At 66.6% G+C, this 57146-nt stretch carries 50 protein-coding genes and 1 pseudogene (2 of these 51 cut by a window edge); 25 read left to right on the top strand and 26 right to left on the bottom strand.

Going from position 1 to position 57146, the window contains the following annotated elements; all coding sequences use genetic code 11:
* From Q0Q02_RS02205 to Q0Q02_RS02195, 3 genes are all read right to left on the bottom strand, one after another.
* A protein-coding gene (locus Q0Q02_RS02205) for an ABC transporter substrate-binding protein (RefSeq protein WP_293806476.1) crosses the window boundary here: on the bottom strand, nt 1-953 show its 5' portion. It extends 67 nt beyond the left edge of the window; the window shows 953 of its 1020 coding nt (coding positions 1-953); the start codon lies at nt 951-953; its stop codon lies off the left edge, out of view.
* A gap of 196 nt (nt 954-1149) precedes the next feature.
* Nucleotides 1150-2016 (bottom strand): ABC transporter permease, encoded by an 867-nt coding sequence (locus Q0Q02_RS02200; protein ID WP_293806475.1) that lies wholly within the window; start codon nt 2014-2016, stop codon nt 1150-1152.
* Nucleotides 2017-2032: 16 nt separating this feature from the next.
* Nucleotides 2033-2812, bottom strand: a complete 780-nt coding sequence (locus Q0Q02_RS02195) for an ABC transporter ATP-binding protein (protein WP_293806474.1) — start codon at nt 2810-2812, stop codon at nt 2033-2035.
* Between the two features lie 192 nt (nt 2813-3004).
* On the opposite strand from Q0Q02_RS02195, the gene Q0Q02_RS02190 reads away from it, so the two are divergent.
* The 13 genes from Q0Q02_RS02190 (at nt 3005) to Q0Q02_RS02130 (ending at nt 15732) form a co-directional block, all read left to right on the top strand.
* Complete coding sequence (locus tag Q0Q02_RS02190) at nt 3005-3670, top strand: response regulator transcription factor (RefSeq protein ID WP_293806473.1); 666 nt, start codon at nt 3005-3007, stop codon at nt 3668-3670.
* Nucleotides 3657-5021, top strand: coding sequence for a sensor histidine kinase (locus Q0Q02_RS02185; protein ID WP_293806472.1), 1365 nt, complete (start codon nt 3657-3659; stop codon nt 5019-5021). Before Q0Q02_RS02190 ends, Q0Q02_RS02185 begins: the two co-directional genes overlap by 14 nt.
* A 429-nt stretch (nt 5022-5450) precedes the next feature.
* Nucleotides 5451-6143 (top strand): MtnX-like HAD-IB family phosphatase, encoded by a 693-nt coding sequence (locus tag Q0Q02_RS02180; RefSeq protein WP_293806471.1) that lies wholly within the window; start codon nt 5451-5453, stop codon nt 6141-6143.
* Complete coding sequence (locus tag Q0Q02_RS02175) at nt 6136-7578, top strand: aminotransferase class III-fold pyridoxal phosphate-dependent enzyme (protein WP_293806470.1); 1443 nt, start codon at nt 6136-6138, stop codon at nt 7576-7578. Before Q0Q02_RS02180 ends, Q0Q02_RS02175 begins: the two co-directional genes overlap by 8 nt.
* A gap of 17 nt (nt 7579-7595) precedes the next feature.
* Nucleotides 7596-8513, top strand: a complete 918-nt coding sequence (locus Q0Q02_RS02170; RefSeq protein WP_293806469.1) for an arginase — start codon at nt 7596-7598, stop codon at nt 8511-8513.
* Nucleotides 8510-8872 carry an EamA family transporter gene (locus Q0Q02_RS02165; RefSeq protein ID WP_293806468.1) on the top strand — a complete coding sequence of 121 codons (363 nt, stop codon included), beginning with the start codon at nt 8510-8512 and terminating at the stop codon, nt 8870-8872. Before Q0Q02_RS02170 ends, Q0Q02_RS02165 begins: the two co-directional genes overlap by 4 nt.
* Nucleotides 8872-9750 (top strand): alpha/beta fold hydrolase, encoded by an 879-nt coding sequence (locus Q0Q02_RS02160; RefSeq protein ID WP_293806467.1) that lies wholly within the window; start codon nt 8872-8874, stop codon nt 9748-9750. Before Q0Q02_RS02165 ends, Q0Q02_RS02160 begins: the two co-directional genes overlap by 1 nt.
* A 65-nt stretch (nt 9751-9815) precedes the next feature.
* The gene (locus Q0Q02_RS02155) at nt 9816-10904 is read left to right on the top strand and encodes a GNAT family N-acetyltransferase (protein ID WP_293806466.1); all 1089 of its coding nucleotides are present in this window, start codon (nt 9816-9818) and stop codon (nt 10902-10904) included.
* Nucleotides 10901-11308 (top strand): EamA family transporter, encoded by a 408-nt coding sequence (locus Q0Q02_RS02150; protein WP_293806465.1) that lies wholly within the window; start codon nt 10901-10903, stop codon nt 11306-11308. Before Q0Q02_RS02155 ends, Q0Q02_RS02150 begins: the two co-directional genes overlap by 4 nt.
* The gene (locus Q0Q02_RS02145; protein WP_293806464.1) at nt 11295-11717 is read left to right on the top strand and encodes a DUF2147 domain-containing protein; all 423 of its coding nucleotides are present in this window, start codon (nt 11295-11297) and stop codon (nt 11715-11717) included. Before Q0Q02_RS02150 ends, Q0Q02_RS02145 begins: the two co-directional genes overlap by 14 nt.
* A gap of 31 nt (nt 11718-11748) precedes the next feature.
* On the top strand, nt 11749-13464 hold the full coding sequence (locus Q0Q02_RS02140) for an ATP-binding protein (protein ID WP_293806463.1): 1716 nt from the start codon (nt 11749-11751) through the stop codon (nt 13462-13464).
* Complete coding sequence (locus Q0Q02_RS02135) at nt 13461-14837, top strand: sigma-54 dependent transcriptional regulator (protein WP_293806461.1); 1377 nt, start codon at nt 13461-13463, stop codon at nt 14835-14837. The genes Q0Q02_RS02140 and Q0Q02_RS02135 overlap by 4 nt, the downstream gene beginning before the upstream one ends.
* A gap of 76 nt (nt 14838-14913) precedes the next feature.
* Nucleotides 14914-15732: a MipA/OmpV family protein gene (locus Q0Q02_RS02130; protein ID WP_293806459.1), complete on the top strand. Its 819-nt coding sequence runs from the start codon at nt 14914-14916 to the stop codon at nt 15730-15732.
* Nucleotides 15733-15865: 133 nt separating this feature from the next.
* On the opposite strand, the pseudogene Q0Q02_RS02125 reads toward Q0Q02_RS02130, so the two are convergent.
* Nucleotides 15866-15976 (bottom strand): annotated as a pseudogene (locus Q0Q02_RS02125) (aldehyde dehydrogenase family protein); the annotation flags it as partial.
* A 93-nt stretch (nt 15977-16069) separates the two neighbouring features.
* On the opposite strand from Q0Q02_RS02125, the gene Q0Q02_RS02120 reads away from it, so the two are divergent.
* The 7 genes from Q0Q02_RS02120 (at nt 16070) to urtE (ending at nt 24754) form a co-directional block, all read left to right on the top strand.
* On the top strand, nt 16070-17017 hold the full coding sequence (locus tag Q0Q02_RS02120; protein ID WP_293806457.1) for a carbohydrate kinase: 948 nt from the start codon (nt 16070-16072) through the stop codon (nt 17015-17017).
* A gap of 178 nt (nt 17018-17195) precedes the next feature.
* On the top strand, nt 17196-18506 hold the full coding sequence (locus tag Q0Q02_RS02115; protein WP_293806455.1) for an amidase family protein: 1311 nt from the start codon (nt 17196-17198) through the stop codon (nt 18504-18506).
* 360 nt (nt 18507-18866) lie between these two features.
* Nucleotides 18867-20162, top strand: coding sequence for an urea ABC transporter substrate-binding protein (gene urtA, locus Q0Q02_RS02110; RefSeq protein WP_293806453.1), 1296 nt, complete (start codon nt 18867-18869; stop codon nt 20160-20162).
* Nucleotides 20163-20363: 201 nt separating this feature from the next.
* Complete coding sequence (gene urtB / locus Q0Q02_RS02105) at nt 20364-21965, top strand: urea ABC transporter permease subunit UrtB (RefSeq protein ID WP_293806451.1); 1602 nt, start codon at nt 20364-20366, stop codon at nt 21963-21965.
* On the top strand, nt 21962-23101 hold the full coding sequence (urtC, locus tag Q0Q02_RS02100; RefSeq protein ID WP_293806450.1) for an urea ABC transporter permease subunit UrtC: 1140 nt from the start codon (nt 21962-21964) through the stop codon (nt 23099-23101). The genes urtB and urtC overlap by 4 nt, the downstream gene beginning before the upstream one ends.
* Before the next feature lie 5 nt (nt 23102-23106).
* Entirely contained in the window at nt 23107-23871 is a 765-nt protein-coding gene (gene urtD / locus Q0Q02_RS02095; RefSeq protein ID WP_293806449.1) for an urea ABC transporter ATP-binding protein UrtD, read from the top strand.
* Nucleotides 23872-24058: 187 nt separating this feature from the next.
* Nucleotides 24059-24754 carry an urea ABC transporter ATP-binding subunit UrtE gene (gene urtE / locus Q0Q02_RS02090; protein WP_293806447.1) on the top strand — a complete coding sequence of 232 codons (696 nt, stop codon included), beginning with the start codon at nt 24059-24061 and terminating at the stop codon, nt 24752-24754.
* Nucleotides 24755-24770: 16 nt separating this feature from the next.
* On the opposite strand, the gene Q0Q02_RS02085 is transcribed toward urtE, so the two are convergent.
* The 11 genes from Q0Q02_RS02085 to Q0Q02_RS02035 form a co-directional block, all read right to left on the bottom strand.
* Nucleotides 24771-25613, bottom strand: a complete 843-nt coding sequence (locus tag Q0Q02_RS02085; protein ID WP_293806446.1) for an IclR family transcriptional regulator — start codon at nt 25611-25613, stop codon at nt 24771-24773.
* A gap of 31 nt (nt 25614-25644) precedes the next feature.
* Nucleotides 25645-26850: an amidohydrolase/deacetylase family metallohydrolase gene (locus tag Q0Q02_RS02080; protein WP_293806445.1), complete on the bottom strand. Its 1206-nt coding sequence runs from the start codon at nt 26848-26850 to the stop codon at nt 25645-25647.
* A gap of 1 nt (nt 26851) precedes the next feature.
* On the bottom strand, nt 26852-27724 hold the full coding sequence (locus Q0Q02_RS02075) for an ABC transporter permease (protein WP_293806443.1): 873 nt from the start codon (nt 27722-27724) through the stop codon (nt 26852-26854).
* Nucleotides 27724-28665 carry an ABC transporter permease gene (locus Q0Q02_RS02070; RefSeq protein ID WP_293806442.1) on the bottom strand — a complete coding sequence of 314 codons (942 nt, stop codon included), beginning with the start codon at nt 28663-28665 and terminating at the stop codon, nt 27724-27726. The genes Q0Q02_RS02075 and Q0Q02_RS02070 overlap by 1 nt, the downstream gene beginning before the upstream one ends.
* A gap of 62 nt (nt 28666-28727) precedes the next feature.
* Nucleotides 28728-30251, bottom strand: coding sequence for an ABC transporter substrate-binding protein (locus Q0Q02_RS02065; RefSeq protein WP_293806441.1), 1524 nt, complete (start codon nt 30249-30251; stop codon nt 28728-28730).
* Between the two features lie 82 nt (nt 30252-30333).
* Nucleotides 30334-31533, bottom strand: coding sequence for an aminotransferase class V-fold PLP-dependent enzyme (locus Q0Q02_RS02060; RefSeq protein WP_293806440.1), 1200 nt, complete (start codon nt 31531-31533; stop codon nt 30334-30336).
* Between the two features lie 62 nt (nt 31534-31595).
* Nucleotides 31596-32084 (bottom strand): RidA family protein, encoded by a 489-nt coding sequence (locus tag Q0Q02_RS02055; RefSeq protein ID WP_293806439.1) that lies wholly within the window; start codon nt 32082-32084, stop codon nt 31596-31598.
* A gap of 7 nt (nt 32085-32091) precedes the next feature.
* Nucleotides 32092-32904, bottom strand: coding sequence for an amino acid ABC transporter ATP-binding protein (locus Q0Q02_RS02050; RefSeq protein ID WP_293806438.1), 813 nt, complete (start codon nt 32902-32904; stop codon nt 32092-32094).
* 12 nt (nt 32905-32916) lie between these two features.
* Nucleotides 32917-33552, bottom strand: a complete 636-nt coding sequence (locus Q0Q02_RS02045) for an amino acid ABC transporter permease (protein WP_293806437.1) — start codon at nt 33550-33552, stop codon at nt 32917-32919.
* Between the two features lie 4 nt (nt 33553-33556).
* Complete coding sequence (locus Q0Q02_RS02040) at nt 33557-34225, bottom strand: amino acid ABC transporter permease (protein ID WP_293806435.1); 669 nt, start codon at nt 34223-34225, stop codon at nt 33557-33559.
* Nucleotides 34226-34399: 174 nt separating this feature from the next.
* On the bottom strand, nt 34400-35272 hold the full coding sequence (locus Q0Q02_RS02035) for a transporter substrate-binding domain-containing protein (protein WP_293806433.1): 873 nt from the start codon (nt 35270-35272) through the stop codon (nt 34400-34402).
* Between the two features lie 410 nt (nt 35273-35682).
* On the opposite strand from Q0Q02_RS02035, the gene Q0Q02_RS02030 reads away from it, so the two are divergent.
* Complete coding sequence (locus tag Q0Q02_RS02030; protein WP_293806431.1) at nt 35683-37209, top strand: ABC transporter substrate-binding protein; 1527 nt, start codon at nt 35683-35685, stop codon at nt 37207-37209.
* Nucleotides 37210-37352: 143 nt separating this feature from the next.
* On the opposite strand, the gene Q0Q02_RS02025 is transcribed toward Q0Q02_RS02030, so the two are convergent.
* Nucleotides 37353-38672, bottom strand: coding sequence for an FAD-binding oxidoreductase (locus Q0Q02_RS02025; protein ID WP_293806429.1), 1320 nt, complete (start codon nt 38670-38672; stop codon nt 37353-37355).
* Between the two features lie 55 nt (nt 38673-38727).
* Nucleotides 38728-39474, bottom strand: coding sequence for a GntR family transcriptional regulator (locus tag Q0Q02_RS02020; RefSeq protein WP_293806427.1), 747 nt, complete (start codon nt 39472-39474; stop codon nt 38728-38730).
* Nucleotides 39475-39687: 213 nt separating this feature from the next.
* Between Q0Q02_RS02020 and Q0Q02_RS02015 the strand changes: the two genes are divergently transcribed.
* Genes Q0Q02_RS02015 through Q0Q02_RS02000 form a run of 4 tightly spaced genes read left to right on the top strand, consistent with a single transcriptional unit; the run spans nt 39688 to nt 45224 of the window.
* Nucleotides 39688-40701 (top strand): SIS domain-containing protein, encoded by a 1014-nt coding sequence (locus Q0Q02_RS02015; RefSeq protein WP_293806426.1) that lies wholly within the window; start codon nt 39688-39690, stop codon nt 40699-40701.
* A gap of 15 nt (nt 40702-40716) precedes the next feature.
* The gene (locus Q0Q02_RS02010; RefSeq protein WP_293806424.1) at nt 40717-41553 is read left to right on the top strand and encodes a PfkB family carbohydrate kinase; all 837 of its coding nucleotides are present in this window, start codon (nt 40717-40719) and stop codon (nt 41551-41553) included.
* A gap of 15 nt (nt 41554-41568) precedes the next feature.
* The gene (locus Q0Q02_RS02005; RefSeq protein WP_293806422.1) at nt 41569-43620 is read left to right on the top strand and encodes a hydantoinase/oxoprolinase family protein; all 2052 of its coding nucleotides are present in this window, start codon (nt 41569-41571) and stop codon (nt 43618-43620) included.
* Nucleotides 43620-45224, top strand: a complete 1605-nt coding sequence (locus Q0Q02_RS02000; RefSeq protein ID WP_293806420.1) for a hydantoinase B/oxoprolinase family protein — start codon at nt 43620-43622, stop codon at nt 45222-45224. Before Q0Q02_RS02005 ends, Q0Q02_RS02000 begins: the two co-directional genes overlap by 1 nt.
* 143 nt (nt 45225-45367) lie before the next feature.
* Here the strand turns inward: Q0Q02_RS02000 and Q0Q02_RS01995 are convergent, their stop codons facing one another.
* From Q0Q02_RS01995 to Q0Q02_RS01955, 9 genes are all read right to left on the bottom strand, one after another.
* Nucleotides 45368-46465: an ABC transporter ATP-binding protein gene (locus Q0Q02_RS01995; protein WP_293806418.1), complete on the bottom strand. Its 1098-nt coding sequence runs from the start codon at nt 46463-46465 to the stop codon at nt 45368-45370.
* A 2-nt stretch (nt 46466-46467) separates the two neighbouring features.
* Complete coding sequence (locus tag Q0Q02_RS01990) at nt 46468-48183, bottom strand: iron ABC transporter permease (RefSeq protein WP_293806417.1); 1716 nt, start codon at nt 48181-48183, stop codon at nt 46468-46470.
* A gap of 179 nt (nt 48184-48362) precedes the next feature.
* Nucleotides 48363-49700, bottom strand: coding sequence for an extracellular solute-binding protein (locus tag Q0Q02_RS01985; RefSeq protein ID WP_293806415.1), 1338 nt, complete (start codon nt 49698-49700; stop codon nt 48363-48365).
* Nucleotides 49701-50174: 474 nt separating this feature from the next.
* Complete coding sequence (locus Q0Q02_RS01980) at nt 50175-51530, bottom strand: sigma-54 dependent transcriptional regulator (RefSeq protein ID WP_293806413.1); 1356 nt, start codon at nt 51528-51530, stop codon at nt 50175-50177.
* Entirely contained in the window at nt 51527-53470 is a 1944-nt protein-coding gene (locus Q0Q02_RS01975; protein ID WP_293806411.1) for an ATP-binding protein, read from the bottom strand. The genes Q0Q02_RS01980 and Q0Q02_RS01975 overlap by 4 nt, the downstream gene beginning before the upstream one ends.
* Nucleotides 53467-54843 (bottom strand): extracellular solute-binding protein, encoded by a 1377-nt coding sequence (locus Q0Q02_RS01970; RefSeq protein ID WP_293806409.1) that lies wholly within the window; start codon nt 54841-54843, stop codon nt 53467-53469. The genes Q0Q02_RS01975 and Q0Q02_RS01970 overlap by 4 nt, the downstream gene beginning before the upstream one ends.
* Before the next feature lie 104 nt (nt 54844-54947).
* Nucleotides 54948-56183, bottom strand: a complete 1236-nt coding sequence (locus tag Q0Q02_RS01965) for an amidohydrolase family protein (protein WP_293806407.1) — start codon at nt 56181-56183, stop codon at nt 54948-54950.
* A gap of 35 nt (nt 56184-56218) precedes the next feature.
* Nucleotides 56219-56707: a GAF domain-containing protein gene (locus tag Q0Q02_RS01960; protein ID WP_293806405.1), complete on the bottom strand. Its 489-nt coding sequence runs from the start codon at nt 56705-56707 to the stop codon at nt 56219-56221.
* Nucleotides 56708-56722: 15 nt separating this feature from the next.
* Nucleotides 56723-57146 carry the 3' portion of a branched-chain amino acid ABC transporter permease gene (locus Q0Q02_RS01955; protein WP_293806403.1) on the bottom strand. Its footprint extends 488 nt past the window's final position, so 424 of the gene's 912 nt are visible here — the last part of the coding sequence; its start codon lies off the right edge, out of view; it ends in the stop codon at nt 56723-56725.

The following is a 57146-nucleotide window of genomic DNA, read 5'->3' as shown; positions in this document are numbered from 1 at the left end:
ATCGAGCCGGCCTTGTGCATGAACTCGGCGAACTTCATCACGCCTTCGGGCGTGGCGGTGAAGCGGGCGTCCTTGTCCTCGATCATCTCCTGGACCTCGGCGGCGTCGATCTTCACCTTCGAGGCCTTGGCGAAGATCTCGGCGGCGAGTTTCTTGTCCTTCTCGATCAGCGCGTTGGCATCGTCCATCGCGTCGATGAAGGCCTGTGTCATCTTCGGGTTGGCATCGACGAACTTCTTCGGCGCGAAGGTGACGTCGAGCGTCAGGTTGCCGAGATAGTCGACCGAGTTGAGCACGCGGTGGATGCCGGGGCTCTTGGCCTCGATATACTGGAAGGGCGGCGAGGTGAAATGCGCCTTGATCTCGGTCTTGCCGCCGATCAGCGCGGCCAGCGCCTCCGGATGCGGCAGACTCACCGTCATCGGGTCCATCTTGGCGTAAGCAGCATCGCCGAACTCCTTGGCCGCGATCATCTGCAGCACCACGGCGGCGAGCGAGGTCTTGATGCCCGGCAGCGCGATCTTGTCGGTCGCCGTGAAGTCCTTAAGCGACTTCAATTCCGGCTTGTTCGACATCAGCCAGAGCGAGGTCGAACTCATCCCGGAGACGCCGACGACCTCGACGCCCGGAATGCCCTTGGCCTTGGCCCAGAGGGTGACGAAGCCCGGCGCGCCGGTGCCGGCGAAATCGAGCGTGCCGGCCATCATCGCGTCATTGATGACGTTGCCGCCGTCGAGCATCAGCCAGGTCACCTTGATGTCGCCGAGCCCGGCGGCCTTGGCGCGTTTCTCCAGGAACTGCTGGTCCTGCATCACGAAGAGCGGCAGGTAGAGGATGCCAAAGCCTTTGGAGATGCGGACTTCGCTGACCTCGGCGCGGGCCGGGGCGGTGGCGAGGGCTGCGCCGAGCGCGGTCGCTACCAGTGCGGCCTTGAACCAGTTCTTGAATGTCATGTGGTTGTCCTCCCTTTCATGAAGCGGCCGTTCGGCCTCGTTAAGCGGTAGCGTATCGGAAACTCAGCCCTCATCCTGAGGAGCCGCGTAGCGGCGTCTCGAAGGATGCTCTAGACGTCTCCGGAACCTCCTGGAGCATCCTTCGAGACGCGCTCCTGCGGAGCGCTCCTCAGGATGAGGGCTGAGAAATTCAGCGTCAGTGCTGCATGCCCCAGCGACGGATCGTCTTGCGCTCGATGGTGGCGAAGATGACGTTCTCGACGAAGAGGCCGATCAGGATGACGGTGAACAGGCCGGCGAAGACATTGGCCGTCTCGAGCTGATTGCGGTTCTCGAAGATGAACCAGCCCAGCCCGCCAGAGCCCGAGGATACGCCGAAGACAAGCTCGGCCGCGATCAGCGTGCGCCAGGCGAAGGCCCAGCCGACCTTGAGGCCGGTCAGGATCGCCGGGAAGGCGGCCGGGATCAGGATGAGCCGCACCAGCTTCAAGCCCCGCAGGCCGTAGTTCTGGCCGACCATGCGCAGCGTGTTCGAGACCGAGCGGAAGCCGGCATGGGTGTTGAGCGCGATCGCCCAGAGCACGGAATGGACGAGCACGAAGATCACGCTGCCGGTGCCGAGCCCGAACCAGATCAGCGCCAGCGGCAGGAGCGCGATCGCGGGCAGCGGGTTGAACATCGAAGTCAGGGTTTCCAGAAGGTCGGCGCCGATGCGCGAGCCGATCGCCAGCGTCGTCAGCAGCGCGGCAAGCACGATGCCGATGCCGTAGCCGATGACGAGGGTCTGCAGCGAGACCAGCATGCGCTGCGGGATGATGCCGTTGGCGATGTTCTCGACGAAGGCCTGGACCGTCTGGCCGAAGGTCGGGAACAGCAGGGGATTGCCGAGCCAGCGGCCATAGGCCTCCCAGGCGAGGGCGAGGACTGCGAGGATCAGGCCCTTGCGGACGAAGCCGAGGCGATAGACCCGCTCGGCCCAGCCGATGGTCTTGGCGACGACGGGCGCGTCGCTGGAATTGACGTCGCGGATGATTTCCGGACGGAAGCTGACGAGATCGGTCATGTCTGTCTCCTCCGGTTCAATGATGCGCGAACAGCATGTCGTTGATGCGGGTTTCGAGCGCGGCCTGCTTGCCGGTGCCCATCTCCTCGGGCGGCACGCTGTTGAGCTCGGCCTTGACCTCGCCGGGATGCGGCGAAAGCAGCAGGATGCGGGTGCCGATCCTGATCGCCTCCTCGATCGAATGGGTGACGAAGAGAACGGTGAACCTGGTGTCGTCCCAGAGCCGCAGCAATTCGTCCTGCATCTTGCGGCGGGTCAGCGCGTCGAGCGCGGCGAAGGGCTCGTCCATCAGCAGCACGTCGGGCTCCATCGCCATGCCGCGTGCGATGGCGACGCGCTGCTTCATGCCGCCGGAGAGCATATGCGGATAGCTGTCGATGAACTTGGAGAGCCCGACCTTGTCGATATAGGAGCGGGCGCGCTCTTCGGCTTCGGCCTGGCTGGCGCGGCCCGAGGCCGTCAACGCGAAGACGACGTTCTCGCGCACCGTCTTCCAGGGCAGGAGCTGGTCGAATTCCTGGAACACCATCATCCGGTCCGGGCCGGGGCCGGAGACCTTGCGGCCCTTCAGGCTGATCTCCCCCTCGACCGGCGTGAGATAGCCTCCGATCGCCTTGAGCAGGGTCGACTTGCCGCAGCCGGAAGGGCCGAGCAGGACGAAGCGGTCGGACGGATAGACGTCGAAGGAGACGCGCCGCGTCGCGGTCACCACCACGTCGGGCGTCTTGTATTGCAACGTCACGCCCTCGACCGAGAGGAGCGGAGTCGCAGTAGCAGCATCGAACGGGGCCAGCATGCACCCTCCCTTGTTTCGTTCCTCGATCGCCACATGCGAAGCGGCGATCTATCCCTTTGTTACGCATCGGATTTTCCGAAAAGTGGTATCCACTTTTCGGCCCGATGCTTGAGCGCACTTATGGGCGCTTGCTGAGGGTGATAATCTGCGAGACTGACTCCAGCCTGACTCGGAGCCGGGAGGGAGATCCGCTTGCGTGTTCTGGTGGTCGAAGACACGGCCGATATCGCCGAGGCCGTGGTGATGCGGCTGGAGAAGATCGGCCACGCCGTCGACTGGGAGCAGGATGGCATCACAGCCTCCGAGCTTCTGGCGGTGCAGGCCTATGACCTTGTCGTGCTCGATCTCAGCCTGCCCGGCCAGGACGGCCTGGCTGTGCTGCGGCAGATGCGGGCGCGGCGGCTGAAGACGCCGGTTCTGGTGCTGACGGCTCGCTCGGCCGTGGACGAGCGGATCGGCGCGCTCGATCTCGGCGCCGACGACTACCTGATCAAGCCCTTCGATTATGGCGAGCTCGAAGCCCGCGCCCGGGCGCTGCTGCGCCGCAGCGCCGGGCAATCCGACAATCTGCTGCGCATCGGGCCGCTGGTGATCGACCGGGCCGGGCGCGTCGCCAGCGTGAATGACCGCCCGCTCAACCTGACGCGGCGCGAATTGACCGTGCTTGAAATCCTCGCCGCGCGTCCCGATCGGATCGTGCCCAAGGAAGAGCTGATCGAACAGCTCTTCAATTTCGACCAGGAGGCGAGCCCTAACGCGGTCGAGCAGTTCGTCGCGCGGCTGCGCCGCAAGCTCGCCGATGCCTCGGTGGAAATCAGAACCTTGCGCGGATTGGGGTATCAGCTTGCGGTTGTCTGAGCTGCGCCTGTCGCTGCGTTTCCGCATCATCGCCGTGCTGGCGGCGGTGCTGGCGGCAGGCGCAGTCGTGCTCGGCGCTGCCGCCTGGCATTCCTCTTCGCTTGCCGCGCAGCAGGCCTACGACCGCTTGCTGCGCGGCGGCGCCGTGCAGATCGCCGAGAATGTCTATGTCCAGGGCGGCGTGGTCGCGGTCGATCCGCCGGTCTCCACCATCGCGACGCTCGCCGACTACGACCTCGTCTTCTACAAGGTGGTCGATCCGCGCGGCATCGTGGTCGCCGGCTACGAGGACCTCGCCTCGGATGCCGACCCCGTGGAGACCCGCGCGGGGGTCGTGCTGGAGGATGGTCTCTATCAGGGTCAGCCGGTGCGCATCGCGACGCTGGCCCGGCAGATCGATCTGCCCGGAGCCAACAACTGGGCGACGATCGTCGTCGCCCAGACCACCGAAGCCCGACGCGCGTTGGCGCGGGACCTGACGCTCAAGGCGCTCGGCGTCATCGCGGTGATGAGCGTGCTGGCCCTGCTCGCGGCCGCCTATGCGGTGACGCTGGCACTGAAGCCATTGACCCGCATCGAACGCGAGATCGCGGCGAGGCGCCCTGACGATCTGCGCCCGATCGAGGCCGATCCGCCGCTGGAAATCCGCAATCTCGTCGAGGCGATCGACGATTTCATGCGCCGTCTTTCCGAGCGGATGGCGATCATGCAGCGCTTCATCGCCGATGCCGCGCACCAGATCCGTACGCCCCTCGCCGCGCTCGATGCCCAGGTCGAGATCCTGATCGGCACGCCCGCCTCGCGGCGCAAGGCCGATACCGTCAAGCGCATCCACGAACGCACGGCGGAGCTCGGCCGCCTGACCGGGCAATTGCTCGACCATGCGATGGTGATCCACCGCAAGGACGCGGCCGTGACGGCCCCGATCGATCTCAACGAATTAGCGAAGGCCGTGCTTGCGAAGGCGGTGCCGCTCTCGTTCTCGCGCGAGGTCGACATCGCCTTCGCGCCGGCCGAGACGTCGCCGGTGGTGAATGGTGATGCGGTGAGCTTGCGGGAAGCCCTGGGCAACCTGATCGACAACGCGCTGAAGCACGGTGCCCGCAGCCGGCTCGTCGTGGCGGTGGGCGAGGAGGGCGGGAGCGCCTGGGTCGAGGTGGCCGATGACGGCGAAGGGTTCTCGGCTCCGATCGCGGAGCTGGCGCGCCCCTTCGCGAAGGGGGCGGAGTCTTTCGGTTCCGGGCTCGGACTCTCGATCGCGACCGAGGTTGCGGAAGCTCATGGCGGAGGCCTGACGGTCGTTCGGGAGGGCGGCATCACCCGCGTGCGGCTGGCGCTGGCGCGCTCGTAGAGCCTGACGACGGCCCGCAGAGGTGCGCCGTCGTCCCGGGCTTGGCTCGGAATGACGGTGTGTTTTGGGAAGGGGCTTAGGGCAATTTTCGACATGATTGAACCGCCGGGCCGTCATTGCGAGCGCAGCGAAGCAATCCAGGGGGACCGGGTTGAACGCTCCAACCCAGTCCCCCTGGATTGCTTCGTCGCTTCGCTCCTCGCAATGACGGTTCAGTCAGATCGAAAACCGATCTGGCGGCTCGACAAGCCCAAACTGCCTTCACCCCTCGCGCGAAACCTCGGCTTTTGCTCCAAAATTTGGAGCCGCCTTCAAATTGGGAGGTGACCGAAACCGGCTTGAAATCAAGAAAACGATAGAAATCAAAGCCTTGACCCTTGGCATGCAGCTTGCCGAAGAGCTTCCCGCAAAACGAGGCTTTCGGCGCAGATGCAGTGGCAGGCGATTGTCGATTTTGATGGCACGATCTCTCTGGCGGATACGACCGACCGGATTCTCGCGCGTTTCGCCGAGCCCGGCTGGGAGGCGATCGAGGAGGACTGGGTAGCGGGCCGGATCGGGTCGCGCGAATGCATGGAGCGCCAGATCGCGCTGCTGCACGTCTCGCCCGACGTGCTCGACACCTTCGTCGAGAGCTTCGAGATCGACTGGGGCTTCGTCGCCTTCGTCCGCACCTGCATGCGCCATGGCGTTCCGGTCACAGTGGTCTCGGACGGTCTCGACCGCACGATCCGCACCTTGCTGCGCCGGGCCGGCCTGACCGAGCTTCCGGTCATCGCCAACCATATCGAATCCATCGGTGGTGACCGTTGGCACCTGACCTCGCCGCATGCGGCCCGCGACGGCAGCTGCGCCAGCGGCACCTGCAAATGCGGTGTGGCGCGCAGCCTCGGCCGGCCTGCCACCATCCTGGTCGGCGATGGCCGCTCGGATTTCTGTATCGCGGAGCGGGCCGATCTCGTCTTCGCCAAGAACGGCCTGGTCGCGCATTGCGTCCAGGCGGGCGTGGAGCACCACGCCTTCTCCCAGCTCGCGGATGCGGCGCGTCTCCTGGAGGAGTTGCTGACGGGCGTCGTCCCGGCCGCGGCGAGCCACCACTTCAAGGACAAGATCGATGGATGACGGCGTTCTTCAGCAGGGCCGTCTGGCCACTGCGACCTCGGTGAACCTCGCCGGCCTCGCGGCCGAGGAGGCGCGCCTGCTCGCACTCGAGGCCGAGTACTGCTCGCATGGCGACACGGTGCATTACACGCAATTCCCAAAGATCTTCTCGGGCTGCGAGGGTTCCTTCATGCTCGATGCGGCGGGCAACCGCTTCCTCGACCTGCAAATGTGGTATTCGGCGGTCAATTTCGGCTACGCCAATCCGCGCCTGAACAATGCGCTGAAGCGCCAGATCGACACGCTGCCGCAGGTCGCCAGCCAGTATCTCCACCGCGAGAAGATCGAGCTCGCGGCGATGATCGCCAAGGATGCCCAGCGCAAGTTCGGCACCAAGGGCCGGGTCCATTTCAATGTCGGCGGCGCCCAGGCTGTCGAGGATTCGCTCAAGCTCGTGCGCAATGCGTCCAACGGCAAGAGCCTGATGTTCGCCTTCGAGGGCGGCTATCACGGCCGCACGCTCGGCGCCTCAGCGATCACCTCGTCCTATCGCTATCGCCGCCGCTTCGGTCATTTCGGCGAGCGCGCGCATTTCATCCCGTTCCCCTACCACTTCCGCGGCCCCAAGGGCATGAGCAAGGAGGAGTACGGTGAGCACTGCGTTGCACAGTTCGCCCGCCTGTTCGAGAGCGAATATAACGGCGTCTGGGATCCCAAAGTCGGCCAGGCGGAATACGCCGCCTTCTATGTCGAGCCGCTGCAGGGCACGGGCGGCTATGTCATTCCGCCGCCGAATTTCTTCACCGGCCTGAAGAAGGTGCTCGACGACCACGGCATCCTGCTCGTCGTCGACGAAATCCAGATGGGCTTCTACCGAACGGGCAAGCTCTGGTCGATCGAGCATTTCGGCGTGCAGCCCGACGTGATCGTCTTCGGCAAGGCCGTGACCAACGGCTTGAACCCACTCTCCGGCATCTGGGCGAAGGAGGAGCTGATCAACCCGACCGTCTTCCCGCCGGGCTCCACCCATTCGACCTTCAACGCCAACCCGCTCGGCACCGCCGTCGCGCTGGAAGCGATGAAGATGATGGAGGAGGAGGATTACGAGTCCATGGTCATGGCCAAGGGCAAGCATTTCCTTGCCGGCCTGCAGGAACTCAAGCGCCGCCACAAGATCGTCGGCGAGGTCGATGGCCTCGGCATGGCGCTGCGCATCGAGATCTGCGAGCCGCATGACAGCTATACGCCGTCCAAGCGCCTTGTCGACCTGATGTGCGACGAAGGCATGAAGGCCGATCTCGAAGTCGCCGGCAAGCGCTACGGCCTCGTGCTCGACATCGGCGGTTACTACAAGAACGTCATCACCCTCGCGCCGGCTCTGACCATGAGCTACGCCGAGATCGACCTGGCGGTGGCGCTGCTCGACCAGCTCTTCGCCCGCGTCGCAACCGCCTGATCAAGGCCGAGGCGACGTTGCGATTGCGCGTGATCGATCTCGACGGAAGCCTGGCGGCACAGCAGCCGCTGCGCCAACGTATCGATGCGGGCACCGCTATCTGCATCGATGCCGCCGACCTGGCTGGCCGCCTCCGCATCGTGGCCAGCCGGTCGGCGCTGCAGGATCTTGGCGCCCGGCTGCAATCCGCGGCCGGCGGGGAGACCACGGTGACCTTCTACGGGTCGGGTGATTTCCATCACCTGACCGCGGGGCTCGTCGCGGCTCTGGATGAGCCCTTGACCATCGTGCATTTCGACAATCATCCCGACTGGGTGCGTTTCCCGGCGACGGTCAATTGCGGCGCCTGGGTCAACCGGGCGCTGGAATTGCCGCATGTCCATAAGGTCGTGACCATCGGCCCCTGCAGCGACGATCTGGTCCGGCCGGAACTGCAATTCGCCAATCTCGACGCCGTCCGCGACGGGCGCATCGTTCTCTATCCCTGGCGGCACCCGCCTTCGCGGGTCTGGGGGGGCTACGGCCGGACGCGCTGCTACCGGCAGGAGGGCGGCCATCTCCACTGGCGCAACCTGGCGGACGAGAATTGGTCGGACTTCCTCGACGAACTCGTCGAGGCGATCCCGACCCGCGCCGTTTGGCTGACCATCGACAAGGACGTGCTCGGGCGTGCTGACGCTTTGACCAACTGGGACCAGGGCAGCCTGCCGCTCGACCATCTGCTCGCGGCCATCGAGCGCCTCGCCGGCGAGCGCCGGATCGCGGGTGTGGATGTCTGCGGCGACTGGTCGGAGCCGCGTTTCGCCGATCCGTTCCGGGCGACGCTCGCCTATTTCGACCATCCGCCGAGGCTGCGCCCATCAGCCGACGACCTCGCCGTCAACGCGCGGGTGAATGCTGAACTCATCGATTGCTTTGCGCGGGTGCTGTCATGACCCTGACCATCGTGCTCTGGTTCATCCTCTCGATCGTTTGCGACGTGGTCGGCCAGCTCTGCCTCAAGCTCGGTGCCGACAAGCTGCCCGAGGGCGGCAACTGGCGCGAGATGGCCGTGGCGCTCGGACGCTCGGGCTGGGCGCTCGCCGGCATCGCGACCTATGTCGCCGAATTCTTCATCTGGCTGCGGATCCTCGCAGAGGTGCCGCTCTCGATCGCCTTCCCGGTCGCCAGCCTGAATTTCCTCGCGATCACCTTCGCGAGTGCCATCCTGCTCGGGGAGCGTGTCGGCTCCCGGCAATGGCTCGGCGCCTGCCTCATCACTTGCGGCGTGGTCATCGTCGCGGGGACGGTCTGATGGCGAACAATCTGATGGAACGAGACGTGACGACGCCTGATTTCAGCCTGCGCTATGCCGGCGGCCGCACCGGCTTTCTGCTGATCCACGGTCTCGGCGGCACGCCGGTCGAGATGCGGGTGGTGGCGCGTGCGCTGAACCGGGCCGGGCATGCCGTGCATTGCCCCCAGCTCGCCGGGCATTGCGCCGGCGAGGCCGAATTGCTGGCGACGGGCTGGCGCGACTGGGCCCGGAGCGTCTTCGACGAGCTGGACCGCATGCGGGCCATCTGCGACCGCGTCATCGTCGGCGGCCTCTCGATGGGCGCGGTGATGGCGATGCATGTCGCTGCAGCGCGCCCTGAAGGCGTCGATGGGCTCGCGCTCTACGCGCCGACGCTCTGGTATGACGGCTGGTCGATCCCGCGCTACTCGTTCTTGCTCAAGTGGCTGATCAGGACGCCGTTCGCCCGCCGCTACAGCTTCGTCGAGCGCGAACCTTATGGGGTCAAGGACCTGCGGGCCCGCTCGGTGATCACGGCCGCGATCACGCGCGGCAACAGCGCCGAGGCCGGCCTGCTCGGCACGCCCTCCGGGGCGCTGCAGCAGATGTGGGAGCTGATCGCCCAGACCCGGCGCGAGATGCCGACGATCCGCTGCCCGGCGCTGCTGCTGCATGCGCGCGAGGACGATATTGCGAGCCTGTCCAACGCCTTCTATATCCAGCGCCATCTCGGCGGGCTCGTCGATGCGGTCATCCTCGATGACAGCTACCACCTCGTGACGATCGACCAGCAGCGCGACATCGTCATCGAGCGCTCGCTTGCCCTGGCGGCGCGGCTGGAAGCGGCTGCCGCTCACGAGAAGGCGGGCGAACTGCGCGTCGTTGCTGCGGAATGAACCCGTTTTCGGCACAGATCGTGGCCAGCGTAGCGGAGGTGGACGCTGCGGCGTGGGATGCCTGCTTGCCGGGGGAGGCCGAGTGCCATGCCTATTACGTCGCCTGCGAAGCGGCGGCTTCGGTGTCCGGCATCGGCTTGCGCATGGCGGCGATCGTGGTGGAAGCGGAGGGCGAGATCGTTGCCGTCGCCCCGTTCTTCCGCTTGAACTACCGGCTCGATACACCGCTCCAGGGCCGTATGCGAAGCCTCGGCGATGCGTTGTTCCGCCATCTGCCGGGGCTCGTCACGCTGAAGGCGCTCTGCGTCGGCTCGCCTTATGCCGAGCGCTGCCATCTCGGCTTCGCGGCCAGTCTCGACGCGGCGGGCCGCGCCGCCGCCTTCGCTTGCCTGGCCGAGGCGCTTCAGCGCCAGGTCATGGTCGAGCGTGCCCATCTGTCGGTCTGGAAGGACCTTGCGCCCGCCGAGGATCGCGAGGCCGGCTTGCTGCCTAGGGCAGGCTTCGCGCAGATCACGAGCCTGCCCGTTGCCGTGCTCGACCTGCCCTATGCGGACGAGGCCGCCTATCTCGCCTCGCTCTCGGCTGCGACCCGCAAGGATGTCCGGCGCAAACTCGCGAAGGCCGGCGATATCCGTATCGAGTTACGCAGTGATATCAGCGCCTTGTCTAGTGAAGTCGACTCTCTTTATGAAGAGACGCGCGCGCAGAGCGGCCTGGACTATGGTGATCTCGAGCTCTTGCCCCCCGGCTATTTCGCCGAGATTTCCCGCGCGCTCGGGGAGCGTGCCGTCTTCGCGCTCTACTGGGTCGGGGAGGAGCTCGCGGCATTCAACCTGCTGCTGGTCGAGGCCGATCGCGTCATCGATAAGTTCCTGGGCATGCGCTATCCGCTGGCGCGCGAGCACAATCTCTATGTGGTGAGCTGGATGGCGAATATCCGCTTCTGTCTCGATCGGGGCATCAGGCTGTTCCAGAGCGGCCAGACGGCCTATGCCTCGAAGCTTCGCTTCGGCAGCCGCCTCGTCCCGTCGACGATCCTTGTCCGCCATCGGGCCGCGTCGCTGCAATGGGTGCTGCGTCGCCTGAGCCCCTGGCTCGGCTTCGACCGTTTCGATCATGATCTCGCCCGGCATGCTGAAAGGAAGGCCGCATGAGTGCCCTCGCGCCCTCCGAAGCGCCGTCCCGCTGGCGCCAGACTCTGATCTGGCTCGCTTTCATCGGGCTGGATACCGGGACCCAGATCGCCTTCAAATGGGGCTCTGAGGGGCTCGGAGACATGGATTTCGGCCTCGAGATGCTGGCAAAATCGGTGACGCTGCCCGGCGTCTGGTTCGCCGTGACCGGCTATCTCGGGACCTTCCTGGTCTGGATGGCGATCCTGCGCGACATGCCGCTGAGCCGCGCCTTCCCGATGACCGGTCTGGTCTATATTACCGTGCCGCTCTTCGCCTGGGGGGCCTTCGGCGAGCATATAGGCCTGTTGCGCGCCGGTGGCATCGCCCTGATCATCTTCGGCGTCGTCCTGCTCGGTTCGGAGGATGGGCATGAAGGCATGTAACTTGCGCAGCGCGATCCTGATGGCAGTGCTGGCGGCTGCGATCCCCGCCCATGCCGATCCGCTGGCGCAAGTCGTTGGCCGCTGGCGCGATTCCGACGGCGAGTCGGAAATCGCGATCGCTCGCTGCGGTCCTGCCTTGTGCGGCAGGATCGTCTGGCTGAAGGAGCCCCGCGTCGACCGCTTCAATCCGAACGAGGGATTGCGTGCACGTTCGCTTCTCGGGATGCAGGTGCTCAGCGGCTTTGCCCCGGATGCGGGCGGCACCTTGACCGGCAACGGCTACAACCCCGCCGACGGCAAGACCTATCGCACCACGCTGGCGCTCTCGGGGCCGGATGCGCTGCTCGTCCGCGGCTGCGTACTCGGCGGCCTGATCTGCGACGACGATACCTGGACACGGCAGCCGTGAAGCGCAGCCGCAACATGGTGGAGCGGTGCGGATGACGTCGCTGCGGCTCCGGCTGGTCATCGGCTTCATGCTGGTCAGTGTGCCGGCCATGCTGGCTTCCGCCTTCATCGCGGCAAAGCTGATTTCGGACACGTTCGAGGACAATGTCGGGCATTGGCTTCGGGAAACCTCGCGCTTCTTCGCGCTTGAGGTCTCCGAGGCCGCGCAGGAAGCGCAGCGCGTCGCCGGTGTGATCGGCCATCGGCTCGAGCGCAGCGCCGACGACGCCAGGAGGCAGCGCACCGTCGAGCGCGAGTTCGCCGTGCTGAACTCGGTCGGCTACGACCTCATCGCGATCTACCGGCCGGGCGGCGAGCTGATCTTTTCCTCGCGCCGCTTCGCGTCGATCGGCTCCCTGCCGGAGAAGACGGGGCTCGGGCTGTTCAAGATCGCGGCGGACGATAAGCGCTGGATCATGGCGGGCGCGGTGCAATCCGTGCAGATCAACGGCCAGCCCGCCAATCTTCTCGTCGGCTCCTGGCTGGACGACAGCTATCTCGGCGGCATCAAGGTCGTGACCTCGCTCGACGTGCGCCTGTTCTCCGATTTCGACGGTGAATTGCAGCCGGTGGTGCAGACGCATTCCGACCGTCCGGTCACGGTGCCTGATAATATCCGGGCGCGGCTCGATGCGGGCGAGGACGAGATCTTCGATCCCGATGCCGGTTCGGGCGCCTATCGGGCCGTCTATGCCGGCTTCCGTGGCATCGACGGCAAGCTGGCTGCGATCAGCTTCATCGGCCTGCGCAGCGAGGCGGGTTTCTTCGAGCAGCTTAGCCGCGAGCGCCTGTTCCTGGGCATCTTCCTGCTCGGCTGCTTCATCGCGGTCCTCGTCGGCAGCCTGATGTCGGACGTGCTGGTGCGCCCGCTGCGCGCCCTGACGCGCGGCGTGCGGGCGATCGCCGCTGGCGATTTCGGTCAGCGCGTCGGCGTCGGCGGCGGGCGCGAGATCGCGGAGCTTGCCAATGGCTTCAACGGCATGGCGGAGCAGCTGGGTAAACTGCACGAATTGGAGATGGAGCTGCGGCGCAGCGACCGGCTCTCGGCTCTCGGCCAGGCAGCGATGGTCATCGCGCATGAGGTCCGCAACCCGCTCGGCATCATCAAGACCTCGACCGAGGTGGTGCGCAACCGCGCCAAGCTTGGCGAGACCGAAGCGAAGATGCTCGGCTACGTCATCGACGAGGTCCGTCGCATCGAGACGCTGATGCGCGAGTTCCTCGACTTCGCCCAGCCGCGTCCCCTGGTCCAGAGCTGCTTTCCATTGCGCAATGTCATCGACAGGGTCGCGGCCATTGCCGAGCCGGAGCTGGCACGGCGCAACATCGTCCTGCGCGTCGAGGACGGGAGCGGCGGCGCCGAGATTCTGGGGGACGCCGACCAGCTCCATCAGGCCTGCCTCAATTTGGTCCTGAACGCGATGGATGCCATGCCTGCCGGTGGCACGATCTTCGCGAACCTGGCCGCCGACGCGAAGAACGTATCGCTGGCGATCAGCGACGAAGGGCCGGGCGTCCCGAAGGCGATCCGCACGGAAATCTTCAATCCGTTCTTCACCACCAAGGTCAAGGGGACAGGGTTGGGGCTGGCGAAGGTGCAGGGTGTGGCGGTCGCGCATGGCGGAACGGCGAGCTGCGAAGGCGAGGAGGGGCAGGGAGCGGTCTTTGTCCTCGCGCTGCCGCGCGCCGGAGCGGGAGGGACGCCTTGAGCCATTCCATCCTGGTGGTCGATGACGAGGAACGCCTGGGCGACGTGCTTGCGGCCGCGCTGGAGGATCTCGGCTATGGCGCGACCGCGGTGACGAGTGCGAAGGCCGCGCTGCTCGCGCTGGAGCAGTCGCGTTTCGATCTCCTGCTCACCGATCTGCGCATGCCGGTGATGGACGGGCGCGGGCTCCTGCGGGAAGCGCGCAGCCGCTGGCCCGACATGCCGGTCATCGTCCTGACGGCCTTCGCCGCCGTGCGCGACGCGGTCGAACTCGTCAAGGAAGGTGCCTTCGATTACATCGCCAAACCCTTCGAGATCGAGGATGTCGCGGCGACAATCCGGCGGGCGCTGCGTCTGGCCGATGTGGTCCGCGACAACGAGCGCCTGCGCAACGAGCTGGAGGGGCGCCACAGCTTCGATACGCTGGTCGGCAACAGCGCCTCCTTCCGCCGTGTGATCGAGCAGGTCACCGAGGTCTGCGAAACGCGGGCGACGGTGATGCTCAACGGCGAGAGCGGGACGGGCAAGGAGCTCGTCGCCCGCGCGATCCACTTCAACAGCCCGCGGCGGACAAAGCCCTTCATCGCGGTCAATTGCGCCGCGATCCCCGAGACCTTGCTGGAGAGCGAGCTCTTCGGCCACGTCAAGGGCGCCTTCACCGGCGCCGTTTCCAGCCGTATCGGCCGTTTCGCGGCGGCCGATGGCGGCACGCTCTTCCTCGACGAGATCGGCGACATGCCGCTCGCCATCCAGGCGAAGCTCCTGCGCGTCGTGCAGGAGCGCAGCTTCGAGCCGGTGGGCGCCAATCGTAGCCAGGCCGTCGATGTCCGGCTCGTCGCGGCGACCCATAAGGATATCCGGCAGGCGGTCGAGCAGGGGAATTTCCGCGAGGACCTGTTCTATCGGCTGAATGTCTTCCCGATCCGCCTGCCGGCCCTGCGCGAGCGCTCCGAGGATATTCCGCTGCTCGCCGCGCATTTCCTCTCGGCGCTTTCCGAATCCGTCGGAAAGCGCGTCTCGGGCTTTTCCCCGGCGGCGCTGACCGCCATGGCGGGCCATGCCTGGCCGGGCAATATCCGCGAGTTGCATAATTGCATCGAGCGCGCGCTGATCGTGGCCAAGACCGCCGTGATCGACGTTCAGGATTTGCCGAGAGACCTGTTCGAAGGGCAGCGTCGTGCGGGCCGCGATGGCCTGCCGCAGGATCTCGACGCCGAGCTCGAACGGATCGAACGCGAGTTCATCCTCGAAGCCCTGCGCCGCAGCGACGGCGTTCAGGTCAAGGCCGCGCGGATGCTGGGTATCGCGGAGCGGAGCCTCTGGCACCGCATCAAGAAACTCGATATCCGGTTGAACCGGACGGTCGCGGATTAAGGCGCCTGCAACAATCATGTCGCAAGCATCGGTCATCAGGGCATCGGGCGCCGGTCGGGCGCGTGGGGAACGAGCATTGCGTCATCGCTTTGGATGGGTCGGCGGGCTTGTCCTGCTGTCGGTCACGGCAGCCGGCGCCGAGGAGCCCACGCCGGCACTCACGGACCCGACTCCGGCGAAGGGCTGGATCATCTCTGTCGGCGGTTCGCTGCAGGTCGGCCCCAAATATGACGGGGCCAATGGGGCCGGCCCGTCCTTCATGCCCTCGATCAGCTGGCGCCGCGTCGGCGAGGCCGAAGGCTTCAGCGCGCCGGACGACAGCTTCGACTATGCACTGTACGAGAGCGATCGCTTCAGCTTCGGCCTGGCTGCAAACTGGCGGGCGGGGCGCTACGCTTCTTCGGACAACCGGCTTTTCGGCATGCGGGACGTGCCCTGGACGGTCGAGGGGGGCGCCTTCGCCGAGTTCTGGCCGATCCTCGATCGCCTGCGCACGCGTGTCGAGATACGCCAGGGCTTCCATGGCCATCACGGCATGGTGGCGGATTTCTCGGCCGATTGGGTTGAGAAGATCGGCCGCTTCACGCTGTCCGGCGGCCCGAGGCTCGCGCTCGGTAGCGCCTCCTATATGCGTCGCAATTTCGGGGTGACCCGCGAGGAGTCGCTGGCCAACGGCTTCCTGGCGCCTTATCGCCCCTCCGCTGGTGCCAAGAGCGTCGGCGTCGCGGGAGCGCTGCAATATACCTGGTCGGAAGCTTGGGCGACCACGCTGTTCGCCCGCTATGACCGCCTGATCGACGAGGCGGCCCGTTCGCCGCTGGTGCAGACGGTCGGCCAGCGCGATCAGGTCACGGTCGGCGTGGGCGCGACCTATTCGTTCACGATCAACCCCTGACGGACGAGATCGCTGTCATTCCGGATGCTTCGCTACCCGAAGCTCCCGTTCTTTGGTCTTGCATCGGCTTGCCCGAAAACCGCGTTCCGCTTTTCGGGCCGATGCCCCAACGCGCCGCGGCGCCAATTCCGCTGAGGCCGGATTCCTTGACGCCGCCGAAGGGGGCGACCTTGGTGGTGACCAACCCCTCGTTCACGCTGACGATCCCGTATTGCAGCGCCTCCGAGACGTGGAAGGTGCGGCCATGACGCGGCACACTGCCGTGCGATGCTGCTTCCTGATGCTTGTCGCCTGCTGTTGAATGGTCCGTCCTGAAGGCTGTCGAAGGTCGGTTGTCGTGATTCTGGTCTGTGGTGAAGCCCTGGTCGACCTGTTTGCCGGGGCCGGCGAGGGCGGCGAGATTCCGGCGCGGATCGTGGCCGGCGGCTCGCCTTTCAACGTCGCGATCGGCCTGGCCCGGCTGGGTGTCGAGACGGCTTTCCTTGGAGGCGTGTCGCGCGACGGCTTCGGGAACCTGCTCGCGGGCTTGCTGTCGCGGGAAGGGGTCGACGGCCGCTATCTCGTCCGGACGGAGCGGCTCACCACCATCTCCGTCGTCGCAACCGATCCGGACGGCCATCCCAGCTATGCCTTCCATGGCGAGGGCGCGGCCGACCGCTCGCTCTGCCTCGCCGACCTGCCGCCGGTGTTGCCGGATGCGATCCGGGCTCTGACCTTCGGCTCCTATACGATGGCGGTGGAGCCGGTCGGCTCGGCTTTTGCGGCGCTGGCCGAGCGGGAGCGCGGCCGGCGCGTCATCAGCGTCGACCCCAATCTGCGCCCGACGGCGCTCGGCAACATGTCAGGTTGGCACCGGGCCGCCGAGCGCTTCTATCGCGCGGCGACGATCATCAAGGCCAGCGACGAGGATATCCGGATCGCCTGGGACGGTCGGCTCACCATGGCCGAAGCCGCGTCCTATTGGCTGGAGTTGGGCGCGCGGCTGGTCGTCGTCACGCAGGGCGGGCAAGGGGCCACGGCCTATTCCGCCGCGGGCACCGTTTCCGTTTCGGGCCACAGGGTCACGGTGGCGGACACGGTCGGCGCCGGCGACACCTTCCATGCCGCGCTGCTTGCTCGCCTCGAGCGTACCGGCCGCCTCAGCCCGGAAGCGATCGCGGCGCTCGATCTGGAAGCCCTTGCCGAACTGCTGGCCTATGCCGTTGCGGCCGCGTCGATCACGGTGACGCGCCGGGGCGCCGATCTTCCCAGAGCCGCCGAGGTCGAGGCTGCGCTGGTCCGATAACGCGCCGCCGACCGAGGCGAGCCGGCAGCATGCCGCCCCGGCGTTTTCCGCTCTCGACGAACACGGCGGGAATGGAGAGCTCGCTGACGCGTTGGCAAGCTGTCCCGGAGCGCAGCACTCGGGCTATGGTCCCCGCCATTCGCCGCGATTGATTCCGTGGCGTCAGAAAGGTGCTCCGATGACCGCAACTCCCCGCCCGTCCGCTGTCGAGCGCCTCGACCAGGCCTTCGCCCGGATCCGCGATCCCAAGCTCGAAGGCGGGAAGGTTTTCACGACCCTGTATGAAGCGTCGGCTCGCAGCGAGGCCGAGGCGTCCGATGCCCGGATCGCGGCCGGGAAGGCGCTGGGGCCGCTGGACGGGCGCATCGTCTCGATCAAGGACCTGTTCGATGTGGCCGGCGAGACCACGCGCGCCGGCGCGGCCGTGCTGCGCCCCCAGCCGCCGGCCGCGGCCGATGCCCCGGTCGTCCAGCGCCTGCGCGCTGCCGGCGCCGTCATCATCGGCAAGACGCAGATGACGGAATTCGCCTTCTCGGCGCTTGGCACCAACGCGCATGATCCGGTCGCCGGCAACCCGCATGATCGCCGCCGGGCGCCAGGCGGCTCGTCCTCCGGCGCCGTTATTTCGGTGGTTGACGGCATGGCCGAGATCGCGATCGGCAGCGATACCGGCGGCTCCATCCGCATTCCCTCGGCCCTGACCGGTGCGGTCGGGTTCAAGCCGACCGCCGGCCGCGTTCCCACGACGGGCGCCTTCTCCCTCTCCAGCACGCTCGACACGGTCGGCCCCATCGCCTTGAGCGTCGCCGATTGCGCCATCACCGACGCCGTTCTCGCCGGAGAAGCACAGTCGCCGCTTTCGCCACGGCCGCAAGCCCGCTTCGTGGTCGCGCGCGGACGCCTGTTCGACGCGATGGAAGCCGAGGTCACCGAGGCGTTCGCTGCGGGGCTGGAGCGCCTGCGGCGTGCGGGACTGAGCGTCGAGGACGGTTCGCTCGACCCGAGCCTCGATGCCCTGGCAGCGCTCGACAAGATCGGCGGTTTCCCGTCGATCGAGCTCGGCGCAACCCTGCGTGATCTCGGCGTGGCCAGCCTCGACGAGGTCGATCCCAAGACGCGCGTGCGCATCGAGGCCGGCGCCGGTATCCTGGGTGTCGACTATGTCCGCATGCAGCGCCGGCGCGCGGCGGCGGTCGCGGCCTTCGCGGCCTCGATGACCGAGGATACGGTCTATCTCGTGCCGACGACGCCGATCCGCGCGCCGCTTCTCGCCTCCGTCGCGGATGATGCCGGCTTCCACCACGCCAACGGGCTCGTGCTGCGCAATCCGCGCGTCGGCAACCTGCTCGACACGCCGTCGCTCTCGCTGCCTCTGCCGGTCCCGTCCGGCGCCCTCCCGGTCGGGATGATGCTGATCGGCCGGCGCGGCGCGGACCGCCCGCTGCTGGCAATGGCGGCGAGCGTCGAGGCGGCCCTCGCCCGTTCCTGAAAGTCAGGCAAGCGGGCGCTCGCTGGCAGCCGACGGTGCGAGCAACAGGCTTGTGCCGTTGGCCGCGCATTTCCGGCTTCCATCGGCCGGGGCGAGGCATGGATGATTATGCTGAATTTTTCGCCAATTTCCGCTGGGTAAGCTTTCGAGTCTAAAAAATCATCATGTTCTGGATGGGCATCCACTCACGCTGTTGTTTTCCGGATCAGGCCGCGTAGGCGGCAAATTGCACGAAAATCGTCCCTCTGATCGGCAAAATATTGCTCGGAGGCTGTTGGCACATCGCTTGCGTTGAAATGTTCATGGGCCGTACGGCCCGTCGGCGTCGAGGGGGCGCCGTCAACAACATTCCTTCGGGAGATGGCCGTGAACAGCAACCGTCGCGAATTTCTCGGCACCGCTCTGGCCGGTGCCGCTTTCGTTGGATCGTCCTACCTGCCGGCGGCAGCGCAGCAGGACACCATCAAGGTCGGCATCCTTCACTCGCTCTCGGGAACGATGGCGATCTCCGAGACGACACTGAAGGACGTCATGCTCATGCTCATCGAGGAGCAGAACAAGAAGGGCGGCCTGCTTGGCAAGAAACTCGAAGCCGTCGTCGTCGATCCCGCCTCGAACTGGCCGCTCTTTGCCGAGAAGGCGCGCGAGCTGATCACCAAGGACAAGGTCGCAGCCACCTTCGGCTGCTGGACCTCGGTCTCGCGCAAGTCGGTGCTGCCGGTCTTCAAGGAGCTCAACAACATCCTGTTCTACCCCGTCCAGTACGAGGGCGAGGAGAGCGAGCGCAACGTCTTCTACACCGGCGCCGCGCCGAACCAGCAGGCCATTCCGGCCGTCGACTATCTCGCCAAGGAGGAGAAGGTCGAGCGCTGGGTGCTGGCCGGCACCGACTACGTTTACCCGCGCACGACCAACAAGATCCTCGAGGCCTATCTCAAGTCCAAGGGTGTGAAGCCCGAGGACATCATGATCAACTACACGCCCTTCGGCCATTCCGACTGGCAGACCATCGTCTCCGACATCAAGAAGTTCGGCTCGGCCGGCAAGAAGACCGCCGTGGTCTCGACCATCAACGGCGACGCCAACGTGCCGTTCTACAAGGAGCTGGGCAACCAGGGCATCAAGGCGACCGACATCCCGGTCGTGGCCTTCTCGGTCGGCGAGGAGGAGCTTGCCGGCATCGACACCAAGCCGCTCGTCGGCCATCTCGCCGCCTGGAACTACTTCCAGTCGATCAAGACCCCGGAGAACGAGGCCTTCATCAAGCAGTGGCAGGCCTTCACCAAGAACCCGAAGCGCGTCACCAACGACCCGATGGAAGCCCATGTCGTCGGCTTCGCCATGTGGGTGAAGGCGGTTCAGAAGGCCGGGACCGTCGATCCGGACAAGGTCATCGACGCGCTGCCCGGCATCGAGGCGCCGAACCTGACCGGTGGCATCTCGAAGATGCTCCCGAACCACCACATCACCAAGCCGGTCTTCATCGGCGAGATCAAGGACGACGGCCAGTTCGACGTGGTCTGGAAGACCTCTGGTCTCGTTGCCGGCGACGCATGGTCGAAGGAGCTCGACGGCTCCAAGGACCTCGTCGGCGACTGGGTCGAGAAGAAATGCGGCAATTTCAACGTCAAGACCGGCAAGTGCGGCGCCGCCTGAGGTCATGAGGGGGAAGGGCGGCACGGGAAAAATCCCGGCCGCCTTTCATTCTCGTCTGATCCGTCATTTCGCTCCGTCATCCCGGCCGGAGCGAAGCGCAGAGCCGGGATCCATGCCTGAGCCTTTCCGGAAAAGGTTCAGGCATGGATTCCGGATCGCCCTGCGGGCGCCCGGGATGACTGGAATTGGAAGCTGACCTTGATGTCCCTTTTCCACCGCCTGAAGCATGCGCTCGTCATCCTCGTCGCGTTGGTCGCGGCCTCGGTCGCGTCGATCGCGCAGACCGCCGACGAAGCCTTCACGCGGCTGGCAGCAGACAGCTATTCCGACACCTCTCGAGCGATCGAAATTCTCGTTTCGAGCGCTCATCCGAATGCGGCGCTGATCGTCGAGGCGTTGAATGACGGTCGCTTGCTGGCAGGCCCGGGCGGTGTCGCCGTGAAGACCGCGGCCGGCGGTTTCGTCGATGCCCGCACTGGGCAGGCGCTGCCCGCCGCGCCAGTCGATATGAAGCCCGTTCGTCTCAACAACGCCGTACGCCGCGCGGTCCAGGCCGCGCTTGGCGGCCTCGGCCTGCTCAATCCCGATCCGGCGAAGCGCACGGCTGCGGCCGAGGCCGTGTTCAAGTCGCGCGATGCCGGCCTGCTGCCGATCGTCGAGGCCGCGATCGGCAAGGAAACCAATCCCCGCGCGCTCGCGGCCCTGCGCCAGGCCCAGGCCGCGATCCTGATCGCCAAGCCCGACACGCAGCCGCTGGACCGGTTCGCGGCGATCGAGGTTCTGCGCGAGCGGGCTGATCAGGATGCGTTGGCGACTTTGCGCGCGCTGCCGGGCGACGCGACGCCGGCTCTCAAGGACGCGCAGGCCAAGGCGATCGCCACCATCGAAGGCCGTTTGAAGCTCTGGGCCGCCGCGCAGAACCTCTGGTACGGGCTCTCGCTCGGCTCGGTCTTGCTGCTCGCCGCCATCGGCCTCGCCATCACCTTCGGCGTCATGGGCGTCATCAACATGGCCCATGGCGAGATGGTGATGCTCGGCGCCTATACAACCTTCGTGGTGCAGGAGCTGATCCGTAACCATGCGCCCTGGCTGTTCGACTGGTCGCTGGCCATCGCCCTGCCGGCTGCCTTCGTCGTCGCCGGTGCTGTCGGCATCGCGATCGAGCGCGGCGTCATCCGCTTTCTCTATGGCCGCCCGCTGGAGACGCTGCTCGCGACCTGGGGCATCAGCCTGATCCTGCAGCAGGCGGTGCGCACCGCCTTCGGCCCGACCAATCGCGAGGTCGGTGCGCCCTCCTTCATGTCGGGCGCCTTTGAACTCGGTGGTTTAGCAATCACCTATAACCGACTCTGGATCATCGTCTTTGCGGCGCTGGTCTTTGCCGCGCTGCTCGCCATCCTGAAGCTGACGCCGATGGGCCTGCAGATGCGCGCCGTCACCCAGAACCGTCGCATGGCCTCGGCCATGGGCATCCGCACCGGCCGCATCGACGCGCTGACCTTCGGGTTGGGCTCGGGCGTCGCGGGGTTGGCAGGCGTCGCGCTCTCGCAGATCGACAATGTCAGCCCCAATCTCGGCCAGAGCTACATCATCGATAGCTTCATGGTCGTGGTCTTCGGCGGCGTCGGCAATTTGTGGGGCACGGTGGTCGGCGCCATGACGCTCGGCGTCGCCAACAAGCTGCTCGAACCCTATGCAGGTGCGGTGCTCGGCAAGATCGCGCTGCTCGTCTGCATCATCCTCTTCATCCAGAAGCGCCCGCGCGGTCTGTTCGCGCTCAAGGGCAGGGCGGTGGAAGCATGATCACCCGCTTCCTCCTCCAGAACATGGACAAGCGCGGCGGCATCTTCCTCGCGATCCTGCTGGGCTCGGCCGTGCTGGTTCCGCTCTCGAACCTGCTGCTGCCGGCATCCTCGCCCTTCCATGTCCCGACCTCGACCCTATCGCTCTGGGGCAAGTATCTCTGCTACGCGCTGCTGGCGGTCTCGCTCGATCTCGTCTGGGGCTATTGCGGCATATTGAGCCTCGGCCACGGCGCCTTCTTCGCGCTCGGCGGCTACGCGATGGGCATGTATCTGATGCGCCAGATCGGCTCGCGTGGGGTCTACGGCAACCCGATCCTGCCGGACTTCATGGTCTTCCTGAACTGGCAGGAATTGCCCTGGTACTGGTGGGGCTTCTCCTCCTTTCCCTTCGCCATGCTGATGGTGCTGGCCGTGCCGGGCCTGCTCGCCTTCGTCTTCGGCTGGTTCGCCTTCCGCAGCAGAGTCACCGGCGTCTATCTCTCGATCATCACGCAGGCGCTGACCTATGCGCTGCTGCTCGCCTTCTTCCGCAACGACATGGGCTTCGGCGGCAATAACGGCCTGACCGATTTCAAGGACATCCTCGGCTTCAACATCCAGGCGCAAGCGACTCGTGCTGCTCTGTTTTCCTTGACCTGCATCATGCTGGCGGCCGGCTTCCTGATCGCACGCGGCATCGTCGTCTCGAAGCTCGGCAAGGTCGTCACCGCGATCCGCGACGCCGAGTCCCGCACGCGCTTCCTCGGCTACCGGGTCGATCGCTTCAAGCTCTTCGTCTTCACCGTCTCGGCCTGCATGGCCGGCGTGGCGGGCGCGCTCTACGTCCCGCAGGTCGGCATCATCAACCCCAGCGAATTCGCCCCGGCCAATTCGATCGAGACGGTGATCTGGGTCGCTGTCGGCGGGCGCGGCACGCTGGTCGGCGCGGCCTTGGGCGCCGTCGTGGTCAACTGGGCCAAGACGCTGTTCACCTCCGGCTTCATGGCGCCGTACTGGCTCTTCGCGCTCGGCGGGCTCTTCGTCGTCGTCACGCTCTTCCTGCCCAAGGGCATCCTCGGCACGGCCGAGGCGATCTGGGCGCGTCGTCGCAAGCCCGATAGCACACCGGCCGCCGAGCCGGCACCGGCGGAGTGACGGCGGTGAACGCTCCCGTGCCCGGCGCTCTCACCTCCTCGCTGCTCTATCTCGACGGCGTCAGCGTCTCCTTCGACGGCTTCAAGGCCATCCGCGGACTATCTCTGACCATCGAACCGGGAGAGATGCGCGCCATCATCGGTCCCAACGGCGCCGGCAAGACCACGATGATGGACATCATCACCGGCAAGACCAAGCCCGATGTCGGCACCGTCATGTTCGGCGGCACGGTCGACCTGACCAAGCTCGACGAGGCGGCCATCGCCAATCTCGGCATCGGCCGCAAGTTCCAGAAGCCGACCGTCTTCGACAGCCACACGATCGAGGACAACATTCTGTTGGCGCTGAAGTCGAAGCGCAGCGTCGGCAAGACGCTGTTCTGGAAGACTGAAAGCCCGCAGCAGAAGCGCATCGACGACATCCTCGGCATCATCCGCCTCGCTGACAGGCGCGACCGGCTCGCGGGCTCGCTCTCGCACGGCCAGAAGCAGTGGCTGGAGATCGGCATGCTGCTGGCGCAGGACCCCAAGCTCCTGCTCGTCGACGAGCCCGCCGCCGGCATGACCGACGGCGAAACGGCACAGACCGCGGTGCTGCTCAAGGAGATCGCCAGGGATCATTCCGTCATCGTGGTCGAGCACGACATGGGCTTCATTCGCGAACTCGGCGTGAAGGTCACGGTGCTGCATGAGGGTTCGGTGCTGGCAGAAGGCCCGCTCGATCATGTCAGCGCCAACGAGCGTGTCGTCGAAGTCTATCTGGGGCGGTGAGAATGGCTTGGTCATTTGCCACGGCCCGGTTTTCCACCCACGCCGTCATCCCGGACGCAGCGAAGCGGAGATCCGGGATCCATCGTAGGACTCCGGCGCTCTTCGATGGATCCCGGATCGGCACCGCTTCGCGGCTTGTCCGGGATGACGGCGTGTTTCCGTGCGAAACCATACAGGGCTTGATCCCATGCTGACCGTCGACGCCATCAACCTGCATTACGGCGCCGCCCAGGCGCTGCGCCGTGTCTCCGTCACCGCAGAAACCGGCAAGGTCACTTGCGTGATGGGCCGCAACGGCGTCGGCAAGACCTCGCTGATGCGCGCTATCGTCGGGCACCAGCCGATTTCCGGCGGCCATATCCGCCTCGATGGAGAGGATATCTCGGCGCTGCGCAGCGAGGCTCGCGCGCGGGCCGGCATCGCCTATGTGCCGCAGGGGCGGGAGATCTTCCCGCTGCTGACGGTGAAGGAGAATCTGGAGACCGGCTTCGCGCCGTTGAAGCGCAAGGAGCGCTTCGTCCCGGATGAACTCTTCGACCTCTTCCCCGTGCTGAAGACCATGCTGGGCCGGCGCGGCGGAGACCTCTCGGGTGGCCAGCAGCAGCAACTCGCGATCGCGCGGGCGCTGGTCACCCGACCCAGGCTGCTGGTGCTGGACGAGCCGACCGAGGGTATCCAGCCCTCGATCATCAAGGATATCGGCCGCGCCATCGACTACCTGCGTCAGAAAGGCGGCATGGCGATCGTGCTGGTCGAGCAATATTTCGACTTCGCCCGCGATCTCGCCGACACGATGTTCGTGATGGATCGTGGCGAGGTCGTGCTCTCCGGCCCGATGAGCGAGCTTGACGGCGCCCAGGTCCAGCGCCTGATCCAGGTCTAGGGCCTAAAGGCGCGCTTCAGCCGAACTTGCGTCCGGCGGCGAAGGAGCCCATGCGCCAGCCGAGCTTCTCCTCGATGCGCCGGGCCGCAGCCTTTACCGCCTCGACGAAATTCGCATGCTCCTCGTTCACCCGGAACTCGGGCAGCACGATCGAGACCGTGATCGGGCAGGCGCCGGCTTCGTCCAGCACCGGCGCGGCGATGCAGGCGACCGCATAGTCGGACTCCCCGGCCTGGATCGACAGGCCTGCCGCGAGCGCATCGCGCGACTGGGTGAGCAGGGTGGCGGGATCGGTGACGGCGCGCCCGGTCGGCGAGGCCTTGGCGCTCTTGCGGAACAGGGCGGTCCGCTCGGTCTCATCCAGCCCGGCGACCAGCAAACGGCCGGAGGCCGTCCAGTTCAGCGGCACGCGCGTGCCGACGCGCGATGTGATGACGAAATGGCCTGGCCCCTCGGCCATCGCCTCGACCACCATCATCCCGCCGTCGCGGCCGCAGATCTGCACGGTCTCGCCGACCTCGCGCGCCAGCACATGCATCTCATGCGTCGCGACATTGATGACCTGGAGGTCGCGGGCATAGGCGAGGCCATAATGATAGAGCCGCGGTCCCAGCCAGACGCCGCCATCGCCTGAGCGTGCCAGCAGGCTCTTGTCCAGCAGGTCCTCGACGATGGCGTAGACCGTCGAGAGCGGCGCGCCGATGGCGCGGGCGACCTCATAGGCGGTCTGGGCCCGGCCCTCCTGCTGGAGATGGTCGAGGATCTGCACGGCGCGGTCGATGCCGCTGACGCGCGAGCGCCGCTGCCCGGTCGGTTCCGGTGCGGCTTCGCCATCCTGCGTCGTCGGTGCCTTGCTCATAGCTGCGCTTTCATACCTCTGGCTCGCCAAGTCAACGCCAGGACAGGCCGTGGCTGTGCCGGACGAGCCGGCGCGGACGCGGCACATAGCGGCTGGAGGCGATCGCCTCGGCGCCGATCACGGCATGACGCGGCTCGAACAGCCGGGTCAATCGCGAGACATCGCCATTGGAATCGGTCGCTTCGAGATCGCTGTCGACGACGTCGAAGATCGTGAAATCGGCGCGCTGGCCCACGGTCAGCCTATCCGTCATATCGAGCTTGATCACCGAGGCCGGGGCATGGGTCACCGCCTGGATGATGGCGTCGAAGGGCATGCCGACGCAGAGCAGCTTCGACATGGTCGTGGCGAGGTCCCAGACCGGGAAGTTCATGCAGCGGTTATGCAGGTCGGTCGAGATCGAGAACGGCATCAGCCCGCGCTGGATCGCGGCCTCCGCTACCTTGAAGGAGAAAGAGGCCCCGCCATGGCCGATATCGAGGCGCACGCCCTCCGCCGCGCAACGCTCGGCCAGCTTGAACAGGTCCTCGTCCTCCAGGATGCTCGATCCCGCCTTGCCGTTGAAGCAATGGGTGACGACGTCGCCCGGCCCCAGGATCTCCAGCACCTCGTCATAGAGGGCAGGCGGCTCGCCGACATGGACCATCATCGGCAGCTTCAGGATCTTGGCGATCTTCTTGCCGAGCTTGACTGGCGTCACGCCCCAGGAGCCGGTGATGACATGGCTCGCGCGCACCTTGAGGCCGACGATATGCTCGCTGTTTTCGGCATAGCATTCGATGATGCGGTCGAGGTCGATATCCTTGATATCGCGGAGTTCCGGCACGCGGTTGCAGGCGACGAGCCCGATCGAGCCGAGATTGAGGAAGGCCTTGATCCGCTCGCGCGCCGGCTCGATGACATATTCGCGGAAGCCGTGGAAAGTGGCTTCGCCGGCCGAGCCTGCATCGACCATGGTGGTGACGCCGCGCTCGGCGCCGCAATCGCTGGGCCTCAACGAAATGTCGGTGCCGCCATGCCAGACATGGACGTGCAGGTCGATCCAGCCCGGCGAGACGAAGGCGCCCTTGCCGTCGACGCGCTCCACATCGGCCGGGGCTGCCAGGTCTGCGCCGATCGCCGCGATCTTGCCGTCGCCGCCAACCAGGATGTCGGTGGCCGTCGTGGGGATCGCCGGCCCGAAGGCGACCGGCTTCACATTGGCGATAAGGAGGGGCTGCCGCGTCGCGGTGGTCATGTCAGAGATCCTTCCGCAGGCGCGGATCGAGCAGGTCGCGCAGGCCGTCGCCCACCATCTGCAGGGAGAGAACGGCGAGCACGATGGCCAGCCCCGGGAAATAGGTCATCCAGTCGGCCTGCCCGATATATTGCCGGCCGGACGAGATCATCGTGCCCCAGGTCGGGATATCCGGGCTGACGCCGAGCCCGAGGAAAGAGAGGCCAGCTTCCGCCAGCATGGCGCTGGCGAAGATGAAGGTGGCCTGCACCGTGATTGGCGAGACGATGTTGGGCAGGACATGCCGGACCATGATCCGGTAGGTCGGGTTGCCGAAGGCGCGCGCCGCCTCGACATAGGGCAATTCGCGGATCACGAGCGTCGCGGCGCGCACGATGCGCGCGAGCCTTGGCGCATAGACGATCGAGAGCGCGATGATCACCGTCGTCAGCGAGGGGCCGAGCGCCGCGACCAGCGCAATCGCGAGCAGGATATCGGGGAAGGCCATCATCGCGTCGATCAGGCGCGCGATCGGCGTGTCCAGCCGCTTGAAGAACCCGGCGAGCAGGCCGAGCGTCACGCCGATCAGCGAGGACAGCACGACGACGGCAGCGCCGACCGAGAGCGACAGCCGGCCCGCATAGAGCATGCGCGAGAAGACATCGCGGCCGAACTCGTCCGTGCCGAACCAGTAGGTCGCGGAGGGAGGCTTCAGCCGGTTGACGATCGAGAGCTTGCCCGGCGCATAGGGCGCGAGCAGCGGTGCGAAGGCCGCCAGCAGCACGAAGACGATCAGGATCGCGATGCCGATCGCCACCATGCGGCGCTTCAGCAGGTGGCTCAGGAAGGTCCGGCCGCGGTTGGGGGCCGGCGCGTCGGGGGCGAGATCGGTCATCAGTAGCGCACCCTCGGATCGACCAGCAGATAGAGCATGTCGATCGCGAAATTGATCAGCACGTAGAGGCCGGCGATGACGAGCAGCGCGCCCTGGATGACCGGGTAGTCGCGCCTGAGCACGGCCGAGACCACGAGATTGCCGACGCCGGGCAGGCCGAACACGGTCTCGGTCACCACCGCGCCGGAGATCAGCACGGCTGCGGTCAGGCCGAGCACGGTCAGGATCGGGATCAGCGCGTTCTTCAGCGCATGGGTGAGGACGACCTTCTGCTCGCCCAGCCCCTTGGCGCGGGCGGTGCGGATATAGTCGTCGCCGAGCACGTCGAGCATCGAGGCGCGGGTGAAGCGCATGATCAGCGCCGAGGAGACGAGCCCGAGTGCGACCGCAGGCAGGATCAGATGCCTGATGCGCTCGATCAGGCTGGTATCGGGTCCGCCATAGCCGGAGACCGGGAGGATCCCGAGGCGCACCGCGAAGATCTGCATCAGGATGAGGCCGAGCCAGAAGCCGGGGATGCTGGCGCCGAGCATGGCGAGCGTCGTCGCGGCCTGGTCGAGGAAGGAACCGCGCCGATAGGCGGCATAGATGCCGACCGGCAGCGCGATGACGCTTGCGATCGCCAGCGACAGTAGCGTCAGGAAGAAGGTCGGCTCCGCCCGCTCCATCAGCGCCGAGGTCACCGGCATGTTCAGGAAGATCGACTGGCCGAGATCGCCGCGCAGCAATTGCCCGACATAGATCACGTATTGCGACAGGATCGAGCGATCGAGGCCCAGCCGCGTGCGCAGCTCCGCGACGTCATGCGCCGTCGCCTCGGGGCCGAGCATTACCGCGGCGGGGTCGCCCGGCGTCACGCGCACGATCACGAAGACGATCGTGACGACGAGCAACATGACCGCGATCATGCCCGAGAGACGTTGAAGGATGTAGCCGACCATGGCGCGACCGTCCCGTTGCCTGCCATCCGGCGGCGGTCACGCGGCCGGATGGCGAGGAAGGATCACTTCTTGAGGGTGACGTTCCAGAAATACGGCCAGGGCGCTGGCACGACGCCGTCGAGCTTGGCGGATTTCGCCGAGAGCGCGTTGAAGTCGCCGATCTTGATGAAGGGTACCTCGTCATAGATCGTTTTCTGCACATTGGCCCAGAGCGCGGCGCGCTTGGCCGGGTCGGCCTCCAAGGTGAAGGCGTCGACGGCGGCCTTGCGGGCCGGCGTATCCCACCAGCCGGGCGAGCTGGTCGAAAGTGAGCCGATCAGCGCCGGCTCCGGCAGGAAGGGGCTATGGGTGATGTAGATGTCCCAGAGCGCCTTGTCCGTGCGCCGCTGGGTCAGCGTCGCCCAGTCGACGACCTGCAGGTCGACGGCGAAGCCGGCAGCTTTCAGGTACTCGGCGGCGACCTGCGCCATCTTGTAGTGGAACTCGTATTGCCGGCTGGTCAGGATGCGGATCGGCTCGCCCTTGTAGCCGGCCGCCTTGGCCGCGGCCTTCGCCTTGTCGGCATCACCGAGATTGTAGTTCCCGGCGACGCCGGCATCCGTGTTCCAGACATAGCCGGGCGGATAGATATTGCCGTCGAGCGCGTAGAACTCCTTGGTTCCGAAGGCCGCCGCCAGCATGTCCTCCATGCTCAGCGCCGTGCGGATCGCCTTGCGGACGCCGAGATTCTTGGCCGCGCCCTCAGCGGTATTGAAGACGAAGACCGGGTAGCCGAAGGGCTTCAGCACCACAGGCTGGGAGGACGCGCCCTTCAGCCGGTTGAAGGATTCCACCGGAATTGCGTCGACATAGGAATACTGGCCGGAGACGGAAGCCTCGACGCGGGTATTGGCGTCCGGCACCGGCACGAAGCGGACTTCGTCGAGCAGCGGGCGCCGCGCTCCGCCATAGCCGTCGGCTGCGCCGTCGCGCGGCTTGTAGCCGGCGAAGCGGACGAGCTGGATATACTGGTCGGCTTTGCGCTCCTTCAGCATATAGGGGCCGGTGCCGATGAATTCCTTCATCGGCTCGTCCTGCTTCTTTGCCGGAATGATGATCGCGGCGGAGTTGTTGAAGGCCAGCAGCGACATCAGCGGCGCGTAAGGCTCCTTCAGCGCGATCGTGAGCGAACTCGGGCCGGACGCCTCGACGCTCTCGATGAAGCCCGCGGCCTGCTTGCCGCGCGAGGCGAGCTTCATCCAGCGCTTCAGCGAGGCGACGGCGTCCTCGGCGGTGAGATCGGAGCCATCATGGAACTTCACGCCGGGCCTGAGCGCGATGGTGTAGCGCTTCCCGTCCGCGCTGATCGTCGGCATCGCGTCTGCGAGCAGCGGCGTCACCTTCCAGCTCTTGTCGAAGGTATAGAGCGTCTCGAAGACATGCTGGGTGATCGTCCCGACGAGGTCGGCGGTCGAGACCATCGGGTCCAGGGTCGGCGGCTCGCCGACGGTCGCGACCGTGGCGATGCCGCCCGCCTCTTGAGCGAAGGCGAGGGACGGGGCGGTGAGCAGGCTGCAGGCGAGCAGGCATCCGAACAGGCGTTTCATAATCCCTCTCATTCTCTTATTATGTATTATGATGCTCAATAGCAGAATAGAGACGCGCGGTAAACGTCGATGCGACCGACGCTCAGTCCGGCCATTTGGCCAGCGAGGCGGCGCGCCGGTTGCGGCGTTCGATCAGCGGGCTTGCGATGATCGTGTTGCTGCGCCGCGCCGTCTCCAGCTCGGCGACGATGCGCTCGGCGACGATCTCCTCCTGGCCCGGATGAAGGTTGCAGGGGTCGAGATAGAAATAGCCGTGCTCGACCTCGTGATCCCTGACGATCACCGGCTGCGGGCCGCGTGCCAGCGCGTCGGCCAGGTCCCAGGCGGTGATATGCGCCTGCTCGGGATCGACTGAGAGCTTCATCCGGTCGAGCGGGTTGTGCGTCGGATCGGGCTCGATCACGGCGGTCACGCCGGGCCGCTCAGTGAAGCGGGCGAGCCAGAGGTCGAGCGCGCGTTGTTCGCGCGCCCTGATGCCGGCATGGTCGCGCTTCTCCCAGGCTTCCAGCGCCGCCATCGTGCCGAGCACGCTCTCCTTGCCGATCTTCATGCCGCGGCCGATGCCGCCATTCTGGATGTAGGCGGCCCGGACGAGGTCCTTGCGACCGGCGACGATGCCGCCGGTCGGACCGCCCAGGAACTTGTGCGAGGAATAGAGCACGATATCGGCACCGGCCTCGAGGAAGCCGCGCAGGTCGTACTCGGAGGCCGCGTCGACGATCACCGGCACGCCGCGCTCGTGGCAGACCGCCGCGAACTCGTCGAGCGGCAGGAGGCCGTACTGCACCGTGTGGTGCGAGACGACATAGAGCGCCGCCGCCGTGTGCTCCGAGATCGCGCCGGCGAGCTGATAGGCGCGGGCGCTGGTGGCCTGCCCGACGACGATCGGCGTCGCGCCGGCGAGCCGGATCGCCTGGTCGACGGGCGCGCCATAGCCGACCATGTGGCCCATCATCACCACGACCTCGTCCTGGAGGCCGCTGGCATCCGGCAGTTGCTCGACGGCATAGAGATCGTCGCCCGTCATGGCGCCGGCGATCGCCAGCGTGATCCCGGCCGAGCAGGAGGCGGTTACGAAGCCGGCCTCGCTGCCGCAGAGCCGCGCGATCACCGCGCTCGCCTTACGCTGGAGATCGTCGATCTCGACGAATTGCGGCAGGATCGCCGTCATCGCGGCGATCGCCTCGGGCACGACGATCGAGGCGCCGAGCCCGGTCATCGTTCCCGAGACGTTGATGACGGGGCGCAGGCCCAGTGACGGGCGGATATCGGAAGCGGACATTGTGTTCTCCTGGAAGGCGGCAGTGGGGCGAAAGGCCCCGGTCAGAGCATCGTGCCGATGCTCTAGGACACGGCGACGATCGCTTCGATCTCGACGGTGATCTGGCGGGGCAGCGAGCCGAAGCCGACCGCTGAGCGGGCATGCTTTCCGGCCTCGCCGAAGACGGCGACGAAGAGGTCGGAGCAGCCATTGATGACGGCGGGATGGTCGCTGAAATCCGGCTCGGCGTTGACCATGCCGAGAAGCTTGACGATGCGCCTGACACGGCCGAGATCGCCGAGCGCCTCGTGCAGCACGGCGAGCAGGTTGAGGCCGGTCAGCCGGGCATGGTCGTAGGCCTCGGCGACGCTGACGTCGCGGCCGACCTTGCCGGTGTGCAGACGGCCGTCCTCATGCGTCGGCCCCTGGCCGGAGAGATAGATCAGGCCGCCTTCCTGGACATAGGTGGCGAAATTGCCGATCGGCCGCGGTAGCTCGGGCAGCTTCAGGCCGAGTTCCGCCAGCCGCCGGTAGGGAGCGGTATCGGGCAGGGTGGAAAGAACTGCGTTCATGATTTTCTCAGGCCGGATTGGGGCGGAAGCCGACGAAGCGTGACAGGAAGGCGCGCAGGCGCTCATGCGGCTGCTCGCCGAACACTTTCGCGGGCGGCGCGTCGATCACGATCCGGCCCTGGTCGGTGAAGACGACGCGGTCCGCCACCTCCTGCGCGAAGGCCATCTCATGCGTGACGAGGATCATGGTGCGGCCCTCGGCGGCAAGCTCCTGCACCACGGCCAGCACCTCGCCGACGAGCTCGGGATCGAGCGCGGAGGTGATCTCGTCGAGCAGCAGCACTTTCGGCTCCATCGCCACTGCGCGGGCGATGCCGACGCGCTGCTGCTGGCCGCCCGACATTTGCGAGGGCATCGCATCGACCTTCGCCGAAAGCCCGACGCGGGCGAGCCACTTCTCGGCGATGGCGCGCGCCTCGGCCTTGGAGCGCCCGCGCGATTTCATCAGGCCGAGCATGATGTTCTGCGCGGCGGTCAGGTGCGGGAACAGGTTGAACTGCTGGAACACCATCGCCGCATCGACGCGGATCGCGGCGAGCTCGCGGTCGCTGCGGCGTTTGCGGGCGCCCGTGCCGTCGCGATAGCCGACCTCGGTACCGTCAATCCGGACCGAGCCGCCGTCGTACTCCTCCAGGAAGTTGATGCAGCGCAGCAGCGTAGTCTTGCCGCTGCCGGAGGGGCCGATGATGGCAACGACCTCGCCCTTGCCGACTGAGAGGTCGACGCCCTTCAGCACCTGGTTGGCGCCGAAGGACTTGGTCAGCCCCTCGATCGCGATCACGGGTTTCGCGGCGGAAGCACGGGCATCCGTCTCGGCCATGGATGCCTCCTTTCAGACGAAGCGCTTCTCGAGCCGGCGGCTCAGCGCCGAGAGCGGGAAGTTGATGGCGAAATACATCAGCGCGCCAATGAGATAGAGCGGCAGCGCCACATGGGTGCGCCCGATCACCTGCTGCAGAGACAGCATCAGGTCGACGATCCCGAGCAGCGACACCAGCGAGGAGCCCTTCACGGTGTCGACGACGCTGTTGACGAAGGGCGGCAGGAAGCGCCGCGCCGCCTGCGGCGCCAGCACATGCGTGAAGCGGTCGAACAGCGTGAGCCCGATCGCCTTGGCCGCTTCGGTCTGGCCGGTTGGGATCGACTGGAAGGAGCCGCGCGTGATCTCGATGATCTGCGCCGATTTGAACGCCGTCAGCGCCACGATCGCGGCGAGCAGGCTCGGCAGGTTCACCTTGATCGCCGGCAGGCCGTAATAGACGAAATAGAGCAGGACGAGGATCGGCACGCCGCGCACGAAATCCGCATAGAGCCGGATCGGAGCGCGCGCCCAGAACGGCCCGAAGGCGAGCACGCAGCCGAGCGGCAAACCGACGATCAGCGACAGAACGATCACGCAGGCCGAAACCAGCAGGGTCGTCAGCAGGCCGTCGACGAGGAAGGGCAGGGTCTGGATCAGCGTCGCCATGCCGTCACCGCGCGATGGAATAGCGCCGCTCGGCGAGGCGCAGCAGCAGCAGGATGGCGTAGCTGGTGATCAGGTAGATCGGCGTCGCCAGCAGATAGACCTCGACCGTGCGGAAGGTCTGGGTCTCGATCCAGCGCATGCCATAGGCCAGCTCCGGCACGGCGATGGCCGAGGCGATCGAGGTGTCCTTGAACAGCGAGACATAGGTATTCGACAGCGAGGGCAAGGCGATGCGCATCGCGGTCGGCAGGCGCACATGCCAGAGCACCTTCATCGGCGTGAGCCCGATCGCCTTGCCTGCCTCGATCAGCCCGCGCGGCACGGCCTCTAGCCCTGCTCGCATCACCTCGACCAGATAGGCGCCGGAGTAGATCGAGAGCGTCGCGACGAAGGAGGTCACCGCGTCATATTGCAGGTCGATGGCGCTCGGGATGCCGTAGAACACCAGATAGACCAGCAGCAGCAGCGGCACGTTGCGGACGAATTCGACATAGGCCGCGATCAGCGGGCGCGCCCATTTCGGGCCGTCCAGGCTGATCAGCGCCAGCACGAGGCCGATCGCCATGCCGATGGCGATGCTCGCCGCTGCCAGTTCGAGGCTGAGCAGCAGCCCCTCGAACAGCTTTCCGGCATAGCGCCAGACGATCGCGAAGTTGAAATGGTAATTCGCCATGGTCCCGAGGATTTGAGCATCGGCCCGAAAAGTGGAACGCGGTTTTCGAGCAAAGCCGATGCAGGATCAAAGAGTTAGGGTATCGGCGTGAATCCATTCAGCCCGATACTCTAACCGGGCGTCGGGGACGGAAGGGCGCCGGGCGTGCCCTTCCGCTTGCGAAGTGTGGGATGCTCAGAAGCGCGGCAGGCCGGGTTGGCGTTGCGGCGGTTCGGCGCCGAAATAATCCTTCACCGCCGCGTCGTAGAGTTCGTTCTGGTGGCCGAAGATTGCGATGTCGAAGGTGGTGTTGACGAAACGCACCCAGTCGGGATCGCCCTGCTTCATGCCGGCGCCGTAGAGCATCGTGTTCCAGGACTTGCCGGCATCGGCATATTTGTCGGGATGGCGCTTGGCGAGCCACCAGACGGTCGAGAGATCGACCGCGGCCGCGTCCGCCCGCTTGGAGTCGAGCGCCAGGATGACGTTGGCCTGGCTGTCGAGCTGCATCACGGTCGCCTGCGGCAGCACCTTTTTGACCGATGCTTCGGCATCGACATTCTGCAGGATCGAGACGCGGGCCGAGGAGCCGGCCTTGAGCAGCGCGTCGAAGCTCTTCTTGTCGCTGTCCGGCCGGGTCAGCAGCGCGATGCCCTCGACGTAGTAGGGGCGCGAAAAGGCGATGAGCTGGGCGCGGGCCGGCGACATGGTCATGAACTGGATGACGATGTCGACCTTGCCGGTATTGATGTTGGGGATGCGCTGGGCCGCGTCCTGCCGAACGAACTCGACCTTGCTGGCATCGTCAAACAGCCCCTTGGCCAGGATCCGGCCCATGGTGATGTCCATGCCGACGAGCTGGCCCTTCTCGTCCTCGAAATGCCAGGGCGCATTGGTGGAGCCTGTGCCGACGATCAGCTTGCCGCGATCCAGCACCGTGCGCAGCAGGCTGTTCGGCGCGGCCTGCGCCGCAGCCTGCTGCGCCGTGCTCGCCGCGGCAGCCAATGCGAGGCCGCCGACCAGTCCACCCTTCAGCAGAAGCCTTTTGCCTTCATCCGTCTCGCTCATTGGCAGTCCCCCTCGTTGCAAGATTAATCCGTAATTGCAGAATATATCTTGTAGTTAGGGATGCTAGATAGCCTTCTGCCTTGAAGTCAAGCGCGGGAACGGCGGACACCGTCGATCGAATTTGGTATATACCAATGGTGCCGCCCTTCTCCGCCAGCCGGCACAGGGCGCCGTTTGAAGCTGTCGAACGCGGTGAGGCGCGTTCGGTCGGGGTGGATCGTGGCGTGTTCCGCGTCGCGGCAGAAGGGCTCTTCATCGGAGCGCACTCCTGCGGGGGCACCGCATTGGCAGCGCTCACATGGCATGTTGCCGGCTTCATGACCAACAGGAAGCATTGACAATCTGGTATATACCAAATCATTCTGCCCTCTCGGCCGCCCAGGCCGCCATAAAATAGAGAGGGGTATTCGATGCAGCCGATCTCTCGCCGCTCTGTGCTCGCCGCCGGTGCAGCCTTGCCTCTCCTGGGCCTGCGGGCCCGTGCTCAAGCCGCCGGCAAGGTCCTTCGCTTCGGCCTGTCGAGCTTCCCGCCCAGCCTGCAGCCCTGGCTCCATACCGGCACCGCGGCGCTGACGGTGAAGCTCCTGATCTTCCGCGGCCTCACCGGTTTCGACGAGAAGGGCGAGGTCCGGCCGGAGCTCGCGGAATCCTGGCAACGCGAGGGCGAGACGACCTGGGTCTTCAAGCTCCGCCAGGCCACGTTCCAGAACGGCAAGCCGGTCACGGCCGAGGACGTGAAATGGACGCTGGAGCAGGTCGCCGCGCCCAATTCGACAGCCTTCATGAAAGCCGAGTTCGGCGGCGTCGAGCGCATCGAGACGCCCGACGCACGCACCGTCCGGATCGTCATGAAGCAGCCGACCGTGACGCTGCCGATCTGGCTCGCCAGCCCGCATATGCCGATTATCGCCAAGGACTCGATCGAGGGGCGGGCAGGGCTCGGCGTCGGCGCAGGGCCGTTCATGATCAAGGGGCAGGAGCGCGGCGCCTCGATTGAGGTCGTGAAGTTCGACAAGTACTACAAGCCGGGCTTGCCGAAGCTCGACGGCATCAAGCTCGTCGCCTATGCCGACGAGAACCTGCGCGTCGCCGCGCTCCAGGCCGGCGATATCGACCTCATCGAATATGTGCCCTGGCAGTCGATGGGCACGATCGAGAAGGATTCCCGCCTGCGGCTCGTCGCGGTCGACGGCCCCTTCATGGGGCTGAACTTCAACGGCGGCGCCGGGCCGTTCAAGGATGTGCGGCTGCGCCAGGCCGTAGCCCATGCCATTCGTCGCGACGAGATCGTGCAGGCCGCCTTCTTCGGTCGTGGCAGCAAGCTCGAAGGCATCCCGATCCCGTCGAGCAGCCCGTATTTCGACAAGGCGCGCTCGGAATACTGGAATTACGACCCGGCCAAGGCGAAGAAGCTGATGGCCGAGGCCGGCGTGCCCAACGGCTTCCCCTGCACGCTGCTCTCGACCGCCCAATACGGCATGCACAAGTCGACTGCCGAGGTCGTGCAGGCCAATCTCGCCGAGATCGGCATTCAGGTGACCCTGAACCTGCCGGACTGGGCGGCGCGCGTCGATCTCGCCGGCAAGGGCCGCTACGATTTCATGGTGCAGGGCACGACGGCCGACAACAACGATCCCGACGGCCTCGCGCCGTTGCTCGACGGCGATCTGCCGCCGAACATGGCCCGGAGCTGGCAGATCCCGACGCCCGAGATTCACGCGCTCTTCGCCAAGGGCCGCGCCGAGTTCGACGCGGCGAAGCGCAAGGCGATCTATGCCGAGCTGGAGAAATCCGCCCTGGAGCAGGCGCCGCTCGTCGGCCTCGCCTGGCGCTCGCAGGGCTATGCGATGGTCAAGGGCCTCAACGGCTTCAAATGCTATCCGGGTGGGACGAACTTCTTCTCGGCCTATTCGCTGGACGAGGCGGCGCTGGGCTGAGCACTTGTGGTTCGTGGTATTGCGCCCGAACCAAGCCGTCATCCCGGGCTTGACCCGGGATCCATCATAGAGCGTGTCGCCTTATGATGGATCCCGGATCAGCGCCGCTATGCGGCTTGTCCGGGATGACGGCGAGGGCATCGTCACGCCCGCGTCGTCCGCTCCAGTCGCGAAAAACGCTCCAGCCGGAAAGGCTTCGGGTCGATCATCGGCGTGCGGCCGCTGACGAGGTCGGCGATCAGGCGGCCGGCGCCGGGGCCGATGCCGAAGCCATGGCCCGAGAAGCCCGTAGCCAGGAAGAAGCCGGGCAGGCGCGGCACCTCGCCGATGACGGGCACGGCATCGGGCGTCGCGTCGATCAGCCCGCCCCAGCTCTCCTTGACCTTGAGATTGGCGAAGGCGGGGAAGGCGGCGATCAGGTTGCGCTTGGCCTCTTCCAGGATGGGCGCGGACGGCTTGGGATCGAGGATACGCGTCTGCTCGAACGGCGTTTCCTCGTCGAGCGACCATCTCGTCTTCCGGCGCGCTTCTTCGATGAAGCGCTCGCCGATCCTGAGCCGCAATTCGTCGCGCTGCCGGGCAAAGGACGGCAGGAAATCGAAGAGCAGGCGAAAGCTGTCCGGCACGATCTCGGCCACGCTCGCGCCGCGATGGGCGATGGTGTAGCCGCCGTCCTGACGCTTGCGGAAGGCGAAGTCGGAGGCGCCGACGGCGTGGGGCGGCGGCCCGTCGAGCGGTTCGGTTCGGAACACCGAACCCAGCACCTTGAGCGCCGGCAGGTCGATGCCGAGATTGCCGAGGAACAGGCGTGACCAGGCGCCGCCGGCCAATACGACACGCTGACAGGCGATCCGGCCGCGCTCGGTGACGACGGCGCTGAGGCGCCCGCCGGCGGTCTCGATGCCGCGCACCGCACAGCGCGTCAGGACGGTGCCGCCATGGCGGCGCAGCGCCCGCGCCATGGCCGGCACGGCCTTCTGCGGTTCGGCACGGGCATCGCTCGGCGTGAACAGCGCCCCGGCGAAGGCGCGTTTTCCGCCGGGCATGACGGCGTCGAGCTCGCGCGTGGAGAGCAGCCGCGAGTCGAGCTGGTAGGTCTTGGCGTGTTCGAGCCAGGCTTCGTGCTCGGCAAGCTTGGCGGGCGTGTCCGCGATATAGACGATGCCGGAGCGGGTGAAGCCGGTATCGCCGCCGACGAGCCGGTCCATGTCCTCCCAGAGCCGCATGCTTTCGAGCCCGAGCGGGATCTCTCCGGGATCGCGCCCCATGACGCGGACCCAGCCCCAGTTGCGCCCGGACTGCTCATGGCCGATCTCGCCTTTCTCGCAGAGCGTGACCGAGATGCCCTCGCGCGCCAGGAAGAGCGCTGTGGTGATGCCGATGATGCCGCCGCCGATCACCACGACGTCGCTGGCGGCGGGCAGGGACGCATCCGGCTCGATGGTCTCGATGGTGATGCCCATCACGATGGCTCCGGCGGCGGGGGGCGAGGGGGAGACAAGCGGCCGGCAACCCGGCTCAGGAGCGGGCAGGGGGCGCGGAACTGCGGAAGACGACGTGATGCGGGTGATTGACCGAGCGCATGTATTCGACCGGCCGGCCGTCGCCGTCGCGCGCCACGATCCGCAGCACCAAGGTCGGCGAGCCCGGCGCCAGCGCGAGCAGCTGGGCTTCCCGCTCCGTCGCCGTGCCGACGCTGATCTCGCGGTCGCGGATGCTGATCTCGATACCGTAGCGCTGCCGCAGCAATTCGTAGAGCGACTGGCCGGAGAGCAGGTCCTCCGCCGACAGGCCGGGAACGCTGCCGGCTGGAAGATAGCTGGTCTCGATGCAGAAGGCTTCGTCGTTCACGCTGCGCAGGCGCCGCGCCATGATCAGCGTGCTGCCGGGTGCCAGTTCGAGGCGTTGCGCGATGCTTTCGCTCGCAGCTTCCTCGCCGAAATGCAGGAGTTTGCTGCCGGGCTCACCGCCGGCATTGCGGATGATGCGGGTGATGCCGAGCGAAGCCGATGCATCGATCGGCCGCGAGACCTGCACCAGCGGGACGCGCGTGCCGCTGGTGCCGTTGCGCTCCAGCACGTTGCGCTCGACCAGCCGGTCGATCGCCTTGCGCACGGTCATGCGATTGATACCGAGCGCATCGGCCAGCGTCCGCTCGGAGGGAATCCGGTCGCCGGGGCCGTAATCCGGTCCGCCGATGAGGTCGAGCAGGTAGTCCTGCACCTCGACATAGATCGGTTTGACGCCCTTCAGCGGGTTCGACATGCCTTGCGTCTCGGTTCCCATGCCTTTCGACGTGCGCAGCTGTCGGAATCCGAGGCGCGGCGCCTTCTTCGTCTTTAAGGCGAAACGGTCGCGGAGTGCTACTGGTCGGGAGGGGTGTTTGGAGGGCATGGAACAGGCTTGACAGTGGTTGGTATATGGAATTGGTGTATACCAATTCTCGTGCTTCATTGAAAGCCCGTTCGGGAGCCTTCCATGTCCATTGCCTTCGACCGCGACACCGTCCTGTCCGGCCTGGAGCCGACACGCGCCGCGCTGCCGAAAGCCTATGCGCTCGGTCAGGAGCTGGCTCCCAGGATCGATCGCGTCTATCTCGTCGCCTGCGGCTCGGCGAACCGCGCGATGCTCGGTATCCAGTACTGGCTGGAGCGCTATTCGCCGGGTATCGAGGTCAGGCGCTATTTCCCGGCCGAGTTCATGGCGATCGACCCGCCGCAGCTGAAAGAGCGGACTTTGGTCCTGCTCGCTTCGAAATCCGGCACGACGCCGGAAACCGTCGCCGCCGCGCATTTCCTCAAAAGCAGGCCCTGCCAGGTCGTCGCCTTCAGCCAGCATGGCGAGAAGCCGCTGGCGCAGGCGGTGCCCCGGCATTTCCTCGTCGGTGATACCAGTGAATCCTTTGCCGCCATGTTCATGCTGATGCAGGCGCTGATCGGCGGCCTGATGGTGGCCAAGGAAGGCTGGCCGCTCGGCGAGAAGCTCCTCGCTTCGCTCGACGCGCTCCCGGTGGCGATGTGCGATGCTGCCGCGCAGAACGAAGCCCGCGCTGCTGCCGATGCGGTGACCTATGCGGGTGATGACCGCATCTATCATGTCGCCTCGGGACCGGGCTTCACTACGGCCTATGTCTTCGGCGTTTGCATTCTCATGGAGATGCTCTGGCTGCACAGCTATCCGATCGAGGCGGCCGAGTTCTTCCATGGCCCCTTCGAGATCGTCGACAAGCGGACGCCGCTGATCCTGATCACCGGCGAGGATCCGAGCCGGCCTTTGATGGAGCGCGTCACCAAGTTCTGCGATACCTATGCCGGGCGCGTGATGAACTACGATTCCCGCGATTATGCGATGAAGGGCATCGATCCCGAAATTCGCGCGATCGTCGCGCCCTATATCCTGCAGGCGGCGCTCAAGCGCTTCTCGGCGCATCTCTCCGTGTTGCGCAACCAGCCCCTGACCACCCGCCGCTACATGTGGAAGGTGGCGTACTGATCGGGAGTTGCCGCGATGGCGCAGAGGCTGCTGGGGCTGGGTGACAACACGGTCGACACCTATGTCGATCGCGGTCTCCAGTTTCCGGGCGGCAACGCGGTCAATGTCGCGGTGCAGGCGAGGCGGCTCGGCGCCGAGACAGGCTATCTTGGCTGCCTCGGTTCGGACGAGGCTGGCAGGCTTCTGGCCGCTGCCCTGACACAGGAAGGCGTCGACACCGCCCGCTGCCGGATCAGGCCCGGCCTGAACGCCCGCGCTTTCATCGGCCATGACGGGCAGGACCGGCGCTTCCTGCGCTCCGAACGCGGCGTGCGCGGCGATTGGGGCACCTTCGACGCCGAGGATCGCGCCTACATCGCCGGCTTCGACCTCGTCCATTCCAGCATCTATAGCGAGCTTGGCGATGCCTTGCCGGTGGTCCGCAGCGCAGCGCGGCGCCTGTCATACGACTTCTCCGAGCGCTGGACCGACGCGAACCTCGCCGCGACGCTGCCGGCCGTCGATATCGCCTTCCTGTCGCATCCTTCCGCTTCCGATGCGGAGTGTCGCGCACTCATGGAGCGCTGTGTCGGCTGGGGTGCGGGGATGGTCGTGGCGACGCGCGGCGCGAAGGGCGCCCTCGCGCTTACCGAGGGCCGCTTCTACGAGCAGGTGGCCCGCCCCGCATCCGTGGTGGATACGCTCGGCGCCGGTGACGGTTTCATCGCCGCCTGTCTGCTGGCCATTCTAGACGGAGCCGGCATCGCGGCCGCCCTGACGGCGGGTGCCGAACAGGCGGCGCAGGTCTGCGGCTATCAGGGCGGCTTCGGCCATGGCGTCGCATGGGCGCCTGCCGGGGCGGCGGTAATCTAAGGGAGGAAGACAGAGATGGCGTGGCGGATCGGAATCGATTCCGGGGGCACATTCACCGATGTCTGCCTGTTCGAGGACGCGACCGGCATGGTCGCGGTCTGGAAAGTGCCCTCGACGCCTGACGACCCCTCCCGCGCCATCGCGCGGGGCACGCAGGAAGGCGTCGAGCGCGTCGGCGCGAGCCCCGCAGACATTGCCTATTTCGGCCATGGCACCACGGTCGGCACCAACGCGCTGATCCAGCATCGCGGCGTGAAGACGGGGCTGATCACGACCGAAGGCTTCCGCGACCTGATCGAGATCGGCCGGCAGAAGCGGCCCGATCTCTACGATCTCCAGGCCGACAAGGCGCCGCCGCTCGTCACCCGCGACCTGCGCTTCGGCGTCGCGGAGCGTGTGCGCCATGACGGCACGGTCGAGACGCCACTGGACGAAGAGGCCGTGCGGCAAGCGGCGCGGGCGCTGAAGGCGGAGGGCGTCAAGGCGGTCGCCATCGGCTTCCTCTACGGCTTCGTCCGGCCGGAGCACGAGGAGGCCGCCAAGCGCATCGTCACCGAGGAATTCCCCGAGGCCTTCATCTGCGCCTCGCATGAGGTCGCGCCCGAATTCCGCGAGTACGAGCGCATCTCGACCGCGGTCGTGAACGCCTATCTCGGCCCGGTCATGCAGGGCTATATCCGCCGCCTCGCTGACCGCCTGAAGGAACTCGGCCTCAAGGCGGTGCCGCATCTGACGCAGTCGAATGGCGGCGTCATCGGCTTCGACATGGCGGCGCGCCTGCCGGTGCGGACGGTCCTCTCCGGCCCCTCGACGGGCGTCGTCGCGGCGCAGGCGATCGGGGCGATGATCGGCATCCCCAACCTCATCACCTTCGACATGGGCGGCACCTCCTCGGACGTTGCGCTGCTCGACGACGGCGAGGCCAAGCTCGCCTCGGAGGCCAATGTCCATGGCTACCCGATCAAGGCGCCGATGCTCGACATCCATACGGTCGGCGCCGGTGGCGGCTCGCTCGCGGCGATCGATTCTGGCGGGCTGCTCAAGGTCGGGCCGCGCTCGGCCGGCGCCGATCCCGGACCGGTCTGCTACGGGCGTGGCGCGACCGAGCCCGCCGTCACCGACGCCAATGTCGTGCTCCAGACCCTCAACCCGACGCATCTGCTCGGCGGCCGCATGCCGATCGACCAGAGCCTGTCGAAACAGGCGATCGACCGCTTGGCCGACGAACTCGGCCTCGATCTGATGGCGACGGCGCAAGGCATCATCTCGGTCGTCACCGCCAACATGGCCAAGGCGATCCGCGTCATCAGCGTCCAGCGTGGCCACGATCCACGCGACTACGCGCTGGTCGCCTTCGGTGGGGCCGGGCCGCTGCATGCCGCGCGGCTTGCGCGCGAACTCGACATGAAGCGCATCGTTGTGCCCCGCAATCCCGGCATCGGCTGCGCGCTCGGCCTCCTCCTGACTGATCTGCGCGCCAATTTCGCCACGACGCGATTGGCGACGCTCTCCGAGGCGCTGGCCCCCGACATGGCGGAGATCTTCATCGCCTTGCAGGAGCAGGCGGAGCACTGGTTCGCGGAGGAGGGCGTGGCTGCGGCCGATCGCCGGCTGAAGCGCACCGCCGACCTGCGCTATCACGGCCAGAACTACGAGCTTGCCATCGACGTGCCGGACGGGCCGATCACGCCCGCGACCATCACGGTGCTGGCCGAGGGCTTCGCCGCCGCCCATAAGCGGCTCTACGGCTTCGTCGCGGAAGGCGAGGCGGTCCAGCTGGTGACCTATCGCGTCGAGGCGGTCGGCCTCGTGCCCAAGGCCGCCTTCCGGCCGGAGCCCGATGCCGGGCCGGATGCCTCCCACGCCATCATCGGCAGCCGCGAGGTCTGGTTCCCCGAGGCCGGCGGCTTCGTCGCCTGCCCGATCTATGACCGCGACAAGCTGAAGTCTGGCAACCGCTTCGCAGGTCCCGCCATCGTCGAGCAGATGGATTCGACCACCGTGCTGCTGCCGGGCATGACCGCGACGGTCGAGCCCTATCTCAACCTGATCCTGGAGATGCCGTGATGACCGCGACCGCATCCGTCAGCGTCGACCCGATCACCGTCGAGGTCATCGGCTCTTCTTTCGCTTCGATCGCCGAGGAGATGGGCGAGGCCCTGGTCAAGGCGAGCTACTCGACCAACATCAAGGAGCGGCGCGACTGCTCGACCGCGCTCTTCGATGTCGCGGGCCAGACGCTTTGCCAGGCCGAGCATATCCCGATGCATCTCGGCTCCTTCATCGGCATCATCCCGCATATCCTGAAGCGCCACTCCGTTGCGGATATGAAGCCGGGCGACGTCTTCATCGGCAACGATGCCTATGAGGGCGGCGGCACCCATCTGCCCGATATCGTGCTGGCCGAGCCGGTCTTCCACGAGGGCGTGATGATCGCCTGGGCGGTCAATACGGCGCACCATTCGGATTTCGCCGATCGCGGCCATGCCCATATCTACCAGGAGGGCCTGCGCATCCCGCCGATCCGCCTCTATGACGGCGGCGTGCTGATGAAGGACGTGCAGGAGCTGATCCTGCTCAACTGCCAGGTCCCGCGCGAGCGCCTCTCCGACCTGCGGGCCCAGATGGCGGCGAACCGCCTCGGCGTCGAGCGCCTGCGCGCGCTTTGCGACAAATACGGCCGCGACACGGTGCTCGCTGCCGGCAAGGCCTTGCAGGACTATGCCGAGCGCAAGATGCGCGCCGGCATCGCCTCGATCCCCGACGGCACCTATCGCTTCTCGGATTCCTTCGACAATCCCGAGATCGACGAGCCGCTGACCTTCTCGGTCGCGATCACCGTCGCGGGCGAGGAGATGACGCTCGCCTTCGACTCGCCGCCGCAGATGCGCGCCGGCTTCAACATGGTCTACACCGCGCTGCTCTCGACCGTGTATTACGCGGTCAAGACCGTGGCCGATCCGACCATCCCGCCCAATGCGGGCTTGGCGCGGCCGCTCACCGTCACCGCCACGGAAGGCACGGTGCTGAACTGCGTGCACCCCGCCGCCGTCAACGGTCGCATCGCCGCCTGCCAGCGCGTGGTCGACCTGATCCACGGCGCGCTCGCGCAGGCTGTGCCGGACCGGGTCATCGCCGCCTGCTCGGGTGCGGTCGCCTCCGCTACCTTCGCCGGCGAGCAGCCGGGCAACGGCGAGCTCTGGGTCTATCTGGAAACGATCGGCGGTGGCTCCGGCGCCCGCGCCAACAAGGACGGTCTCCACGGCGTCCATGTCCATATGACCAACACCTCGAACCTGCCGGTCGAGGCGCTGGAGCTTGAATACCCGCTGACCTTGCTGCGCTACGAGCTGGTCGACGGTTCGGGCGGAGATGGGCGCCAGCGCGGCGGCATGGGCTTGCGTCGCGTCTACCGGGCCGAGGCGCCGTGCCGGCTCAATGTTGACAATTCGCGCCTGACCTCGCGGCCCTGGGGCCTCGCCGGAGGCGGCGAGGGGCAGGGCGGCTCCTTCGCCTTCAGCGACGGCGTCGTGCCCTTCTTCAAGGGCGACGGCGCGCTGGAGAAGGGCCAGATCGTCGAGATCATCACGCCCGGCGCCGGCGGCTACGGCCCGGCCTCGGAGCGCAGCGCCGAGGCGAGGGCCAGAGACAAGGCTGAGCAGCGGGGGTGAGGCTTACGGTCGCGATTTAAGCGCGCGTCATCCCGGACGCAGCAAAGCGGAGATCCGGGATCCATCGGAGGGCGCTGCGCTCTAAGATGGATCCCGGGGCAAGCCCGGGATGACGGTGCTCAATTGCGCAATGTCGTCGCAGCTTAAGCCGCGAGCCACAGCAGCGCGTGCGGCGACAGCCTGAGCGTCGCGCTGCTGCCGACCTCGAACAACCCGCTGCCGGACTGGAACGGCACGTCGACCGCCACCTCTGTCGTGCCGATATGCACGCCGTAGCGCACGCTTGCGCCGAGGAACTCGCGATTGGCGACGGTGCAGGGCAGGGCTAGCATCCCATCCCCGGCCGGGCCCGCATCACCGAGACTGGCATGCTGTGGCCGGAAGACAAGCTTGGCGCCTTCCGGCACCTGCGCATCGGCGGGAACCGGCACCCGCGTCCCGCCCTCGATCTCGAAGACGCGACTGGCACCGCTGCCGGTCAGCTTGCCGCCGAGGATATTGGCGGTGCCGAGGAAGCCGGCGACGAACAGGTTCGCCGGCCGCTCGTAGAGCTCCATCGGCGTGCCGACCTGCTGGACGATGCCGTCGTTCATCACGGCGATCCGGTCGCAGATCGTGTTCGCCTCTTCCTGATCGTGAGTCACGAAGATCGTGGTCAGGCCGAGGCGCTGCTGCAGGTCGCGCAATTCGCGGCGCACCTGCACCCGCATCTTGGCATCGAGATTGGAGAGCGGCTCGTCGAGCAGCAGCACCTTGGGCTCGACGGCGACGGTGCGAGCCACCGCGACGCGCTGCTGCTGGCCACCCGAGAGCTGCGAGGGCCGCCGCTCGGCGAGATGGGCGAGGCCGACGAGCCCCAGCGCCGCCTCGACGCGCCGCTCGACTTCGGCGCGCTTCACGCCACGCTCCTCCAGCCCGAAGGCGACGTTGCGGCGCACCGTCATATGCGGCCAGAGCGCATAGGACTGGAAGACCATGCCGACATCGCGCTTCCACGGCGGCAGGTCGGTGATCGGCTTGCCGCCGATCCGGACCTCGCCGGTACCGGCATGGTTGAAGCCGGCGATCAGGCGCAGCAGCGTGGTCTTGCCGCAGCCGGACGGGCCGAGAAAAGCGAAGAATTCGCCCGGTTTAATCGCCAGATTGACGTTCTTGAGCACATGGTTGGTGCCATAGGACAGGTTGACGCCTTCGATATCGACGGCGACGGCGGGCGTGGTCAGGGAGACGGTCGCGTTCATGATCAGTGGCCCATTCCCTTGGCCTTCTGGCTGCGTTCGATGATGAGGTGGGAGAGGAAGGTGCAGGTCGCGACGAGGATCACCGCGACGACGCCGAGCGCGGCACCGGGGCCACGCCCCGCCGCCGACTGCATGAAGACATAGAGCCCGTAGGCCAGCGGCGCGTCCGAGTTGGATTGTACCAGCATTAACGTCGCCGAGAGCTCGACGGCGGCCGTCGAGAACGAGGTGACGAAGCCGGCGAGGATGCCGCCCGCCATCAGCGGCACGACGATGCGCCGGACCGTGCGCGCCTTGGTGGCGCCCAGGTTCTCGGCAGCTTCCTCAAGCGAAACCGAGATCTGCTGCAGCGCCGCATAGCAGGCGCGCAAGGCATAGGGCAGGCGCCGGATCGCCAGCGCCAGCACGATGGTGATCCAGAGCGCCGCGAGCGGCGTCCCATCCGGCAGGGTGATGCCGTAGAAGGTCCTGAGATAACCGATGCCGAGCACCACGCCGGGGATGGCGAGCGCGGCGGTCGCCATCCAGTCGAGCCATTCGCGGCCGATGAGTTTGGTCCGCAGCACGAGATAGGCGATGGCCACGCCGAGCACGACGTCGATGCCGCCGGCGATCGTCGCGTAGATCAGCGTGTTCTTGATGTAGACCGAGCTCTCGCCGAAGACGCGGGCGTAGTGCGCCGTCGTGAAGGCATCTGGTAGCGGTGAATACGACCAGATCGTCGCGAAAGAGAGCAGCAGCAGGCCCAGATGCGGTGCCAGCACCAGCACCAGGATCAGGATGACGATGCCGTAGCCGAACACGGCCTCCATCGGCGTCATCACCCGCTTGGCGAGGCCGCCGCCGCCGCGCTGCGTCGTGGCATAGTCGCGCCCCTTCAGCGCCCTGGCCGAGAGCCACATCGCCGTGACCGAGGCGATGATCAGCACGACCGAGATGACGTAGCCCATCGGGTCGGCGATGCCGATCGAGGTCACCCGCAGATAGGCCTGCGGCGCCAGCATGTCCTTGACGTTGAGCAGGAGCGGGGTCGCGAGATCGTCGAAGACCTTGACGAAGACCAGCGAGGCACCGGCGAGATAGCCCGGCATGGCGAGCGGGAAGACGATGCGCCGGAACAGCCGGAAGCCCGACGAGCCAAGATTCTGCGCGGCTTCTTCCATGGCGCGGTCGACATTGCGCAGGGCCGCCGAGAGATTGATCAGGATGAACGGGAAATAATGGACGGACTGGACGAAGATGACGCCGTTCAGCCCCTCCATGAAGTCGATCTTGAAGCCGAACCAGTCGTCGAGCAGCAAGTTGATCGAGCCGTTACGGCCGAAGAAAAGCTGCATTGCCACCGCGCCGACGAAGGGGGGCATGATCAGCGGCAGGAAGCCCAGCGTCTGCACGATGGCCGCGCCGCGGAAGACGAAGCGCGTCGTGAGATAGGCCAGCGGCAGGGCGAAGACCGAGGCCCAGACCACGGACATCGCAGAGACATAGAACGAGTTCCACAACGAGCGCATGAACAGCTCGGTGCGGACGAAGTCGTAGAAATTCACCAGCGTGAAGGTCGATGTGCCCTTCTCGGTGAAGGCGACATAGATCACCGTCGCCACCGGCAGCACCAGGAACATCAGGAGGAAGGCAGCGATCGCCAGCGCCAACGCGATCTGTCCGGGCGTGCCGGCGATGCGACGGGGGCGGGATACCGAGGTCGGAATGGCTGTCATGGGTGGGTGCCGGGTGTCATCCCGTGCGCGCTGCGGCATGTAAGTGCCGCTGCGCAGATACGGGACCGTTGTCAGGAAAAGGCGCCTACTGGTCGCGCGGTCCCGTGTTTGCGCCGCAGCGTTTCACGCTGCAGCGCGCACGGGATGACACGCCACTACAAAGACACGCGCGAGCGAGCCTACTTCGCCGCCTTGAGCGCCTCTTCGGCCTTCGCCTTGGCCTTGGCGTAGTTGTCGCGGGCGAAGCTCGCCCATTGCGCCTCGACCTCGGCCTGGCGGGCGCCCTTCTCCTTGCCGCCGGTGAAGGCGCCGCGCAGTTCGGCGCTGGCGGCCTGCGCCTCGCTGACCGGCATGGCGGCGAGCAACACGCGCGCTTCCTCGGCCAGCGCCTTGGCCTTGTCGTTCGGCTTCTTGGCGAGCGCCGCATCGACCTCGTGCAGCACCTTGTTGACGCCCTTCAGCGCGTCGAGCTGGAAGGAGATCAGCTGGTCGAAGAGAGTGTCGACGACGGCCGTGCGGCCTTCCGACTTGTCGACGTCGAAGCCGATCATCTTCTGGAAGCGCGGATCGGTGAAGGGGTTCGGATAGTCTGCGCCGGCCTTGGCATAGACGGCCGGGTTGACCGGCAGGCGGCGGATGCCGGGCTCGAGCAGCACTTCCTGGCCGGTCGGCGAGAGCAGGAACTCGACGAAGGCCTCGGCCGCGGCCTTGTTCGGCGGGTTGGCGATGATGCCGACATTGGCCGGGACCACGGTCGTCACGCTCGGATAGACGAACTTGACCGGGAAGCCCGAAGCCTGGGCCGAAAAGGCGAAGAAGTCGATGACGATGCCGACGCCGACCTGCCCGGAATTGACCTGCTCCGGCACGCCGAAGGAGCGCTCGTTGATCGAACGGAAATTGCCGGCCATCTCCTTGATGGTGCGCCAGCCCTTGTCCCAGCCCTCGCCCTGCAGGATCGTCTCGATCGTCAGGTGCGTCGTGCCCGAACGCGACGGGGCGGCGATCGAGACATGGTCGTAGAAGACCGGCTTGGCGAGGTCCTGCCACTCCTTCGGCTCGGGCAGCTTGTTGGCCTTGGCATAGCGGTCGTTCCACATGATGCCGTAGCCGGAGGCCGCGAAGCCGAAATAGAAGCCCGCGGGATCGTTGATCGGATAGGAGCCGATCTTGTCGGGGATGCCGGTCGCCTTGGGCTTGTAGGCGGTGAGCAGCTTCTTGCCCTTCAGTACCTCGAAGGCGTCGGGCGCCGAGGCCCAGAACAGGTCGACCTGGTTGTTGGCCTTGGTCTCCTCGACATATTTCACGCCGGCATTGGTGTTGCGGTTCTGCACTTCGAGCGTGACGCCCGGAACCGCCTTCTCGAAGGCCTTCTTGATCGGGTCGGTGACGTCCTTGGAGAAGGAGGTCACCACCGTGACCTTGCCGGCCGGTGCCTGTGCCAGCGCGATGGTCATAAACGAGGCACTCAGCGACAGGCCGAGGGTGGCCGCGAGCGCGGTTCTACGGTTCAGCATGGCTTCCTCCCGAAGCGTTTTATCTGGTCGACGTCGAGGTCAATGCTTCCTGCTCAGCAATGGCGATGCCAAATGCCGGTGGTGTTGATTTCATTGCGGAATTCGGAGGAAAGGGTCTTCAGCTACCCGGTTCAGGGGGCGTGGCGGTAACCATCTGGCAGCTGTGATGGGTCATTACGGTAACATCCGCGCCGTCATTGCGAGGAGCGAAGCGACGAAGCAATCCAGGGGGACTGGGGCGAACCTCTCGAACCTCTCACCCGGTCCCCCTGGATTGCTTCGCTGCGCTCGCAATGACGATCGGCGGCGTAGAGCACAGGACGTTTCACAAAGCGCGCGTCATCCCGGACGTAGCGAAGCGGAGATCCGGGATTCATCGTAGAATGCAGCGCCTTACGATGGATCCCGGGCCAAGCCCGGGGATGACGCTGTGGTTCCGAGGAAAAGACCCCTGACTCGTAAACCGCAAGCGGCTCAGTCCGCGAGCGCCGCTGCGCCACTCAGGCCATAGCGGCGCATCTTGAGGTAGAGCGTCTTGCGGGTAATGCCGAGCGCTGCGGCGGTGACGCCGATACGCCCGCCATGGCGCTTCAAGGCGGCGCCGATCGCCTCTGCCTCGGCGATGGCGACCAGCTCCTCCAGCGTGCGCTCCGCGCCATCGGACGCTGCCGCACCTGGATCGGCATCTTCGAAATCCTCGTCCATGCCGAGCAGGCTGCGTTCGGCGGCATTGCGCAGTTCGCGGACATTGCCCGGCCAATCCTGCCGCGTCAGGCGTTGCAGCAGGTCGCGCCCCAGCGGCGGGGCCGAGCGGCCGACGCGCGCGGCGGCGAGCGCGAGGAAGTGCTGGAACAGCAGCGGGATATCCTCGCGCCGGTCGCGCAAGGGCGGCAGGCGCAGGGTCACGACATTCAGCCGATAGACCAGGTCCTCGCGAAAGCCGCCGGATTTGGCGAGCGCGGCGAGGTCGGTCTTGGTCGCCGCGACGATGCGGATATCGACCGCGATCTCCTTGTTGGAGCCGAGGCGCTCGATCCGCCGTTCCTGCAGCGCGCGCAACAGCCGCACTTGCGCCGCCATCGGCATCGACTCGATCTCGTCGAGGAAGAGCGTGCCGCCGCTGGCATGCTCGATCTTGCCGATCCGCCGCTCGCGCGCCCCGGTGAAGGCGCCGGCCTCGTGGCCGAACAATTCGCTCTCGATCATGGTCTCGGGGATCGCTCCGCAATTCACCGCGACGAAGCGCCCGGCGCGGCGATTGCCGAGATCGTGCAGTGCGCGGGCCGCGACCTCCTTGCCGGTTCCGGTCTCGCCGAAGAGCAGCACGTCGGTATCGGCATCGGCCAGCAGGGCAAGCCGGCTGCGCAGGCGCGCGACGGCCGGCGAATGGCCGACGACGCGGGCCGCCCATGGGTCCTCGGCATGGGCGCCGGCCTTGAGCGAACGGTTCTCGATGATCAGCCGGCGGTATTCGCTGGCGCGACGGATCGTCTCGATCAAGCGGACGGGATCGGCCGGCTTTTCGACGAAATCCCAGGCACCTTCGCGGATCGCCTTCACCGCCATGGGAACATCGGCATGGCCGGTGATCAGCACGACCGGAATCTCGGCGTCGATGGCGGTCACCGCCGCGAGCAGGCCGAAACCATCGCGGCCGGGCATGCGGACATCGCTGACCAGCACGACGGAAGCATCGCGGCCGAGTTCGGCGAGAGCTGCATCGCCGGAGCGCTTGGCGATGACTGCGAAGCCTTCGAGCTCCAGCGTCAGCCGCCAGGCTTCCAGCACCTCGGCATCGTCATCGACGAGGACGACCTTGGGAGCGCTCATGCGTCGATTTCCAGCGGGGCCATGACGTGGGCTGTCGTCCCTTCGAGAGTGATGAGGAAGCGCGTGCCTGAGGGGCCGGTCTCGGCCACGGCGAGCGTGCCGCCGAGATCCTTGATGATGTTGTAGGACAGCGAGAGGCCGAGACCGAGCCCCGAGCCCACCGGCTTGGTCGTGAAGAACGGATCGAAGATGCGCTCCAGATGCGCCCGGTCGATGCCGGGGCCGTTATCCGCGACCCAGATCTCGACCTTGTGGCCTTGGCGGCGCGCGCCGGTCGTGATCGTTGCGTCCTCCATGCCTGCAACGGCATCGAGCGCGTTGGCAATCAGGTTGACCAGCACCTGCTCCAGCCGGATGTCCTCGGCATGGACATGGAGGCGCCCGGCCGGCAGGTCGCGCTTCAGCGTCACACGCTCGGCATCGAAGCGCGGCTCGAACAGCGACAGTGCGGTTTCGATCGTGTCGCCGACCGCGACGGGCGCAAGCACCACGCCGGGCTTGCGCGCGAAGCGCCTGAGATGCGCGATCAGGTCGGCCGCGCGCGTCGTCAGCGCCTGGATGCGACCGATCGCCTTGCGCGCCTCCTCGGGCTGCCCGCGCTCCAGCAGCAGCGCCCCGTTATGGGCATGGGAGCGAATCGCTGCGAGCGGCTGGTTGAGCTCATGGCTGAGGCCTGCCGCCATCTGCCCGAGCGCCGCGAGCTTCGCCGCCTGGATCAGGTCGTCGCGCGTTTGTCTGAACACGGCGAGCGCGCGGGCAAGATCGCCGAGCTCGTCATTGCCCGCCTTTGGCAGCGGCGCCGAGGACTGGCCGCTGGCGATGCTGGTTGCCGCCTCGGTCAGCACGCGCAGGCGCGCGACGAGATGGCGCCGGACATAGAACCAGCCGATCAGCAACGCGCCGAGCAGCGAGGCCGCCGCGATGGCGAGCAGCAGGTTGCGGCCGAGCCGGATCGCCTCGGCCGAGCGGTTGGCGGCTTCCTTCGCCACGGCCTCTGTCCGTTGGACTTCCTGCGACACCAGCGCACCGAGTTCCGCGACGAGGCGGCGGCTTTCCGAGATCAGGCGCTGCGCATCGGCGAGCGCGGCGAGTTCCGAGCGCTTGAGGCCGGGCAGACCCGTCGTCGTGTCGGCGAGGCCGACCAGGCGCTGCGTGATCTGCCGGACCGTGATGGTATCGGGCCAGCCGGCGAGCGCCTTGGCCTCGACCTCGAGCTGGTCGACCGCCTCGCCGATGACATGACCGGTCTGCTCCATGTCCTCGCGGGTCTGCACCGTGCCGAGCCGCCCGAAAAGCCCGACGATCAGGTTGGCCTGGGCGTTCAGCGTCATCAGGGCTTCGCTCTTGCGGGTTTCCTCGCGGATCGTGTTCGGCTTGTTGGCGGATGAAGCCTCGTTGCCGATCTGGCCGAGCGCGGTGTCGATGTTGAAGCGGGCATCGTCGGTCAGCGGCTCGATCTCGTCGATGAGATCGGCCTGGAGCCAGCGCAATTCCTCGCTGACGCCGCGAATGCGTTCGGCCAGCGTGAAGCGGCGCCCCGAGACATCGTCGATAGCGGTCAGGTTTCGGCGGATCTCGGCAGCCACTGCGGTGAGCGCCGGCGCATCGAAACCGCTGCCCGTCCGCTCGGACAACACCTTGTCGAGCTCGTTCAGACGCTCGCCCACCAAACGCCGGCTGCGATCATAGCCGTCACGCCGCTCGGCACTGGCCAGTTCGGGCATGCCGGCGATGACGCGGGCGCTGGCCTCGGCAAGTCGGGCAGCGGAGGCGAGGCCGGGCAGATGCTCACGGGCGATTGCCGCCAGTTCCTTGCTGAGCCGCTCATAGGAGATCACGCCAACGATACCGGCGCCGACCGCGAAGAGACCAACACCGAGAAAGGCCGCGATCAATCGCCCGCCGATACCAAACCTTCGCTTCGACTGGGCGAGCGTCACGGCCGCACCCCGGTCAGCGTTTCATCGCGCCAGCCCAAGGCTGCCAGCCGTTCTGCCGCCTGTTGCAGGCTGTCATTGGCCTCCGCTGCGCGAGCCGCGATCGCATTCCTGATATCGGCCTCGATCCGCGCCTGTTCTTCGGGCGCGGGCAGGCCGCGCGGCACACGGACGATATTCTGGAAGCGATTCTCCTTCTCCAGCTCCGCAGCCGAGACCGGCGGCTGCGTCAGGGCGGTCCGCGCCTGCGTCAGCAGCCTGGCGGCCTGCTCATCGGGGAGCGTCAAGAATGCCGCTTCCATAGCCTGCAGGCTGCGCCAGAGCCTCGCATGCTCGGCGCGGCGGAAGGTGATCCACTCGTCGAAGATCAGGTTGACCAGCTCGTAGCGCCCGGCCGAGAGGCCGGCATCGAAACCGGCGCGGTTGAAGATGCCTTCGGCTTCCAGGAGATGCGGGGGCGTCTCGTCCGGCCGATAGGCCGAGGGCGAGACGGCGAGGCGCCCGATCCGGGGCTCGCGCAGCATGGTCTGGCCCTCCGGCGAGAGCACGAAATCGATGAAGAGCTCCGCTTCCTTCGGATTTGGCGAGGTCGCGAGCCTCGCGATGCTGGCGGGCGCGAACAGGGTCTCGCCCGGCAGCACGAAGCGGTTGCCTTCGCCCTCGGCCGCGCTGGCCTCCGTCAGGAAATCGATGGAGATGCCGATGCCGAAGCGCCCGCGCGCGACGCCGGCATTCACGCCGAAGCTGCGCGCCGTGATCGTCGCGAGATTGCCGCCGATCGCCGACCAAAGCGCCCAGCCGCGTTCCCAGCCGAGCGATTGCAGCAGCGCCTCGACCATCAGATGCGTGGTGCCGGAACGGGCGGGCGAGGTGAGGCCGATATGGCCGGCATAGACCGGCGCTGCGAGGTCGGCCCAGTTGCGCGGCACCGGCAGGCCGCGCGCCGTCAGATAGGCGGGATTATAGACCAGCCCGTAGCCGGAGACGGCGAAGCCGAGATAGCGGCCATCGGGATCGTTGACCGGATAGCCGGCGATGGTCTCCGGCGCGCCGGTTTTGCGCGGCTGCAACGGCGCCAGCAGGTTTGCGCGCTTCAGCAGTTCGAAAGCATCGGGCGCCGAGGCCCAGAACAGATCGGCCTCTGGCCGCTTTTGCGCGCGGATATCGACGACCGCCGCCGTGGTTTTCCGCTGCACGACTTCGACGGCGATGTCGGGATGCCGGTTGCGGAAGGCGCTGCGGAAAGGTTCGAAGAAGGCGGGCGGAAACGAGGTGATGATCTGGACGCGCCGCCCTTCGGCCATGCCTGTGGCGGGCCAGCCGGCGGCCAGCAAGGCGAGGAGGAGAAGCCTGGTCGTGACGGCGAAGCGGCCCATGAAACCGTCATATAGCCGGCTTGGCACTCCGGCTAGGCTGTCAGGGGCTTGGCGGGAAAGGTTGGGCGCGGCAGGGCAATCCGCCCCGCCGCGCGCCTTTGGGATCAGTTCAGGCTGGCGCGCTTCATGAAGGCGCCGGCCTTCATGATCAGCGGGATGTGCCGGCCCTGACGGGTCAGCAGCGAGAGGTCCTTCAGCGGATCGCCGTCGACGACGATCAGGTCGGCATGGGCGCCGGCCGCGACGGTGCCGATCAGGCCCTCCATCTTGAGCAGCTTCGCCGCGACATGGGTCGCCGAGGCGATGACCTCATGCGCCGGCAGGGCGCGGCCGCGGATCACGAACTCCTCGGACTGGTACTTGTGCATCTCGCCGAGCAGGTCGCTGCCATAGGCCATGGTCAGGCCGGCCTTCTTCATGATCGCGAGCGACTCCATGCCAGCCGAGCGCACGACATCGACCTTGGCGACCGAATCCGGCGGGAAGCCGAGCTTCGGCCCGTCCGAGACCAGCTTGTCGTAGGTCACGAGCGTCGGCACCGCCACGGCGCCCTTCGCGGCGGCAAGCTTGGCCGTCTCGGCCTTGATCAGGTTGCAATGCTCCAGCGAATGCACTCCGGCCTCGACGCAGCGGCGGATGGCGTCGTCGGTATAGACATGGGCCGAGACATAGGTGCCGGCCATCTTCGCTTCCTCGACCACGGCCTCCAGCTCGCTCACCGAGAAACCGAGGAAATGGATCGGGTCGGTCGGCGAGGCACAGCCGCCATTGGCCATGATCTTGATGAAGTCGGCGCCGCCCTTCAGCTCCTCGCGCGCGGCGCGGCGGACCTGGTCGACGCCGTCGCAGATGCGGCCGAGCGCGCCGAGACGATGGCGCTCGATCACGCTCGGGCGGTCGTCATAGCGGCCGCGGAAATCGGCATGGCCGCCGGTCTGGCTCAGCGCCTTGCCGGAGATGACGAGGCGCGGCGTCGGGAAATCGCCTTCCTCGGTCGCCTGCTTCAGGCCGAAATCGGCACCGCCGACATCGCGCACGGTGGTGAAGCCGCGCATCAGCATCGCCCGCATGATCCCGAAGGAGCGGGCGGTGACCAGCGAATCCGGCAGGCGGGCATTCGCGCCGAGATCGGCGACGCCGGCCACGACATGGACATGGGCGTCGATCAGGCCGGGCATCAGCGTCTTGCCCTTGAGGTCGACGACCTTTGCCTTGGCCGAGGTCACGGACTTGCCGACCTCGCGGATCGTGCCGCCCTCGACGAGGACGTTGACGGGCGCGCTCGCCTCAGGCGCCGAGCCGTCGACGATGCGGGCATTGGTGAAGAGGGTGGAAGCCACGGGCTTGTTCCTTCGAGAAGACTAAGGGGAGGAGATCAGGCTGCCTTGTTGGCGGCACGCGCGGCGAGGAAGGCGGGTACCAGCAGCGGCGCCAGCCGCTCGACCGGCGCGACATGCTCTTCGCGATAATGGTGCTCGGGCGCGAGCAGGTTGATCGTCCCGACCACCTTGCCGTCATAGATCGCGGGGATGTTGATCACGGAGCCGAGCCCCATGCTCTCGATCAGCTCGTGGTCGAAGAAGGCCCAGCGGATGCCGGCTTTGTCCTTGCCGAGATAGGGCTGACGGCCGTCCAGCACATGCTTGCCCCAGGGCGTCGGGCCCATCGTCTTGCGGCCGGAGATTGGGTACTCGACCGGCCGGTTGGAATAGATGCGCGCGACCTCCTGCCCGTCGACATAGAGCAGCGTGAACAATTCATGGCCGACGAGGCGGCGGGTGATGTCCTCGAAGGCCTTGAACACCGTGTCGGGCTGGCCGGGCTCCTTGATGAGGGCGGAGAGGGTGGCGAGATCGTCGGACATGGGCAGGCCTTCAGTTTAGGCGGCGGTCGGAGGGACCGGCGCCTTCGGGATGCGCTCGGGCAGGATGCCCTGCGGCTTGAGATGCAGGACGAGGATGAGGGCGATGCCGATCAGCATCTCGCGCGTGGCGGCGAGCTGGACCGGCTGGAGCCCCGGCACCCATTCGGTGACGAAGCGCGTCGCCTCCAGGAAGATCACGACGAGATAGGCGCCGAGCACGGCGCCGCTCGGCCGCCCGACGCCGCTGGCGGTGACAGCGAGGAAGATGTAGATCGTGATCAGCGGCTGGAAATGGTCCGGCGAGACATAGGACTGGAAATGCGCGTAGAGCGCGCCGGCCAGCGCCGCGATCGCGGCCGAGAGCGCGAAAGCCTGGAGCTTGAAGCGTAAGACCGGCTTGCCGGCGAAGGCGGCGAGCTGTTGGTCCTCTCGGATCGCC

Source organism: uncultured Allobosea sp. (assembly GCF_945956895.1).
GTDB lineage: Bacteria > Pseudomonadota > Alphaproteobacteria > Rhizobiales > Beijerinckiaceae > Allobosea.
The sequence above is the reverse complement of the archived record's forward strand: the minus strand, read 5'-3'. Positions and strand labels throughout refer to the sequence as shown.

Coding starts and splice junctions, on each gene's coding strand:
- Q0Q02_RS02015 (WP_293806426.1), top strand. CDS start 39,688: ATGTCCATTGCCTTCGACCGCGACACCGTCCTGTCCGGCCTGGAGCCG.
- Q0Q02_RS01970 (WP_293806409.1), bottom strand. CDS start 54,843: ATGGGCCGCTTCGCCGTCACGACCAGGCTTCTCCTCCTCGCCTTGCTG.
- Q0Q02_RS02025 (WP_293806429.1), bottom strand. CDS start 38,672: ATGGGCATCACCATCGAGACCATCGAGCCGGATGCGTCCCTGCCCGCC.
- Q0Q02_RS02010 (WP_293806424.1), top strand. CDS start 40,717: ATGGCGCAGAGGCTGCTGGGGCTGGGTGACAACACGGTCGACACCTAT.
- Q0Q02_RS02035 (WP_293806433.1), bottom strand. CDS start 35,272: ATGAGCGAGACGGATGAAGGCAAAAGGCTTCTGCTGAAGGGTGGACTG.
- Q0Q02_RS02065 (WP_293806441.1), bottom strand. CDS start 30,251: ATGAAACGCCTGTTCGGATGCCTGCTCGCCTGCAGCCTGCTCACCGCC.
- Q0Q02_RS02080 (WP_293806445.1), bottom strand. CDS start 26,850: ATGACCACCGCGACGCGGCAGCCCCTCCTTATCGCCAATGTGAAGCCG.
- Q0Q02_RS02140 (WP_293806463.1), top strand. CDS start 11,749: ATGACGTCGCTGCGGCTCCGGCTGGTCATCGGCTTCATGCTGGTCAGT.
- Q0Q02_RS02040 (WP_293806435.1), bottom strand. CDS start 34,225: ATGGCGAATTACCATTTCAACTTCGCGATCGTCTGGCGCTATGCCGGA.
- urtA (WP_293806453.1), top strand. CDS start 18,867: ATGGCCGTGAACAGCAACCGTCGCGAATTTCTCGGCACCGCTCTGGCC.
- Q0Q02_RS02160 (WP_293806467.1), top strand. CDS start 8,872: ATGGCGAACAATCTGATGGAACGAGACGTGACGACGCCTGATTTCAGC.
- urtB (WP_293806451.1), top strand. CDS start 20,364: ATGTCCCTTTTCCACCGCCTGAAGCATGCGCTCGTCATCCTCGTCGCG.
- Q0Q02_RS02200 (WP_293806475.1), bottom strand. CDS start 2,016: ATGACCGATCTCGTCAGCTTCCGTCCGGAAATCATCCGCGACGTCAAT.
- urtC (WP_293806450.1), top strand. CDS start 21,962: ATGATCACCCGCTTCCTCCTCCAGAACATGGACAAGCGCGGCGGCATC.
- Q0Q02_RS02145 (WP_293806464.1), top strand. CDS start 11,295: ATGAAGGCATGTAACTTGCGCAGCGCGATCCTGATGGCAGTGCTGGCG.
- Q0Q02_RS02045 (WP_293806437.1), bottom strand. CDS start 33,552: ATGGCGACGCTGATCCAGACCCTGCCCTTCCTCGTCGACGGCCTGCTG.
- Q0Q02_RS02030 (WP_293806431.1), top strand. CDS start 35,683: ATGCAGCCGATCTCTCGCCGCTCTGTGCTCGCCGCCGGTGCAGCCTTG.
- Q0Q02_RS01995 (WP_293806418.1), bottom strand. CDS start 46,465: ATGAACGCGACCGTCTCCCTGACCACGCCCGCCGTCGCCGTCGATATC.
- Q0Q02_RS02055 (WP_293806439.1), bottom strand. CDS start 32,084: ATGAACGCAGTTCTTTCCACCCTGCCCGATACCGCTCCCTACCGGCGG.
- Q0Q02_RS02165 (WP_293806468.1), top strand. CDS start 8,510: ATGACCCTGACCATCGTGCTCTGGTTCATCCTCTCGATCGTTTGCGAC.
- Q0Q02_RS02000 (WP_293806420.1), top strand. CDS start 43,620: ATGACCGCGACCGCATCCGTCAGCGTCGACCCGATCACCGTCGAGGTC.
- Q0Q02_RS02195 (WP_293806474.1), bottom strand. CDS start 2,812: ATGCTGGCCCCGTTCGATGCTGCTACTGCGACTCCGCTCCTCTCGGTC.
- Q0Q02_RS01990 (WP_293806417.1), bottom strand. CDS start 48,183: ATGACAGCCATTCCGACCTCGGTATCCCGCCCCCGTCGCATCGCCGGC.
- Q0Q02_RS01985 (WP_293806415.1), bottom strand. CDS start 49,700: ATGCTGAACCGTAGAACCGCGCTCGCGGCCACCCTCGGCCTGTCGCTG.
- urtE (WP_293806447.1), top strand. CDS start 24,059: ATGCTGACCGTCGACGCCATCAACCTGCATTACGGCGCCGCCCAGGCG.
- Q0Q02_RS02150 (WP_293806465.1), top strand. CDS start 10,901: ATGAGTGCCCTCGCGCCCTCCGAAGCGCCGTCCCGCTGGCGCCAGACT.
- Q0Q02_RS02020 (WP_293806427.1), bottom strand. CDS start 39,474: ATGTCGAACCCGCTGAAGGGCGTCAAACCGATCTATGTCGAGGTGCAG.
- Q0Q02_RS02075 (WP_293806443.1), bottom strand. CDS start 27,724: ATGACCGATCTCGCCCCCGACGCGCCGGCCCCCAACCGCGGCCGGACC.
- Q0Q02_RS02180 (WP_293806471.1), top strand. CDS start 5,451: ATGCAGTGGCAGGCGATTGTCGATTTTGATGGCACGATCTCTCTGGCG.
- Q0Q02_RS02115 (WP_293806455.1), top strand. CDS start 17,196: ATGACCGCAACTCCCCGCCCGTCCGCTGTCGAGCGCCTCGACCAGGCC.
- Q0Q02_RS02005 (WP_293806422.1), top strand. CDS start 41,569: ATGGCGTGGCGGATCGGAATCGATTCCGGGGGCACATTCACCGATGTC.
- Q0Q02_RS02060 (WP_293806440.1), bottom strand. CDS start 31,533: ATGTCCGCTTCCGATATCCGCCCGTCACTGGGCCTGCGCCCCGTCATC.
- Q0Q02_RS01960 (WP_293806405.1), bottom strand. CDS start 56,707: ATGTCCGACGATCTCGCCACCCTCTCCGCCCTCATCAAGGAGCCCGGC.
- Q0Q02_RS02085 (WP_293806446.1), bottom strand. CDS start 25,613: ATGAGCAAGGCACCGACGACGCAGGATGGCGAAGCCGCACCGGAACCG.
- Q0Q02_RS02070 (WP_293806442.1), bottom strand. CDS start 28,665: ATGGTCGGCTACATCCTTCAACGTCTCTCGGGCATGATCGCGGTCATG.
- Q0Q02_RS01980 (WP_293806413.1), bottom strand. CDS start 51,530: ATGAGCGCTCCCAAGGTCGTCCTCGTCGATGACGATGCCGAGGTGCTG.
- Q0Q02_RS02175 (WP_293806470.1), top strand. CDS start 6,136: ATGGATGACGGCGTTCTTCAGCAGGGCCGTCTGGCCACTGCGACCTCG.
- Q0Q02_RS02050 (WP_293806438.1), bottom strand. CDS start 32,904: ATGGCCGAGACGGATGCCCGTGCTTCCGCCGCGAAACCCGTGATCGCG.